Origin of the sequence: Nitrospira sp. (assembly GCA_029194675.1) — a bacterium.
In the GTDB taxonomy this organism is placed as follows: domain Bacteria; phylum Nitrospirota; class Nitrospiria; order Nitrospirales; family Nitrospiraceae; genus Nitrospira_D.
On record JARFXP010000005.1, the window covers coordinates 1 to 57,671 of the forward strand.

54 protein-coding genes (1 of these 54 running past the window's edge) are annotated in these 57,671 nt (G+C 56.4%); 14 read left to right on the forward strand and 40 right to left on the reverse strand.

Annotated features, from left to right (window positions below):
* The 4 genes from P0120_20800 to P0120_20815 all read left to right on the forward strand — a co-directional run.
* Positions 1 to 275: methane monooxygenase/ammonia monooxygenase subunit A (locus P0120_20800; GenBank protein ID MDF0676749.1), on the forward strand; the 275-nt coding region annotated here is incomplete at its 5' end.
* Positions 272 to 1,531, forward strand: a complete 1,260-nt coding sequence (locus tag P0120_20805; GenBank protein MDF0676750.1) for a methane monooxygenase/ammonia monooxygenase subunit B — start codon at positions 272 to 274, stop codon at positions 1,529 to 1,531. The genes P0120_20800 and P0120_20805, both read left to right, overlap by 4 nt.
* 353 nt (positions 1,532 to 1,884) lie before the next feature.
* Positions 1,885 to 2,724 carry a hypothetical protein gene (locus P0120_20810; GenBank protein ID MDF0676751.1) on the forward strand — a complete coding sequence of 280 codons (840 nt, stop codon included), beginning with the start codon at positions 1,885 to 1,887 and terminating at the stop codon, positions 2,722 to 2,724.
* Between the two features lie 389 nt (positions 2,725 to 3,113).
* A complete protein-coding gene (locus P0120_20815) occupies positions 3,114 to 3,842 on the forward strand; it encodes an MOSC domain-containing protein (GenBank protein MDF0676752.1) in 729 nt (242 codons plus the stop codon).
* A 98-nt stretch (positions 3,843 to 3,940) separates the two neighbouring features.
* Here the strand turns inward: P0120_20815 and P0120_20820 are convergent, their stop codons facing one another.
* The 13 genes from P0120_20820 to ccmA form a co-directional block, all read right to left on the reverse strand.
* Positions 3,941 to 4,534, reverse strand: coding sequence for a NapC/NirT family cytochrome c (locus tag P0120_20820; protein ID MDF0676753.1), 594 nt, complete (start codon positions 4,532 to 4,534; stop codon positions 3,941 to 3,943).
* A 2-nt stretch (positions 4,535 to 4,536) separates the two neighbouring features.
* The gene (locus P0120_20825; protein ID MDF0676754.1) at positions 4,537 to 5,211 is read right to left on the reverse strand and encodes a cytochrome c family protein; all 675 of its coding nucleotides are present in this window, start codon (positions 5,209 to 5,211) and stop codon (positions 4,537 to 4,539) included.
* 222 nt (positions 5,212 to 5,433) lie between these two features.
* Positions 5,434 to 6,417, reverse strand: a complete 984-nt coding sequence (gene haoB, locus P0120_20830; protein ID MDF0676755.1) for a hydroxylamine oxidation protein HaoB — start codon at positions 6,415 to 6,417, stop codon at positions 5,434 to 5,436.
* Positions 6,418 to 6,458: 41 nt separating this feature from the next.
* Positions 6,459 to 8,168, reverse strand: a complete 1,710-nt coding sequence (locus P0120_20835) for a multiheme c-type cytochrome (protein MDF0676756.1) — start codon at positions 8,166 to 8,168, stop codon at positions 6,459 to 6,461.
* A 262-nt stretch (positions 8,169 to 8,430) separates the two neighbouring features.
* Positions 8,431 to 9,723: a c-type cytochrome biogenesis protein CcmI gene (gene ccmI, locus P0120_20840; protein ID MDF0676757.1), complete on the reverse strand. Its 1,293-nt coding sequence runs from the start codon at positions 9,721 to 9,723 to the stop codon at positions 8,431 to 8,433.
* Positions 9,720 to 10,169: a cytochrome c-type biogenesis protein CcmH gene (locus P0120_20845; GenBank protein MDF0676758.1), complete on the reverse strand. Its 450-nt coding sequence runs from the start codon at positions 10,167 to 10,169 to the stop codon at positions 9,720 to 9,722. The genes ccmI and P0120_20845 overlap by 4 nt, the downstream gene beginning before the upstream one ends.
* Before the next feature lie 8 nt (positions 10,170 to 10,177).
* Positions 10,178 to 10,705, reverse strand: a complete 528-nt coding sequence (locus tag P0120_20850) for a DsbE family thiol:disulfide interchange protein (protein ID MDF0676759.1) — start codon at positions 10,703 to 10,705, stop codon at positions 10,178 to 10,180.
* Positions 10,702 to 12,693: a heme lyase CcmF/NrfE family subunit gene (locus P0120_20855; protein MDF0676760.1), complete on the reverse strand. Its 1,992-nt coding sequence runs from the start codon at positions 12,691 to 12,693 to the stop codon at positions 10,702 to 10,704. Before P0120_20855 ends, P0120_20850 begins: the two co-directional genes overlap by 4 nt.
* Positions 12,690 to 13,181, reverse strand: a complete 492-nt coding sequence (gene ccmE / locus P0120_20860) for a cytochrome c maturation protein CcmE (protein ID MDF0676761.1) — start codon at positions 13,179 to 13,181, stop codon at positions 12,690 to 12,692. Before ccmE ends, P0120_20855 begins: the two co-directional genes overlap by 4 nt.
* Positions 13,165 to 13,350 (reverse strand): heme exporter protein CcmD, encoded by a 186-nt coding sequence (gene ccmD, locus P0120_20865; GenBank protein MDF0676762.1) that lies wholly within the window; start codon positions 13,348 to 13,350, stop codon positions 13,165 to 13,167. Before ccmD ends, ccmE begins: the two co-directional genes overlap by 17 nt.
* Entirely contained in the window at positions 13,350 to 14,111 is a 762-nt protein-coding gene (gene ccmC / locus P0120_20870) for a heme ABC transporter permease CcmC (protein MDF0676763.1), read from the reverse strand. The genes ccmD and ccmC overlap by 1 nt, the downstream gene beginning before the upstream one ends.
* Positions 14,112 to 14,120: 9 nt before the next feature.
* Complete coding sequence (gene ccmB / locus P0120_20875; GenBank protein ID MDF0676764.1) at positions 14,121 to 14,789, reverse strand: heme exporter protein CcmB; 669 nt, start codon at positions 14,787 to 14,789, stop codon at positions 14,121 to 14,123.
* 11 nt (positions 14,790 to 14,800) lie between these two features.
* The gene (gene ccmA / locus P0120_20880) at positions 14,801 to 15,421 is read right to left on the reverse strand and encodes a cytochrome c biogenesis heme-transporting ATPase CcmA (protein ID MDF0676765.1); all 621 of its coding nucleotides are present in this window, start codon (positions 15,419 to 15,421) and stop codon (positions 14,801 to 14,803) included.
* A 223-nt stretch (positions 15,422 to 15,644) separates the two neighbouring features.
* On the opposite strand from ccmA, the gene P0120_20885 reads away from it, so the two are divergent.
* Both P0120_20885 and ilvA read left to right on the forward strand, forming a co-directional pair.
* Positions 15,645 to 16,196, forward strand: coding sequence for a DUF1269 domain-containing protein (locus tag P0120_20885; protein MDF0676766.1), 552 nt, complete (start codon positions 15,645 to 15,647; stop codon positions 16,194 to 16,196).
* A 381-nt stretch (positions 16,197 to 16,577) separates the two neighbouring features.
* A complete protein-coding gene (ilvA, locus tag P0120_20890) occupies positions 16,578 to 17,786 on the forward strand; it encodes a threonine ammonia-lyase (protein MDF0676767.1) in 1,209 nt (402 codons plus the stop codon).
* Positions 17,787 to 17,795: 9 nt separating this feature from the next.
* On the opposite strand, the gene P0120_20895 is transcribed toward ilvA, so the two are convergent.
* The 4 genes from P0120_20895 to P0120_20910 form a co-directional block, all read right to left on the reverse strand.
* On the reverse strand, positions 17,796 to 19,049 hold the full coding sequence (locus tag P0120_20895; protein ID MDF0676768.1) for a dicarboxylate/amino acid:cation symporter: 1,254 nt from the start codon (positions 19,047 to 19,049) through the stop codon (positions 17,796 to 17,798).
* A 299-nt stretch (positions 19,050 to 19,348) separates the two neighbouring features.
* On the reverse strand, positions 19,349 to 19,732 hold the full coding sequence (locus P0120_20900; GenBank protein MDF0676769.1) for a PIN domain-containing protein: 384 nt from the start codon (positions 19,730 to 19,732) through the stop codon (positions 19,349 to 19,351).
* 66 nt (positions 19,733 to 19,798) lie between these two features.
* Positions 19,799 to 20,017, reverse strand: a complete 219-nt coding sequence (locus P0120_20905; GenBank protein MDF0676770.1) for an AbrB/MazE/SpoVT family DNA-binding domain-containing protein — start codon at positions 20,015 to 20,017, stop codon at positions 19,799 to 19,801.
* 264 nt (positions 20,018 to 20,281) lie between these two features.
* A complete protein-coding gene (locus P0120_20910) occupies positions 20,282 to 20,596 on the reverse strand; it encodes a DUF2127 domain-containing protein (GenBank protein MDF0676771.1) in 315 nt (104 codons plus the stop codon).
* 149 nt (positions 20,597 to 20,745) lie between these two features.
* On the opposite strand from P0120_20910, the gene P0120_20915 reads away from it, so the two are divergent.
* The 3 genes from P0120_20915 (at position 20,746) to P0120_20925 (ending at position 24,664) form a co-directional block, all read left to right on the forward strand.
* Positions 20,746 to 22,068 (forward strand): nucleoside transporter C-terminal domain-containing protein, encoded by a 1,323-nt coding sequence (locus P0120_20915; protein ID MDF0676772.1) that lies wholly within the window; start codon positions 20,746 to 20,748, stop codon positions 22,066 to 22,068.
* Between the two features lie 132 nt (positions 22,069 to 22,200).
* Positions 22,201 to 23,916 carry an Eco57I restriction-modification methylase domain-containing protein gene (locus tag P0120_20920; GenBank protein ID MDF0676773.1) on the forward strand — a complete coding sequence of 572 codons (1,716 nt, stop codon included), beginning with the start codon at positions 22,201 to 22,203 and terminating at the stop codon, positions 23,914 to 23,916.
* Entirely contained in the window at positions 23,906 to 24,664 is a 759-nt protein-coding gene (locus P0120_20925; GenBank protein MDF0676774.1) for a PaeR7I family type II restriction endonuclease, read from the forward strand. The genes P0120_20920 and P0120_20925 overlap by 11 nt, the downstream gene beginning before the upstream one ends.
* A gap of 88 nt (positions 24,665 to 24,752) precedes the next feature.
* Here P0120_20925 and P0120_20930 read toward each other — a convergent pair whose 3' ends face one another.
* The 8 genes from P0120_20930 to P0120_20965 form a co-directional block, all read right to left on the reverse strand.
* Positions 24,753 to 25,997 carry a TCR/Tet family MFS transporter gene (locus tag P0120_20930; protein ID MDF0676775.1) on the reverse strand — a complete coding sequence of 415 codons (1,245 nt, stop codon included), beginning with the start codon at positions 25,995 to 25,997 and terminating at the stop codon, positions 24,753 to 24,755.
* Positions 25,998 to 26,288: 291 nt separating this feature from the next.
* Entirely contained in the window at positions 26,289 to 27,893 is a 1,605-nt protein-coding gene (locus tag P0120_20935; GenBank protein MDF0676776.1) for a tyrosinase family protein, read from the reverse strand.
* A gap of 16 nt (positions 27,894 to 27,909) precedes the next feature.
* Positions 27,910 to 29,100: a phosphatidylserine decarboxylase gene (locus tag P0120_20940; GenBank protein ID MDF0676777.1), complete on the reverse strand. Its 1,191-nt coding sequence runs from the start codon at positions 29,098 to 29,100 to the stop codon at positions 27,910 to 27,912.
* Positions 29,101 to 29,153: 53 nt separating this feature from the next.
* Positions 29,154 to 30,965 (reverse strand): multicopper oxidase family protein, encoded by a 1,812-nt coding sequence (locus P0120_20945; GenBank protein MDF0676778.1) that lies wholly within the window; start codon positions 30,963 to 30,965, stop codon positions 29,154 to 29,156.
* Positions 30,966 to 31,569: 604 nt separating this feature from the next.
* The gene (locus tag P0120_20950) at positions 31,570 to 31,782 is read right to left on the reverse strand and encodes a type II toxin-antitoxin system HicB family antitoxin (protein MDF0676779.1); all 213 of its coding nucleotides are present in this window, start codon (positions 31,780 to 31,782) and stop codon (positions 31,570 to 31,572) included.
* 10 nt (positions 31,783 to 31,792) lie between these two features.
* Entirely contained in the window at positions 31,793 to 31,981 is a 189-nt protein-coding gene (locus P0120_20955; protein MDF0676780.1) for a type II toxin-antitoxin system HicA family toxin, read from the reverse strand.
* A 153-nt stretch (positions 31,982 to 32,134) separates the two neighbouring features.
* Entirely contained in the window at positions 32,135 to 33,379 is a 1,245-nt protein-coding gene (locus P0120_20960) for a TCR/Tet family MFS transporter (protein MDF0676781.1), read from the reverse strand.
* Positions 33,380 to 33,724: 345 nt separating this feature from the next.
* Positions 33,725 to 33,925 carry a type II toxin-antitoxin system HicB family antitoxin gene (locus tag P0120_20965; protein ID MDF0676782.1) on the reverse strand — a complete coding sequence of 67 codons (201 nt, stop codon included), beginning with the start codon at positions 33,923 to 33,925 and terminating at the stop codon, positions 33,725 to 33,727.
* Positions 33,926 to 34,340: 415 nt separating this feature from the next.
* On the opposite strand from P0120_20965, the gene P0120_20970 reads away from it, so the two are divergent.
* Entirely contained in the window at positions 34,341 to 35,366 is a 1,026-nt protein-coding gene (locus P0120_20970; GenBank protein MDF0676783.1) for an OmpA family protein, read from the forward strand.
* Between the two features lie 155 nt (positions 35,367 to 35,521).
* Here the strand turns inward: P0120_20970 and P0120_20975 are convergent, their stop codons facing one another.
* From P0120_20975 to P0120_20995, 5 genes are all read right to left on the reverse strand, one after another.
* On the reverse strand, positions 35,522 to 36,184 hold the full coding sequence (locus P0120_20975; protein MDF0676784.1) for a hypothetical protein: 663 nt from the start codon (positions 36,182 to 36,184) through the stop codon (positions 35,522 to 35,524).
* Between the two features lie 55 nt (positions 36,185 to 36,239).
* Positions 36,240 to 38,228, reverse strand: a complete 1,989-nt coding sequence (locus P0120_20980) for an SWIM zinc finger family protein (protein MDF0676785.1) — start codon at positions 38,226 to 38,228, stop codon at positions 36,240 to 36,242.
* A 115-nt stretch (positions 38,229 to 38,343) separates the two neighbouring features.
* Positions 38,344 to 39,609: an MFS transporter gene (locus tag P0120_20985; GenBank protein MDF0676786.1), complete on the reverse strand. Its 1,266-nt coding sequence runs from the start codon at positions 39,607 to 39,609 to the stop codon at positions 38,344 to 38,346.
* 169 nt (positions 39,610 to 39,778) lie between these two features.
* Positions 39,779 to 40,285 (reverse strand): MFS transporter, encoded by a 507-nt coding sequence (locus P0120_20990; GenBank protein MDF0676787.1) that lies wholly within the window; start codon positions 40,283 to 40,285, stop codon positions 39,779 to 39,781.
* A 423-nt stretch (positions 40,286 to 40,708) separates the two neighbouring features.
* A complete protein-coding gene (locus P0120_20995) occupies positions 40,709 to 41,983 on the reverse strand; it encodes an ISNCY family transposase (GenBank protein ID MDF0676788.1) in 1,275 nt (424 codons plus the stop codon).
* 291 nt (positions 41,984 to 42,274) lie between these two features.
* Between P0120_20995 and P0120_21000 the strand changes: the two genes are divergently transcribed.
* The 3 genes from P0120_21000 (at position 42,275) to P0120_21010 (ending at position 44,490) form a co-directional block, all read left to right on the forward strand.
* On the forward strand, positions 42,275 to 42,877 hold the full coding sequence (locus P0120_21000; GenBank protein MDF0676789.1) for a hypothetical protein: 603 nt from the start codon (positions 42,275 to 42,277) through the stop codon (positions 42,875 to 42,877).
* 223 nt (positions 42,878 to 43,100) lie between these two features.
* A complete protein-coding gene (locus tag P0120_21005; protein ID MDF0676790.1) occupies positions 43,101 to 43,667 on the forward strand; it encodes a Slp family lipoprotein in 567 nt (188 codons plus the stop codon).
* A 253-nt stretch (positions 43,668 to 43,920) separates the two neighbouring features.
* Positions 43,921 to 44,490, forward strand: coding sequence for a Slp family lipoprotein (locus P0120_21010; GenBank protein MDF0676791.1), 570 nt, complete (start codon positions 43,921 to 43,923; stop codon positions 44,488 to 44,490).
* Between the two features lie 217 nt (positions 44,491 to 44,707).
* Here the strand turns inward: P0120_21010 and P0120_21015 are convergent, their stop codons facing one another.
* The 10 genes from P0120_21015 to P0120_21060 all read right to left on the reverse strand — a co-directional run bounded on the left by P0120_21015 (position 44,708) and on the right by P0120_21060 (position 56,925).
* On the reverse strand, positions 44,708 to 45,316 hold the full coding sequence (locus P0120_21015; GenBank protein MDF0676792.1) for an acyloxyacyl hydrolase: 609 nt from the start codon (positions 45,314 to 45,316) through the stop codon (positions 44,708 to 44,710).
* A 162-nt stretch (positions 45,317 to 45,478) separates the two neighbouring features.
* Positions 45,479 to 47,818 carry a type I DNA topoisomerase gene (gene topA / locus P0120_21020; GenBank protein MDF0676793.1) on the reverse strand — a complete coding sequence of 780 codons (2,340 nt, stop codon included), beginning with the start codon at positions 47,816 to 47,818 and terminating at the stop codon, positions 45,479 to 45,481.
* 264 nt (positions 47,819 to 48,082) lie between these two features.
* Positions 48,083 to 49,201, reverse strand: coding sequence for a DNA-processing protein DprA (gene dprA, locus P0120_21025; protein MDF0676794.1), 1,119 nt, complete (start codon positions 49,199 to 49,201; stop codon positions 48,083 to 48,085).
* A 101-nt stretch (positions 49,202 to 49,302) separates the two neighbouring features.
* A complete protein-coding gene (locus P0120_21030; GenBank protein ID MDF0676795.1) occupies positions 49,303 to 50,811 on the reverse strand; it encodes an Rne/Rng family ribonuclease in 1,509 nt (502 codons plus the stop codon).
* A gap of 159 nt (positions 50,812 to 50,970) precedes the next feature.
* Positions 50,971 to 52,092 carry a rod shape-determining protein RodA gene (gene rodA / locus P0120_21035; GenBank protein ID MDF0676796.1) on the reverse strand — a complete coding sequence of 374 codons (1,122 nt, stop codon included), beginning with the start codon at positions 52,090 to 52,092 and terminating at the stop codon, positions 50,971 to 50,973.
* Entirely contained in the window at positions 52,089 to 53,960 is a 1,872-nt protein-coding gene (gene mrdA / locus P0120_21040) for a penicillin-binding protein 2 (protein MDF0676797.1), read from the reverse strand. Before mrdA ends, rodA begins: the two co-directional genes overlap by 4 nt.
* 9 nt (positions 53,961 to 53,969) lie before the next feature.
* The gene (locus P0120_21045; protein ID MDF0676798.1) at positions 53,970 to 54,470 is read right to left on the reverse strand and encodes a hypothetical protein; all 501 of its coding nucleotides are present in this window, start codon (positions 54,468 to 54,470) and stop codon (positions 53,970 to 53,972) included.
* The gene (gene mreC, locus P0120_21050; protein MDF0676799.1) at positions 54,467 to 55,339 is read right to left on the reverse strand and encodes a rod shape-determining protein MreC; all 873 of its coding nucleotides are present in this window, start codon (positions 55,337 to 55,339) and stop codon (positions 54,467 to 54,469) included. Before mreC ends, P0120_21045 begins: the two co-directional genes overlap by 4 nt.
* A gap of 13 nt (positions 55,340 to 55,352) precedes the next feature.
* Positions 55,353 to 56,402, reverse strand: coding sequence for a rod shape-determining protein (locus P0120_21055; protein MDF0676800.1), 1,050 nt, complete (start codon positions 56,400 to 56,402; stop codon positions 55,353 to 55,355).
* A 67-nt stretch (positions 56,403 to 56,469) separates the two neighbouring features.
* On the reverse strand, positions 56,470 to 56,925 hold the full coding sequence (locus P0120_21060; GenBank protein ID MDF0676801.1) for an RDD family protein: 456 nt from the start codon (positions 56,923 to 56,925) through the stop codon (positions 56,470 to 56,472).
* Positions 56,926 to 57,178: 253 nt separating this feature from the next.
* On the opposite strand from P0120_21060, the gene P0120_21065 reads away from it, so the two are divergent.
* Positions 57,179 to 57,671: the 5' portion of a SurA N-terminal domain-containing protein gene (locus P0120_21065; protein ID MDF0676802.1), read on the forward strand. Its footprint extends 206 nt past the window's final position; only the first 493 of its 699 coding nucleotides appear in the window; it begins with the start codon at positions 57,179 to 57,181; its stop codon lies off the right edge, out of view.

The following is a 57,671-nucleotide window of genomic DNA, read 5'->3' on the forward strand; positions in this document are numbered from 1 at the left end:
TCGCGTATGTCCGGACCGGGACGCCGGAGTATATTCGGATGATCGAGGTGGGCTCGCTGCGGACCTTCGGCGGGCACAGCACGATGATCTCCTCCTTCTTCGCCGCGTTCGCCTCGTCCTTGATGTACATTCTCTGGTGGCAGTTCGGGAAGTTCTTCTGTACCTCGTACTTCTACCTCACGGATGACAGACAACGGACCACGAAGGTGTACGACGTATTTGCATACACCACGTTGGCTCACGGCGATAAGGCAAAAATCGGGGGGAAAGCATGAACGCCAAACACGTCTTTAAACTCTGGGTAATGGGTCTCTGCGGGGCGGCGACGCTGGCGTTCACGCCGGCTCTCGATATCACTCCTGCATTTGCTCATGGAGAGCGATCGCAGGAGCCGTTCCTGCGGATGCGTACTGTGAATTGGTATGACACTGAATGGGTTGGGAAGTCGACCCCGGTCAATAGTGTGACTGAGTTGAGGGGTAAATTCCATTTATCTGAGGATTGGCCTCGTGCAGTCGTCAAGCCGAACCGGACATTCCTCAACGTCGGTTCCCCCAGTTCAGTGTTCCTACGTCTTAGCTCCAAAATAAACGGAACGCCCATGTTCGTCGCTGGTCCAATGGAAATTGGCCGGGATTACGAGTATGTGGTCGTCTTGAAGGCTCGACTCCCCGGCCATCATCACATCCATCCAATGTTTGCCGTCAAGGACGCTGGTCCGATCGCAGGACCTGGCGGTTGGATGGACATCACGGGTCGGTATGAAGATTTCACGAATCCGATCAAGACACTGACCGGTGAAACGTTCGACTCGGAAACCATGGGTACGTCCACTGGAATCATGTGGCACCTGTTCTGGGCAGCCGTGGCGATCTTCTGGGTCGGCTTCTTTATGATTCGGCCGATGTATTTGGTCCGGGCTCGGGTACTGGCAGCCTATGGGGATGAGATTCTACTTGACCCCATCGATCGCAAGGTTGGAACCGTGGTGCTGATCTTCGTGTTGGTCGTCGTGACCGTCGGTTATCTGGCGGCCGATGCACGACACCCGGTCAGCGTGCCGCTCCAGGCAGGTGAAGCAAAGATCAAGCCGCTACCAATCAAGCCTAACCCACTGACGGTTGACGTGACCCATGCAGAGTACGATGTCCCAGGTCGCGCACTACGTATGGTTCTTCATGCGACGAATAACGGTACGCAACCGGTGACTATCGGCGAATTCACGACGGCCGGTATCCGGTTCACCAACAAGTTCGGTGCCGCTAAGCTTGATCCGAACTACCCGGCCGAGCTGATTGCAGCGGCAGGTTTGACGATGGACCACGAAGCTGCAATCCAACCTGGCCAAACCGTGGACGTCAAGGTCGAGTCGAAGGACGTCCTGTGGGAGGTGCAACGGTTAGTGGATATCCTCCACGACCCGGATCAGCGCTTCGCAGGATTGCTGATGTCCTGGACCGATTCTGGTGAGCGGCTCATCAATCCGATCTGGGCTCCTGTTCTCCCTGTCTTTACCAGACTGGGAACCTAGAGCAACGCGCATCTGACAAGACGCCGACCCGCCACATCGAAAGATGGTTAGGCAGGTCGGCGTTTCTGTTTCTTCTTTCCACCGATTCGCCTCACGCATACCATTTGCCTATGCTTCTCTTCCCCGTGCTATCTTAGACATTCACATACATCCTCAATCCGACTCCTGGTTCGAATCGACCACTCTTGATCTAAGGCAATTTCTGAAGAATAGGCTCGCCGTTTCACCAGAACTTGCCCGTTCGCTGACGGTCCTGTATGATGCCTGCGTTATTACACGACATGGTCCAACAAAACTCACTATTCTAAGAAATACACGACACAGCGCTTCGTTTCAGAAGCTCCGTTTGACGCATGGACGCCCCTACAAGTACTCCCCATTCTGGACCTTGGTTCAATACCATCGAGCGGATTGCTCTCCGGCATTTCCCCAAAGTCAGTCCTCTCGATACGCATCGAACGCGCGATTACGCGATCGCCGCAGTGACATTCTTCAGCGTTGGCGTCAGTTTCCTGTTCGAGATCAGCGCAAGCGTCGAACGGCAACAGGCATTAGGAGCGCTGGCGTGGATTTTTCTCGCGACTTTGTTGCTTGGCGAAAACCGAGAGACCAGAGTGCAGGTCATAATTGCCGTCCTGTTTGCCACAGTCGGAGAACATTTTGCCTCCATCTATATGGGAGGATACACTTACCGGTTTGAAAATGTGCCTGCCTACGTCCCGCCTGGCCACGGGATGGTTTACCTGACTGCGGTGGCTTTAGCGCGATCCGGCCTGTTTGTACGACACCCCAGAAAGATAGCCATCTTCGTGGTGGGAGTATGGGGCACCTGGTCTCTATGGGGAGTCAGCGGGTACCCGGATCGTGGTGACTGGGTTGGTGCGTTGTTATTCTCCATATTTTTAGTTTGGCTGATGATCGGCCGGTCGCCGATGGTTTACCTTGCTGCCTTTTTTATTACAACATGGCTCGAATTGATCGGAACTGCCGTCGGCGCTTGGAAATGGGCGGCCATAGATCCTCTGCTCGGATGGCCTCAGGGAAATCCACCCAGTGGAGTTGGGGCATGGTACTGTTTGGTTGACGCGGTGGCCATCGGAGGGGCAAGGCCGACGCTACATGGCATGAAGCGTCTTTGTGACTGGTGCTTGGACAGGTCCGGCAGGATCTTGAACAGAACAGGCGGTTCCTGAAGAACCCGGCTTTCTGAAGTCTTCCCTACCGACTGTTTCCCGGTGTTGCATCAGAAAAGCTCGTTCGTGAGCCCACGACTCACTCTCATCGGCAAGCTCAGGACAGACAGGTCACCTACGGGTTGGTGGAATCTGGGAGCAGCCGCTCACCTTGCGAGCAGCACCACGAGCTTGACCCTGGAATGGAATACGGAAGGTGGTCGACTGCGCGAGGGAATTTCCAAAGGTTTCCGGCCGGCTCGGCCGCAATGGTCGCTTGGAGAGCCGTGTGAGGGCGAGGCTTTCGTACCGAACTTGCGCCGACATTGCCTCTCGCACCGACCACCTAGGGGAATGAAGGGGCATTTGATACGATTATTGAGAAGTTACATTGAACCGAGGAGCTGGTCTTGGAAAACACCGTAAGCGCAACTGTCATTTCTCTGCAAATCGGTTTACCACAAACGGTTGGGAACAACGAGTCCCCTGACCCAATGGATCAGGCTTGGACGACCGGATTTTTTAAGGAGCCGACGTCCGGATTAATTTGGTTGGGGCAGACCAATCTCGAAGGTGATGGGCAAGCAGACCTTGAAAACCACGGTGGCCTAGATAAAGCCGTCAATGTCTACCCTATCGAGCACTATCCCTATTGGGCACAAGCCTTACCCTTGCTAGAGCTTCCATTTGGGGCCTTCGGGGAGAACTTTACAACTCAGGGTCTGGTAGAAAGTAATCTTTGTATCGGGGATGTATTTGCGGTTGGAGAGTCACTAGTTCAAGTGTCCCAACCAAGACAACCATGTTGGAAACTCGCTCGCCGCTGGCGTGTAAACGATCTGGCTCTTCGTGTCCAAGAAACTGGTCGAACCGGTTGGTATTTCCGTGTCCTCAGAGAAGGTCATGTCCAAGCTGGAAATAGACTCGTCCTTCTTGAACGCCATCATCCAAACTGGACAGTATCTACCGCAAACGAGGTGATGCATCATCGGATAGATGACCGGAAGGCTGCTCAGGAGCTCGCTGACTGCGCTTACCTCTCATCAAGATGGCGGGAAAAACTCAAACGGCGTGCACTCAGCGGAATACCCGAGAACATTGCTTCACGGCTGGAGGGGCCCAGGAAGGTATTCGATTAAACGGTTGCCTCGTTTCCTTTCGTTGAGCATCAGGACCGTATCACTTTGAATGAATACGGTCCTGATGCGTCACTGTGCCGGAGTGATCATGCTAACTACTAGTCTTTCTCGTCTTCGTCATCCTCTTTCTTTTTCTTGACTTCCTTTATTACCGGACGACCCTGAGCAAGGCTCGCGTTCAGATCGTGCTCCGGAACCTTCTTATGCACGAGATTCTGGTGGCAATCGATGCACGTCGCCCCTTCGCTTTGCATCTTGGCATGTGCCGCTTTGGCCGAAGCTCCCGGCGGCTTCGTATTCTTGTGACAGGCTCTGCACGTGAGACTATCCCATTCTTTAAGCTTCATCCGAGCCCGGTAGGCGGCTTCTGGGCGGTGCTCATTGAATTTTTCAACAGTTGAGTAGTCGGTGGTGAATTCCTTGATCAGAAATGGCACCCCATCTACGACGTGTGTATAGATCGCCTTATGGAAGTTCGATAATCCCTGAGGCACATGGCAATCCTTACATCCGGGGTCCATACCAAGTGCACCCCAGTGTGAAGACTTCTTCAGCTCCTCATAGGGGTAGATTTCCGAGTGGCAACTTATGCAGAACTCGGTCCTGGAAACCGCTGCTTCACCGCCAAAAACCACAGCGATCGCTCCTATCCCTAGAACTGCGCCGGCAGCTAGTGTCCCTATCTTTGCCATTGTTAGTCTTCCGCCTTATCGGATTTCACCGGAGGTTTAGCGTTCTTCTGGAACTCTTCGTGGAACTTCGGCATGGGCGGACCTGTAAATGTGCCGGCAAGCTTGAAATGCTCATGCATCGCCTTGTCGTTCCTCACATACTTTTCGAAGTCAAATGCGTATTTCTTGTCTACTTTAGGAGTAAACGGGGTATAAGGTTTTTTCGCACCTTTCCACGGAGATCCTTCGTAATTGAGATGACAGGCATTGCACTTTTCTTCGAACTCGAAGTCTTGGCCAGCTTCCACAAGTTGGGCTCGCTCCATGGTCTTCTGAGATTTTTCAAACGCTTCACCTGCCTTACGGTGGATCTTCCGATAGTCGCTCCCAGCTCCGTGGCAGGATTCGCAACCAACACCGGTTAAGAATTTGTCAGGTTCTTCTATGACATAACCACCTTCTTTACCGAAACCATCGACGTGGCAACCAACGCAATCCTTGTCTTTTGTATAGTCCTTCTTGGGGTCCAGCTTGGCCTTGACCATCGCCTCGTCCTTCTTCTTGCCTCTGGTGGACTTGAGCGATTCCATTGCCTTACCATGGAGAGTCTTTTCCCATGATTCACCCTCTCCTTTATGGCAGTTGTAGCACTTTTTTCTCCCTTCAAATGTCCCTTCCGCCCAAGCGGTCCCTGCCACGGCCAGAAATACCGTTACAGCGGCGAATGCGTATACTATGCGGTGATTCACGGCATCTCCTTTCCGATGAATATATGAATAAGATCAGTGATTATTCTTGCTACTTACGTGAGGCTCTCTAACGTCCCCACGCCTCGTCGGTTCTATAAAGCGTCGGCAGTTTATCATGACCAATATCATACTGCCACCATCAAATTCTTGCTCTTCATCGTCTGAATGGGCTTAGGCCGAAGGAATCTTATAGATCCAGTATCCGCCCTGCTTGTGAACAAGTTGTAACGCCTCAAAGTCTATCGGCGTTGAATTCATCAGTGGCAGCATCTGAGACAACAAAGTTTTCTCCTTGGTACTCTGCTTAAGAAAATATGCCCGCACAAGCTTTTCCGAGACTGACTGGAGCGTGTATGTATCATACCCATTCTCTTTCATCCATGCCTTAACCTGGCCGACAAGCCCATGCACGTTCCCAGTCAACGGAAAATCTTTAAAAGCCATATCAAGCTTATCCGGACGCATGAGACCAAGCTTATAGAGGTCCGCAGGATGCACGACGATGTATGCTTCGCGTGAACCTACGAGATCACGAAGCATAGCAACCCCCTTTGTCGCCTCTGCTGAAAGCGCATCGGCAAAAAGTTGAAACCTTCGTTGCTCATCCACTGAGCCCGAATTACCCCAAAACTGATTCTCGTATGCTCGAATAGAATCCGACCGTTGTTTCCAGTAGGTGGGTGTAATCACTGGTTCTCCAAGATGCGACGTGAAAAAGGTCTCACGTCCAGACAGCAAGCCCAACTGGCGAGAGGTATCCCACCATGCGAGAACAACGGCCTCGTTCGGTACATGTTTAGTAACATCTCCGGCAATCGCGGCAAGTTCTGAGAGGTCAGAGGTCATGACACCGATGGGTTCGGAAACCAGATTTTCCCAGTTTAGGAGAACGGGCTGTTCCCCATCTCTACTCGCACGATAGGCTATAGCGATGGGCTTATCAATGGAGGGAACACGAAGCTCGTATTTGCTGATCTTCAGATCCGGCCAAGCCTGCAAGGGAAGGTTATTGAACTTGGTCGCCACACCCTCATCGACAAGTTGGTAGGCATACGGAGCCGGTAGGGGCTTGAGCCAAAGATAGACAAACCACCCACTCAGAAAAAGACCTCCCGTCACCAGGAGGATACCTAGTGACGGGAGGATTTTAGACACGGACCGGTTCGACACAGGCGCGTTCAGGGACGGAGCAGAGATCAACGATCCTTCCTCTCACGCCTCCGCCATCCTGCGATTGCAATCGTCCCGGCAAGCATCATCCCTCCTCCAATACCACCGAGGGAAATCTTACCGGTTTCGCTATCGAGGTCCAGCATACTTTGCTTCGTCTGGCCCTCGAGCTTTGCAACCCGAGCTTGGAGATCAAGCTTCTCTTTTAACCGTGTGTCATCGTCCATGATCTCAACATACGCACGGTTCATAGCCGCCCAGCCTACCGTATAGGTGTAGCCCCAGTATTGGTGGGCCAAGCTGACGTGCAATTGAACCAAGTGGTCTTCCGCCATTTCGAACAGTCTCAACTCATTGGCAGCTGGGTTGTTACCCTTCGACCAATAAATCTGGAAGAATTTTTCAAAGCCATCCGTCTCAGGAGCCGGAGGCGCCGGCCGGTTTGTCTTCTGCCCGGTCAATAGCCCAGCCTTATACTGCTCTTCCACAACATGATGCGCTTCATCATACTTATCCAAGCCTGAGAAGGTTCCGTTATCCATAAATTCCATCCAGGCCCTGGCATAGGTTTCCGAGTGGCAATTGGTGCAAGTCTTCACCCACGCATCGTTTCGCTTTTCAGCCCAGTCCGTTTTGATGTTTTCACGGATCCCAGGTACGAATGGATAGTTCGCCCAACGAACCTTACGCACGACATTGTGGGCGATTTTACCTTGATACTCCATATGACAGTACTGACACGTTGGTGCCGTTTCGGCCCCTTTGGCCATGGCTTCTTTAATTGGAATATTGAAGTTCCAATGAGCCTTATCCCGCTGATACTTTAGACCATGCTTGGAAAGATTGTAGGCTTCCCAGTTATTATGGTCGGCACCGCTGTGGCATTGAGCACAGACCTCAGGCTTACGTGATTCAGCCACTGAGAATTCGTGCCGAGCGTGGCAGGTATCACACTTGTTCTGATTGACATGACAGCCCGTGCAACCGTCGGCGATTTCACGCTGCGGCATACCCGCATACACTTCGACTTCCACGTTGGCCCTGTAGTCCAAGGCATGTGACGGGCGACCCTTTGGCCACTGGTCTTTTGGCCAGGTGATCGTATCTCGTTCCGATTCTCTCTCTGCAAACTCTTGCAAGTGGCAGGTTCCACAGGTATCGGCAGTGGCCAACCTGATATCCTTCCGGTGATCAGCCTTATTCTTGGCATTGATGTCAAAGTGACAGTCAATGCAACCGACTTCCTTCAGATGCTCCCCCTTGCTCAACTTGCCAATTGAACGAAGATTATCTTCGATGGCTTCGAGCTTGGCCTTCTTGTAGTAAGTTTCGTCCTTTGGGGTCAGCTTGCGGATCTTATCCAAGTTCGCGTGGGTGCTCTTCTTCCACGCCGCCACCCACCCCGGCGATTCATCGGTGTGGCACTTCACGCATTGCTCACGGCTCGCAACCTCTTTCACCGCCTGCGGTGGTTTGTAGAAGGTGTGGGGATCAAAATACTTACTGAACGAGATGGGCTGCCAATACTCACCGTACTTCCCCTTCCCTTGCCCATTTTGAGCAGGATCCATGTACCGCTTGAGTAAGGCCTCATACAGTTCCTTAGGCGAGGCAGATCGATCGATCTTCAGCGCCTCGTAGGTTTCCTTCGGAACGGTGGGGAAATTCGCCTGAGCCTGTGCGGCGACGAACACGCCACAGACCACCAGGGCATACTTCACCATGTTCTTAACCATCACAGCTCTACTCCTTTCGTTTGATGGGCAGTACGCACTGCCCTTCAAAAAAAGATTCGCCCGCAAAAAAATTCGCCCGATAGACTTCCGTTTTTAGAATTGTTCATTTTTTAGAATCGTTCATTTGCGCAAGTTCTTAAAAAATAATGGCGGCGAAATATAGCTTAGCCTCTCTTGACTGTCAAGAGAATTTCAAGGGATCAGGACCGATGGAGTCTTGCACAATGCTTCCAAAGAATAGATAGAAATGACTACGTGGCATCTACGGTCGTTCCCGATCGATGACAACGGTGATATTTTCGGTTCCCGGCTTCATCGGCTGACTCATCCCCTCCAGATCACCGCTTTCAGCCATCGCTTTTCCGGATTTCGATAGACGCGCCACGATGACGACCGTGTCGATGTCGGAGAGCTTTCTTGATGGCATGGGACTGGTCGAGTCATCCAGCCGGAAGGTGAAGGGTAAATCTTTCTTCGACGCGCGCACGATTGACACCGGCATCGGAGGGCCGGCGACGTCTTTCGCAAACACAAATAGGGTATCCGGAAGAGAAGCTTTGCTTGCCATATTCGGCCCTAACACCACTTTGCCCGTTATCGCCCGCGACTGTCCGGATTGAGTCGCCGGCTTGACAGGTTTGGTCTGTTCCATCGGGGGATTCGCAACCAACATGTTCGCACTGGGACCACCACCGAGGCGCCGTTTGGCCTCGGCAATGCTGGCCTTCAGCTGGTCGGATGATTCCTGATCATCGGGAGGGAGATAGGCATGGGCATCTTCCCATTCCTTGGCGGCACGCGCAAAATCTTTTCGGTTGTACGCGATCGTCCCTGACAACATCAGCGCCTTCACGTTGTGCGGGTCGAGCTTCAAGGCTTTTTGAATCAGCATTTCCGGCTTTCCATCCAGCTTGCGCCCCTGATGCACACCGAGAGCATCCGCATAGTCGGCAAGGAGGCTCGCATTGTTTGGGTTGAGCTTGGTGGCCTTCTCGAAAATCGGCACCGCGTCGGCATACCGCTCCATGGCCATATAAGATCGCGCCAAAAGCCCCCATCCGACTGCATCGTTGGGATTCTCCTCCAGCTTCTTCCTCAACTGCTCGATCAAGGTGTTCAGGCTGTCCGCCATCTGTGAATCATCCCCTGAGCCACCTTGAGCGGATGCCGCAGACACGGATGGGTGTGTCATTGCGGCAGGATTTCCCAATGTCCAGTAGAGCACCCCACTGGCCGCCGGAATGATCATGGCCAAAGAGAGGGCAACGACCCGAAGATTCACGGGCGCTCCAGCAGGAGCGATAGATGCTTCTGCCGAACCCGTTTCCTCCAACACACGACGCTCCAGCTCGCTTCGCGCCGTCTGGTACTGTTCATCGGTCAACAAACCGCCGGCACGATCTTGTTCCAGCTCAGAGAATTGCTGTCGATAGACCGGCAGCGTTTTTCCCCGCTCGTTTGCCGCCTGTGTGGGATGTTTCAACAACGGCCTCAGCAAGAGTCCAAGGATGGCGACAGTCATGGCCGATGCAATCGCCCAAAATGCCACAGTCATGATCGTTTGCCTCCTTCCGCCAATAGCTGTTCGACCCGCCGATGCTCTTCATCCGTCACCGGCACCTCGACGACTTTGCGCGCCCGACGCCGCAACGTGATGACCAGCGCCGCGGCTCCGACCGTTAAGAGGACGAACGGGCCAACCCACAGCAGCGTGGTCGTCGCCTTGAGGGGCGGACGATACAGCACAAAGTCGCCGTAGCGCGCCACGAGAAATTCAATGATCTCCTTGTCGCTCATATCCTTGGCGATCATTTCCCGAACTTCTCGGCGCAAGTCCTCCGCCAGCGGAGCGTTGGAATCGGCCAACGTTTGATTCTGGCAGACCAGACATCGTAGCTCGACGGCGAGGTGCTTGAGGCGCGCCTCGGCGACAGGATCATCGGCCAACGGCCTGGCTTCCCCTGCCCACACTTGTCCGGACAGGAGCAGCACTATGAGCATCACCCATTTCATTGTGATTCAAGCTGCTTCACGAGGGGAAGAATCTTCTTGGTGACCGTGTCGGGATCTAAAGGCCCGATCTGTTTATAACGGATCACACCCTGCTTGTCGATGACATAGGTTTCGGGAACTCCATAGACCCCATAATTGATGCCGACCCGACCGGCATCATCCACCCCGACCACGGGATAGGGATTGCCCCAGCGTTTCAACCAAGCCATGGCTTCGTCACGTTGATCCTTGTAATCCATCCCAAAGATCGGCACCTCACCGGATTTGGCCAACTCCATCAACACCGGATGCTCAGTTTTGCAGCCGCTGCACCAGGACGCCCAAAAATTGAGCAACCACACTTTCCCCTTGAGATCCGCCGGCGAAAACGCTGTTGCTGCATCGTAGAGCTGCGGCTGGGAAAAATCAGGTGCGGCCTTCCCAACCAAGGGGGACGGAATTTCCCGAGGGTTGAGCTTGAGTCCAACCCCGAGAAAAACGACCACCACGATAAAAATCGACAGGGGCAGGAGAAACCGATTCATGCCACCTTTCGCCTAGCTGTTCCTGTTGAAGCAGGCACGGCCGGCTCTTGCCGACGCCAGGCAATTCGATACCGGCGATCGCTGATGGCCAGTACGCCGCCCAGCGCCATGATGAAACATCCACCCCAAATCCAATCCACAAACGGCTTATGATAGAGCCGCACACTCCAGGCTCCATCATCAAGCGGCTCCCCCAAAGATACATAGAGATCGCGTAACAACCCGGGATCGATCGCTGCTTCCGTCATGACCTGATTCTGAACGGAATACCGTCGTTTCTCCGGATACAGGACCGTCGTTTCGCGACCATCGCGACTCACATGGAAGGTTCCGCGAGCTGCCATATAGTTCGGCCCAACGACATCCTGCGCACCGTCGAATCGGAACGTATAGTCGCCGATCGTCGCCGTCTCGCCCACGTTCATCCGTACATCTTTCTCGGATTCGAAACCCTTCACCATCGTCACTCCGACAATAAACACCGCAATGCCGCAGTGCGCCACGAGCATTCCCCAGTAGGATCGCGGTACGGCAGCCAGACGTTCGATGAAACTGTTCCCGCTCGCGTGGGCCAACCGTTCACGCAATGTCACGACCGCGGTCGTGACGATCCAGATCGCCAAGAGGAGGCCAAGACTCAACAGAGGCGTCCAATTCCCCATGACAACCGGCAACGCCAGGGCTGTTACAACACTGACTCCGAACGCCCACTTCAACCGCTTGGCCAAATCAGGCAAACTCGCCTTTTTCCATTGCGCCAATGGACCGATGCCCATCAAAAAGATTGCCGGGGCCATTAACGGAACGAAGACTGAATCAAAATACGGAGGCCCGACAGAAATTTTTCCAAGATCCAGCGCGTCCAAGAATAAGGGATACAACGTGCCCAGCAACACTGAGCCCATCGCGGCAATCAATAACACGTTGTTCGCCAGCAACATCCCTTCGCGTGAGATCATCGCAAAGCCGCCGCCTAATCCCACTCGCGGTGCCCGCCAGGCATACAAGGCGAGCGACCCTCCGATGACGATGGCCAAGAAGGCCAGGATGAAGAGACCGCGTTTAGGATCGGTCGCAAAGGCATGCACCGACGTCAATACGCCGGAGCGGACAAGAAATGTCCCAAGGAGGCTCAACGAAAACGCCATGATGGCAAGCAAGACCGTCCACACCTTGAACCCGCCCCGTTTGTCGGTCACGGCCAATGAATGCACCAACGCTGTCCCGGCTAACCACGGCATGAATGAGGCATTCTCAACCGGGTCCCAGAACCACCACCCGCCCCATCCCAACTCGTAATAGGCCCAGCCGCTTCCCATCGCAATGCCCACTGTCAAAAAGCACCAGGCGACAGTGGTCCAGGGGCGAGACCAGCGGGCCCAAGCGGCGTCAAGATTCCCCCCCAACAATGCGGCGATCGCGAAGGCGAACGCGACCGAAAACCCGACATAGCCCATATACAGCATCGGTGGATGGATCACCATGCCGGGGTCCTGCAAGAGCGGATTGAGGTCGCGCCCGTCGAGCGCGGCAGGAATCAGCCGTTCGAACGGGTTCGACACCGTCAGCATGAACAGCAGAAATCCGATGCTGACAAGACCCATCACGCCGAGAATGCGAGAACGTGTGGCGTCGGGGAGATGAGCGGAGAAGAGAGTGACCGCAAACATCCAAATGGTCAGGATGAATGTCCAGAGAAGGAGCGATCCTTCGTGAGCGCCCCAAATTGCAGCCAGGCGATAGTGCAGCGGCAGCTGGGAATTCGACGTAGCCGCGACATACAGCACGGAGAAATCTTTTTCCGCAAAGGCATAGCCAAGGCAACAAAACGCAGTTAAAACCAAGAGAAACTGCCCTCGCGCCGCCGGCTTGGCTACGGCCATCAACCCCGAGTTCCCGACCGCAGCACCGTAGATGGGGAGGATACCCTGCACCACGGCAACGCACAGTGCAAGGATCAATGCAAAATGACCGATCTCAGGAATCATAGCGAGTCTTCCCTACCTTGCCCACCTTGAGGGACAACGAGTGATTTACTTTGTTGGGCCCCGGACGCCTTGGCCTTGGCTAACGCCTCAGCCGCTTCAGGCGGCATGTAATTTTCATCGTGCTTTGCCAAGACTTCACTCGCGACAAACGTACCGTCGGCGTTGAGTTTCCCCTGCGCCACGGCACCCTTCCCTTCCTTAAACAGATCCGGCAGAATCCCTTTGTATGTCACCGGCACGCGCTTCGCGGTATCGGTGACGATAAACCGGACCGTCAACCCATCGTTCTCACGGACGAGGCTCCCGTCTTCAACCATGCCGCCGATGCGGAAACTGCGTCCTTGCGGCACCTCACCGCTCGCCACTTGACTGGGCGTGAAGAAAAACACAAGATTACTCTGAAAGGCGTTCAAAATCAGGACGGTGGCCACACCAAAGACGAGCAACCCCAGGCCGATAAAGGCAAAGCGTTTATGTCGTGGTTTCATCGGTGCCTCCTAACAACGATGCGCGCTGTTCGGCGCGCGCCGCGCCGCGTCGACGCCACAAGGCCAACACTTCCCACACCATGCACAGCGCCGTAGCCACAAACGAGGTCCACACATAGAGCCCGTACCCTCCCATCGCGAAGAATTCAGAGGTGCTCCCCCACTCCATCAGCGAGCCTCCACCGTTTCCTGAATAACCGCCGGTTTCTCATTCCACACCGGCAGGGATTCCCGTTCAACCATGACACAGCGTACCCGAGCAAGGATGACAGCGATGCTGTACAGCCAGAAGGCCAACGTCATCAGCAACATGGCAGTGAGCATGGTTGATGCCATTTTTGATCCTGTCGCCATACTGACCGACGCCCCTTGATGCAAGGTATTCCACCACTGCACGGAAAAGTAGATGATCGGGACGTTGACCACCCCAACGAGGGCGAAGACGGCGCTCGCCCGGTCCGCCCGGCGCAAGTCATCAATCGATGTCCGCAGAAGCATGACCCCGGCGTACTGGAACAATAAGATGAGCTCCGATGTCAGCCTGGCATCCCAGACCCACCAGGCTCCCCAGGTGGGCTTCCCCCACATGGCCCCAGTCAACAATGCCAAGAACGTAAACATCGCCCCGGTGGGAGCGATCGCTTGAGCCATCATGAAGGAAAGGCGCGCGTTGAGTCCCATCCCGATGCCGGCCCACACAGCCATGACGACATAGAGGAACATCGACATCCAGGCCGCCGGAACATGGACAAAGATAATCCGGTACGCCTCGCCCTGCTGAAAGTCGGTCGGTGCGACGAAAAATCCCATATAAAGCCCAACCCCCATCAGGACGACCGCCACGCACGCGAACCATGGAATAAGGCGTCCCGCCAGGGGATAAAAGGCTTGGGGAGACGAATACTTGAGCCAGTTGATGCCCGTGCTCATGAAACGGTGTTACTCCAATGCAATCCGTAACGCCGCCGCAGTGGCCCAGGGCGCCAGAAAAAGAGACAGCACCAGACAGGCCCCGAGGAGCGACAGATTTGCTTCACCGCCGATTCCAGCCAGGCTGCTGGTGACGGCGCCGGCCCCAAAGATCAATATTGGAACGTAGAGTGGAAGCACCAGGAGGGCAACCAGTAGACCACTCCCCCGTACGCCAAGCACCAATGCGGCGCCGATCGCACCAATCATACTCAACGTGGGCGTCCCAAGCAAGAGCGACATCACCAATACTCCCAGTGATTCTCCGCTTAACCCGAATTGGAGCCCGAGCAGAGGTGAGAGCAGCACCACCGGCAACCCGGAGATCAACCAATGGGCGAGGACCTTCCCGACCACCAATACCGCAAGTGGTTGAGGAATCAGGACCATCTGTTCGAGGACACCGTCCAGATAATCCGCAGTAAACACACGCCCGAGAGACAACAGACAGGCCAACAAGGCTGCCACCCACAACACGCCGGGACCGATGGTCCGCAGCACCGCTGGCTCCGGTCCGACACCTAAGGGGAAGAGACTGACGACGATCACGAGAAAGAAGACCGACATCGCAGCGTCAGAACGGCGCCGCATCGCCAGCAACAGGTCGCGACGGACAATTCCACCTATAGCCTCCCACATACTGGAGCCGCTCATTCAGTCAGCTTCAGACGGTGCACAGTTTCCGAGGGAAGGGCGACTTCCTGATGTGTCACGACGACCGCCAGCCCTCCACGCTGCAGATGGGCATGCAGTCGTTGTGTTACGACCGTGGTCGCAGCCCTGTCGAGCGACGTGAACGGTTCATCCAGGAGCCATAAGGGACGTGTGGAGAGCCATAGTCGCGCCAAGGCGACACGGCGCTTTTGCCCTTGCGACAACACCTTTGACGGCAAATGATGGATGGGCCGCTTGAGCCCGATCGCCTCCAACGCCTCCTTCGCCCCATCGTTGGAACAGAGTTCTCCGGCGAGCGACATGGAGCTCGTGACATTTTCGAGCGGCGTGAGGTCGTCCTTAATCCCATTAAGATGCCCGATGTAGGTCAGCTGCTCCGAATAGAGTTCCTTGAGTTGTTGGATATCTTGCCCCTCCCACAAGACCGATCCTTGTTCAGGGGGCAACAAACTGGAGAAAATACGGAGCAAACTGGTTTTCCCACTGCCGTTTTCACCTAACACCGCCAGCAGCGATCCCCTCTCAACCTTTACGTTGAGATCGGAGAACAATCGTCGTTCACCGCGACTGCAACGTAATGAAACAGCTTGCAACATAAGGAGCTCCACCGACAGTGCGCGACGAGAGTAAGGGAACAGAGCGTGGAAAAACAAGGGGCGAGGATAGGCTTTGCCGCTACAGGGTTCGGAGCACCGTGACAAACCCCATCTTGCTCTGAGCCCAATCACACTGTTATCTAGTGCATGCGTCATAAGGCTGACCATCTGCCTCATCTAAAGTGGAGATCGGCTGCTCACGTAGAATCAAAGGAGAGGGATCATGAGTGAACTTGTCTGTATTGCATTTAAGGATTCCAGCACGGCCGACCGGGTGCTGAATGAACTGCGGGCTCTGGAAAGCGACTACGTGCTCGACCTGGAGGATGCAGTGATCGTCGTCCGCGATCAGGACGGCAAGGTGCATCTGAAGCAATGCGTCGATGTGTTTGGAGGCGCCACCACCCATGGCGTGGCGCTGGGCATGTTATGGGGAGGGCTCATGGGACTGCTTTTCATGAATCCTCTGGCCGGTCTTCTGGGGAGCCTTGCCGGCGGTGCGGGAGCCGGTGCTATAACCAATGCTGCCAATGAGTATGGACTATTAAGCGACTACGGGATCCCTGATAATTTCATCAGAGATTTGGGTAGCACGATCAAGCGCGGCACCTCCGCGATTTTCCTGTTGATTCGCAGTATTGACGAAGGCAAGGTGTTATCCAGAATTTCACAGTACGAGGGAACGATTCTCAAAACCTCGCTCAATAAAGACCAAGAAGAAAAGCTGCGGGCCGCCCTCACACAACAACATAACCAAAAGACCGGTGCACGATAGCACGGCTCGGAGAGCGGGCGAGGATTGAACATCATGGTGATCGCACGAAGAGGCACCCGCAGAAGCTCACAAATCGCTGGGCTTCCTCAAGACACCACAGCCAGTTCCTGTTCCCTGCCGCTTTCATCAATTCTTGATCTGCCTACGGCCTGATGGTATAAGCTGAACATGAGAGAAACAAACTCGGTATCCAATCAACCATGACGATCGGTCGGCAGGGCATTGGGATTAGCATGGCGGCGGCGATGATGATCGTCGGCTCCGCCTAAGCCCGCCTGCGACCGGAAACGTACGCGAGCAACGGCCCCTGGCGGATTCGGTTCCACCAGGGGTTTTTTATTGTCTAGGGGCCGGAGGAATCACGAGGAGGGAGCACGGAGCATGGTCAATCTTGAATCGATCGAAGCAGCCGCAACTCGCATCGGTCCGTCCATCTATGAATCGCCGTTGGTACACTCCAAAACACTGTCCCGGCTGAGCGAAAACGCGATTTTTCTGAAACTTGAAAATCTGCAGATGACCGGATCGTTCAAGGAACGCGGCGCGCTGAACCGCATCCTGACGATGACGGACGACGAACGGCAACGGGGAGTCATCGCGGCATCGGCAGGGAACCATGGGCAGGGCGTGGCCTATCACGCGACCCAGCGGGGCATCCCGGTGCAAATCTGGATGCCGCGTTCGACGCCGCTCATCAAGCTGACGGCGACCCGTGCCTACGGCGCGGATATCGTGTTGCACGGGGACAATTACGACGAGGCCTGCGAAGCCGCCATTGAACGGAGCGTGCAGAGGAAGGCCGTGTTTATTCATCCCTTCGACGACGACGCCGTCATCGCCGGACAAGGAACCATCGGGTTGGAACTCCTGAAACAGAACCCCGCGCTGGATGTGATCATTGTGCCGGTAGGAGGCGGCGGTTTGATCGGCGGGATCGGCTGTGCGGTCAAGGAGCGACAGGCTGCGGTGGAAGTGATCGGCGTTCAAACGGGTCGCTTGCCGTCGATGCAAACGGCTCTGCAACAACAGCAACCCGTCGATCTTCAGGCCAAGTCCACATTGGCCGACGGGATCGCCGTTCGAAAAGCGGGTGTACGCACGCTGCCGCTGGCCCACAAATATGTCGATCGGCTCGTCACGGTCGAGGAAGACGAGGTTGCGGAGGCGATTCTGATGTTGCTGGAGGGTGAGAAAACGGTGGCGGAGGGGGCCGGTGCCGTTGCGCTTGCCGCCGTTCTGCAAGCGAAAACGGGCCATCGCGGGAAAAACATCGCGGTGTTGGTGTCCGGAGGCAACCTTGATGTCACGCTGCTGGCGCGAATCATCGAGCAGGGCATGGTGCGGGACGGGAGACGGCTGCGCCTGCGAGTGCGTCTCCAGGACTATCCCGGCGCATTGGAAGGACTGGCATCGGTGATCGCCAAGGCCCAGGCCAACATCGTGGAGACGTCGTACAACCGCGCCCACTACGGGGTGAGCCTGAACGAAGCCACGATCGACATCACGATGGAAACCCGTGGGCGCGATCACGCGTCGGATCTATTGGCCGCGTTGACGAGCTCGCGTTATGAATTCAGCGTCGTCGAGTGAGTGCCTGGTTCAACCTTTTTGTTTTCCATCCAAAAGACAACTCACGTTCATGTCACCCATGACGTTAATCGCGGTACGGCAGCGATCGAGGAACCAATCCACGGTGAGTAAGACAGGGATGTATTGCACAGGCAGACCCACGGCAGTAAAGACCATGGTCATCGTCACCAGCCCAGCTTCAGGGATGCCGGCGGCGCCGACGGACGCAATGATGCTCGTGAGCACCACCATCACTTGCTGCTGAACGGTCATATCCATCCCGATCATTTGGGCAATGAACAAAGCCGCCATCGCCTCGTATAGCGCAGTACCGTCGTTGTTGAAATTGGCGCCGACCAGCGCTCCCATACCGGCGGACTGCTCGCGCAATCCCACACGCTCCTTGAGCACCGCATACGTCACCGGCATCGTCGCCGTCGAGCTGGCCGTCGAAAAGGCCATCACCAATGCGTCGCGTCCTCCACGCAAGAGTTCACCGGGGCGCACCCAGGAACCGAAGCGGATGCGGATGAGGTAATAGGCTGCTTGGATCGCGAGCGCGAGCAGCACGCTCAGTACAAAAATCCCAAGCGCCTTGAATGGAGCGAACCCTTCCGTTCCCACGATGCTCGCGACAATGCCGAAGACGGCAAACGGCACAAGCGCGATGATCCAGTGCAAAATCGTGATCAGCGATTCCAGGAAGAGTTTGACGAGCTGTCCTACCGTTCCAAGAGGCCGTTCACGTTCCTTGCGTAAGGCCATCCCAAACGCCACGGCGATAAAGATGACTCCGATAACCTTGCCGTCGTCAGCAAGCGGTCCGAGCAGGCTCTTGGGCACATTCTCAAGAAAGGTGACAAGAGGATTGGCCGCCTTCGTCGCTTCCTCGTGCGGAGCCGTCGGCGTGAGTCCCGCCCCTTGTCCCGGTTGAATCACATTGGCAATGGTCAGGCCGACGAGGATCGCGACTAAGGTATTCAGCAACAACAATCGAGGCAGCCGCATCGCAAGCGGCCCACCGAGGTGCGTCGTCATGAACGTGTGCACAATCGCCGCCAGAATCAGCGGTGGCGCAAGCGCGCCGAGGAGGCGCAACACGAGCTTCCCCGGCAGCGCCAACACAGCCGCTTCGCTTCCCAGCATCAACCCCACCATGACACCGAGTACCAAAGCCATCCCGATGCGCGCATAGAGCGGGATGCTCTGCCACCGGGCAATCAGGCCGGTTCTCGATGTAGAAGCCAGCGGTTTTTCCAATGCATTGTTATCCACAATTGGCATGACGAACCTTGTCTCAGCAGTGAAGCAAAATGCAAGCCGACCGAAAATGCCCGGATATTACATGGCACGAGGTTGCTGATGGTATCGGATCCGATTCAGAACTGAAGAAAAGGATACAGGATGCGGGCAAGATTCTAGCGCAGCGCCCCTACCATTTCGTTCCTACCCTGTTCGCCCTGCGCGTGCCGAAGAACTCACCACGAACGAACAACTGAAACGCGACACGAGAAGCTACTGACAGGTCCAAGAGACAGGTACAACCGAAGGGATCTCGACATCACCATAGAAACGCGGTGAGACTAGACCAGGTCATCCACGATGATGCATTCAATCTCTTTGACTCGCCGCAATCCGCGATCATTCCCGTAAAAACGCACGGCTTTATAGCCGATGGCAGTCGCTAAGTGTATGGCATCGGGCATGCTGAGGCGGTAGTGGGCACGCAACTCAGCCGCTCGATCAGTCAGATCCATCGTCAGCAGTACCCACTCGATCTTGGGGTAAGTGCTGGTCAGGGCAAAAATCTTCTGTGCCAATTCATCCTTCTGATCGCGATAGGGCTGAACCAACAATTCCAGAAGCGTCACCGGCGAAGTGACCGCGGCATTCTGCCCCCGTTCAATTAGATCAAACAAGGAGGCACACCAGGCTCCATATCGTGGGTGGTCTTCCAGAAAATAAATGAAGACGTTTGGTGTCGAGACCGATACGTTGGCGTTGGGCAGGAAGACCTTGGGACAAGGGAGTCCTTACCACGACCGACGCTCTCGCTTCAGGTAGTCGGCGGGATAGGTACCCTTTGCAAGCCCCTGTAAAGCCTTCGCATACCGTTTCGGCTTTGGCATGACAAGCGTCAGATCATCCTTCACAACCACCAGCAATTCATCGCCACCCTTGACGCCCATCGTTTGTCGGGCTTCCTTTGGAATGACAATTTGATTCTTGCTGCTGAGCTTCTGAACAGCCATGGGGCACCTCCTTCTCAGGCCTTTGCTTTACCACATAAAAGTAAAGCGCAACAATGTTCCAGCCATGGATGCTACTCGAACAGCCCCTATGTCAGGGAAGGCTTGGGACAGATGCTCGCGAGTGCATCGCATGCAGCTTCAATTGACTGACGAGGTAGAGCACAATCACAAGACTCAGCAACAACACACCGATGCGAACTATCGACACCCGGTCGATCACTTCATAGGGTTCGAATGGGAGTAGCAGGCTCGTTGAGATCACCGTCAGATGCGCGGCCCAGGAGCGCTCCAGCCAAAGTCCAACGTCTTCCAGCAATAACATCCTGGCATAGCCCAGGCTAACCAACGCCGCCACGAGACGCTGTGCGGTTGCAATGCGTCCACTTTCAGAACCAGCGCATGGATGATCCGAGAGTCAGCATTCAAATGAAGCGCTTCGATCAAACAGGAGAACAGCGTCGCAATCTCGGCAGGCATCAATTTCAGCAGGCCCAACCCGACAAGCAGCAACAGCACGCCTTTCACGAGCTTGAACAGGGCAATCGCGGCGAGACCGGTCTGGTGAGAACGCGTCGTCATCGCGTGAAGCGATTATCACACAGGACGAGGAAGTGGACGCGGTGGGCAGATCTGAGCGCGTTGACGCGAGACCCGAAGCCCTATTTTCTTTCTTGACGGCAGCCGACCCTCAGCGTAGCCTCCCGCCGGGCTTTCATCGGAAGGAGGACATGACGGTGGAGGATTGGCCGTACCGCCTGCTTGCGTGCATCGGTTTCGTGACGATCGCATTACTGGCCTGGGTGACGGGGACGCGCAGTCGGCTGAACTGGACGACCATTGGGGGCAGCGCGGCCTTGGCCTGGGGACTCGGTATCGTGTCCTTTTGGTTTCCGGGCTCCCGCTGGCTCTGGAGCATCATTAACGATATGGTGGTCGCCGTGCTCACCGCCTCGCAGAAAGGCACGATTTTTCTCCTTGGGCCTCTCGCACTTGGTCCCAACCAGACGTTGCCGGATGGGACGGTCTCGATCGGTTTTATCTTGGCGGCGCAAGCGCTGCCGGCCGTCGTGTTTTTTGCCGCATTGATGGCGGGTCTGTACTATTTGGGCGCCATGCAAGCGGTCGTGCGACTGTTTGCCCGGCTCTTTTACCGGACCATGGGCTTATCAGGAGCCGAGTGTCTGTCCGGCGCCGCGAATATCTTCGTCGGCATCGAGGCGGGCTTGATTGTCCGTCCCTACCTCGCGGCCATGACGCGGTCGGAACTGCTCTTGGTGCTGACGTGCATGATGGCGACCGTGGCGAGCACGGTCATGGGCATCTACGTGTCGGCTCTGCAACATGTGGTGCCTCAGATCGCCGGGCATTTGATTTCCGCGTCGGTGATTTCGATTCCTTGTGCGGTGCTCATCAGCAAACTCTCGTTTCCCGAGGATGGACAGCCCGTGACGCTGGGCGGCGTGCCTGCTGTTCCCACCGACCGGAACCCATCGCCTTCATCCGACAGTGAAGCAATCCCGCCGCCCTCCAACCTCATTGTCGCCTTAATTGATGGGGCGGGACAGGGAATGAAAATGGCGGTCGGCATTGCCGCGTTGCTGATCGTGTTTCTCGGAGTGGAAGCGTTGGTAGACCTGGCGCTGGCACAGCTTCCTGCGATCGGTGGAGTACCTCTCTCCGTCACACGGGTCCTCGCCTGGCTGACCTGGCCGTTCGCCATTCTCCTCGGTCTCCGTCCTGAAGAATGGCAGATCGGCGCGGACTTGCTGGGGTCGCGGTTTATCGAGACGGAAGTCGCGGCCTATTTCAAGTTGGCTGCGGTGCAATCCGCGTCTCCGCCGCCGCTCTCTCCACGGTCCCTCACGGCCATGACCTATGCCCTCTGCGGGTTCGTGCATGTAGCGAGCATGGGCATCTTTGTCGGCGGCATCTCCGCATTGGTGCCGCATCGGGCAAAAGATATCTCGGTCCTGGGCCTGCGCGCGTTGTGGACCGCCTATTTGACCACGTTGCTGACCGGTTGTATTGCCGGAGTCCTCGCAGCTTCCTAGACAGTGGCGCTCACCGATCCTCGTTAATAATGTCATTCTAAGTTCTGCATATCATATTCGCCGTCTTGAACGAATAGTGCAGACAAGCTAGTATCAGCCCGTTTCTCTTACGTTTACGCACTGAGGACTTCCGTGGCAGACAGTCCTACTCCCACCATTTCGACACAAGGCATTCAGCTTCAACTCCTCACACAGTCTCAACTCTCTCCCATTCTCGTACCGACCGAGCCCAAAGGCGTCGTCTACACAAAGCCTTGGGTAGTAGAACTGCTGTTGGAATTAAGCGGCTATTCGCCAGAGAAGAACTTGGTGGATGCTCTGGCCGTAGAACCAGCGGCGGGTGATGGCGCGTTTCTTGGCCCCATGATCACCCGCCTTATTGAGTCTTGTCGGAAGCAAGGCAGGCCTTTGTCCGATTGCAGCAACTCCCTACTTGCCTATGAATTGGATGAAATGAGTGCGGCCCGTGCAAAATACGTTGCTCAAAGTATCCTCGTAGACTTGGGTGTGCAGCAGCCACTTGTCACACAACTCGCTGAATCGTGGATCGCGACGAGGGACTATCTTTTCGATACCACCAGCAAGAAGGCCGACTTTGTCGTAGGAAATCCACCCTACATACGCCTTGAAGACATTCCAGAAGAGAGTGCGATGATATATCGCAACGCTTATCCCACCATGCGGGGCAGAGCCGATCTCTATGTGGCATTCTTCGAGGCGGCGCTTCGTCAATTAACGCCCGGTGGGGTCTGCGCATTCATTTGTGCGGACCGATGGATGAGGAATCAATATGGAGCGGAACTGCGGCATCTAATCACGTCCTCTTACAGCGTTGAACTGATTTTGGGCATGCATGACGTCAATGCGTTTGATAACGAAGTTGATGCGTATCCTGCGATCACAATTATTCGATACCGCCGACAGAGTGCAACGGTCGTGGCCAACGCCACTCCTCAAACTGAAACCGTTCAACCCAAACTGTTGGCGACAACGCTTCAACCCAATTATCGCCGCAAGTCGTCAAGGCATTCCCCTTCAATCCATGCTGCAGTCGTCAGCAACTGGTTCAAAGGATCGGATCCATGGCCCTGTCATTCACCCGAGCAACTGTCCCTTCTTCGCCAATTAGAGGATACTTTTCCACCGCTCGAAATAAATGCCAAGGTGGGAATAGGTGTCGCAACCGGGAACGACAGCGTATATATCACAACCGACCCGCACTTGGTGGAGCCCTCACGTCTTCTAAAGCTAGCACTCGCCAAAGATACAGCCAGCGGAACATTTGACTGGTCTGGCCACTATCTTGTGAATCCTTGGAATAAGACGGGGCTCGTCCAACTGAGCACCTATCCGAAGTTGAAGGCCTATTTCGAGCATCATGCGAAGGCACTGAAGAAACGGCATACCGCAGAGAACAATGCAGCTGGTTGGTATAAGACCATTGACCGTGTCAATCATGCCTTGATTGAGACCCCCAAGCTCTATATCCCGGACATCAAAAATAGCCTCGAACCTGTCCTTGATCGCGGGAAGACCTACCCTCATCATAACCTGTATTTCATTCAGTCAAATAATTGGGATTTGGAAGTCCTTGGAGGTCTGCTCTTATCTGCAATCGGCCAATTCTTCGTCGAATCATATGGGGTTCGAATGAGAGGCGGTTACTTGCGCTTCCAAGCACAATATCTGCGCCGAATCAGGGTGCCCTTTCCTGACACCCTCTCGAAGTCCCAGTCGAAGGAACTCAAGGAAGCGTTTCGCCATCGAAATCGGCAGCAAGCCACAATGGTAGCATTGGACATTTATGGTATCGACTCCTCACTGATGAGGGCGGCTCTTGGACGTTGAAAAGAGGCTGCGCGCCGCCGTTCAAAGTTACTGGGACGCTCGGAGAAAAAATAAAGAAAAACAGGTTCAGTCGGGGAAAATCGATGCCGGTACGCGTGGAGAGGTCACGGGCGGTACGCAAATGGGCGCGCTGGAAGTCCTGGTCTCGGACATACTTTGTGAGGCCGGGCTCAAGAAGGTCGATGTCAGGACAAGAACCGCCCTTGAATTGCCGGGATATTTCAGAGCGACGAAAAAATGGGACCTGATCGTGGTGTCTGAAGGCGCATTGATCTTAGCCATGGAATTCAAGTCGCAAGCAGGCAAGTCAATCGGCAACAATGTCAACAATCGTTCCGAAGAAGCCGTGGGCAGCGCGAAAGATATTTGGACCGCATTTCGAGAAGGCCGCTTCGGACAATTTCCGCCTCCGTTCTTGGGCTATCTGTTTCTCCTCGAAGATCGCGACAATGTGAAAACCCCCGTCGTCAATAAAGAGCCCTATTTCCAAGTTGATCCGGAGTTTCGCGGTGAGGCCATCAAGAGCAAAGAACGATCACGATATATAGGGGTGTCGCATAGCAGAAGATATGAACTGCTCTGCCGACGCCTAGTACTGGAGCGGCTCTATACGTCAGCTTGTTTTCTGATGGCGACCAATTCACCAAAAACAAAGATTACACAGCCCGCCCCAGATCTAACCTTCCAGCGTTTCGTAGCCGCTCTGCAAGGTCACGTCGTAACATTCCTCGGAAGCCGCAGCGCCTAGTGACCTGGGACGGATGTGAAAGGGGGGGTCTTTTCAATCGCCGCGCATCTCACACGCAACTCACCGAGGATCAACGGAAACAACTTGTCTATGGCCCGCTCGCTTTCGTCGTCCACCACATAATCACAGCCGCGCCGAGCAGCATGAACGAGGCGAGGATGAACGGTGCACCTGGCAATTCGAGCGACGTGCTGGAGGCAGAGTCAGATCGGATGAAGTAGGCGAAGGTCTGCGTGAAGAGGGTCGGTCCGATCAGGCCGGTCACGCCGTTGATGCTGGCGATGGCGCCCTGCAGCTGGCCCTGTTCCACACTGCTGACCCGGCGCGTCATGAGCGATTGCGTCGCCGGACCGGCGAGTCCCCAGAAGGCCATCACGGGAATACCGAGACAGAAGATCCAGCCCTTCGGCGCGGTGCCGTAGACGAAAAAGCCGACCGCCCCGCAGAGCAGCCCGATCAACACCGTCCTGCGTTCGTCAAACCGATTGGTGATCGGACGAATCAGTCCGCCCTGCACAATCGTCGCGGCCACGCCGACGCCCGCCATCATCAGGCCCACGCTGGCTGTCCCCCATCTGTAGCGATAGCCCATGTACAGGACCGACACGCCTGGAAGTACCGCATGGGCGAGATAGCCGAGGAACGAGACCGTCGCGAGGCCGAAGAGTTCATGGTGCGAGCGCAACAGCCTGAGCGACCCGATCGGGTTGGCCCGCGCCCAGGTGAACGGCATCCGTTTGTCAGGCGGCAGGGATTCAGGAAGCACAAAGAATCCGTAACAGGCGTTCATGAGACTGAGTGCCGCCGCGCCCCAGAACGGCAGCCGAGGATCAATCGCACCGAGCCAACCACCCAAGGCAGGACCGAAGATGAAGCCGAGCCCGAAGACCATGCCGATCTTGCCGAACGCCGCCGCGCGCTGCTCCGGCGGCGTCACGTCAGCGATATAGGCTCCGGCAGTGCTGAAGCTGGAGGAGGCCATCCCAGAGATGACACGGCCCGCCACAAGCCAGACCACGTTCGGCGCGAGGGCCATCACGATGTAGTCGAGACCCAGTCCCAGGTTGGACAGCAGCACGACCGGCCGCCGACCGAACCGATCGGACAACGCGCCTTGAATCGGCGAACAGAAAAACTGCATGAACGCCCAAGCCGTCCCCATCAGCCCATAGAGCACGGCCGCCTGCGCCGTATTGCCGAAGAAAAATTCCTCGACGAGTTTCGGCAGCACCGGAATGATGATGCCGAACGACAACATGTCGAGCAGGACGGTGACGAGAATGAAGAGAACCGCGGCTTGGCGCGGTGCGGTCGTGGCCGGCGGGTGGCTCATCGCCGCCGCATCCTACCAGACTTTCCCCCACGCAGTGCTTCATCACATGGTACCCCTGTCAAGCGGAGATTGAGGCTCGACTCACCTATTGGCGTCGTTATAAATGAGACAAACCTGCTACTGACGAGCTCTACAGACTGTTGAATGTTTCTACGGTGAGACCAGCCTGGAGGATCATCTTACGAAGAAGTCCAGGCCTCAACTCATCATGTTGGGGAATGCATATATGTGAGTCTGCCGCGGTGGCGGCAACAGGGGCAGCGGTCCGATTCGCGTGTCCGGCATGACCTCTCAGATCACTTGCACACGGAACCGCTTCTTCGCCTCGGTGAACATGGCGAACGGTGTCGTCGACGACGGGGCCGCGTCCGGTTTGGGTTCACGATTGCGTGTGCGGATTTCGACCTGCACCTTCTCCGGCGATAACTCTGCCACGACTGAACGCTTCACCGGGAAGTGCGCCCGGGCTTCGAGATGCGTCAGGCAGTTTGCGCAGCCCTGCACTTTCCAGCGGCTGAGAATGGATTTCGCGCCGATCAGTTCCCGCTTGCCGTTCACGTTTGCGAAGGCAGCGATGACGAATGAGCCGCTGATGGCACCTCGGTCGACCCCCGAGACCACGACGGTCTTGGTGGGCTCGGCGTTCTCGACCGCGGTCGAAGTGACCGCAGGTGTCTTCGAAACGTCATCAAGTGAGCCGGGGCCATACGTGTAACCGAGATGCGTTTCGATGTTGATCATGTCTCTGGCTGTGTACTCCCAGGGATCGAGCTTCGAATCCATCGTGAACCAGGAGTTCGCAGGCACGCCCGGAGTGGGACCCTGGCTGTCGACGGAGTTCGTTCCCGGATACTGCGGGATGATGTCAAACGTGTCGGTGAACCCGTTCTTCTTCTGCCATCGCCAGAACACGTAATCGATGAAACAGTGGTGAAAAAAGAAAATCGGGTCCATTGACGCGGTGTCGTTTTCACCCATGTCGCCGTTGGCTCCGTCTATGGGAGAGAAATCCTGCCCTGGGACAACCGGGTTACCGGGCCACTCGAAACCCCCAACTGCCAGGTGAATATCGTTGTGTGGGTCCTCAAGGGCGACGACCTGTTTATTCGGGTGGTTGTTGTTCCATTCGGTTTCCGACGTCGTATTCGAAAACAAGGTGTAGTTCGGCGCATCCAGGCACCGGTGGAATTTCTCATAGACGTTGGCCGGCACGGGCTTCTTGTTGACGATGATGGACGGTCCCAGCCAATTCAACACGTTCTGGTTCAGTAGCTGGACGTTCGTGTTCCAATCAGGGAACTGCTTGTTGTGGTTGTCGGTTGCTTTCTGATCTTGAGGCGTTCCCACGAGCCCGGATAATGGATACCGCACCGTCTCATAGTTCAGCGGCTTACTGTAATTGAAGCCGTTCGGGTTCGCCGTGTTGTCGGTGATCTGTTGCGTGAACCTGAACGATGCCAGCGGATTGGGAATGGGTTTTCCATCGAGTTCGAAGGTCTGGTTCGTCAGCGCCCAGGGAATCACCGGCGCAGTCGGGTCGCCGCCCGGAAGCGGGGCGGTTTCATCCCAGAACGGAAGCACCACGTCTTCGCATCCGGGAATGCTGCGGAGCGCATTTTCCAGCGCGAGGAGGTAGGCGCGGTGCCAGACCGGAAACAGCACATTGCCGTGGTTGCAGTACCCGCCCCAGTAGGTCGGATTGCCCCAACCCGCGCCACGAAACGGCTCACCGTGATATCCTCCGATCTTGAAAAAGGAATTCGGATCGTCCCACCGCAGTCCCTTGATGCCTTTCCAGGCTCGCATCAAAGTTTCAAGCGGCTTTTTGTTGCCGTTTTCGTATTGGGTCTGTAACTCCGTAAGGGAAACGCGTACGCGCAGTTGTGGTTGGCTCATGATCGCTCCTCTTTTTTTACTTGGATCGTGCCGGAGGAGACATGGTCCCCAGGCGGCTGCCCATCAGTACGGAAACAGAGGTCAACACGCCTTTTTCAAACAGCAGAATGTTCAGCGACCCACCATAAGCAAAGTTGCCGAGCGGATCCCCTTTCTTCACAGGTACAGGCGGATCGCCGGGGTGGACGAAGGACGAATGGTAATTGATGAGCGAGGGCCTGATCCGACTGATCGTGTTGAGACCGACCGGTACGACGGCCACATAGCCATTGCTCTTGGTTTCAATTACGTAGTAGGCTCGGTGGAAGTGCTCAAAGACGCTGAAGTCGGTGGTGCTTTCACCGACATTAAAGATGGTATTGAACCAGTGTTCACCGTCGGTGATCCCGTTATACATGCCCGCGACTTCCATGGACTCGACGATCTTTCCCGTGACCGGCGCGTGAAAGTGATGGTAGTTTTGAGGCATCAGAACGCAGGAAATGGCCGTGCCGCCCTCGAAAAACTTCGCATATTTGGAGTTGTTCAGAAGCTGCAGCACATTGAGCTGGCGGGATTTTACGTCAAGTTCCTGGGTGAGAGTGAGATCGGAAAGGATAAAATTGATCTCCGAGTCGGCCGTCGCGGTCACCACGCTGTCGTCGTCAGGAGCAGCGATCGGCCGCGGATTGCGGGACAGATTTAATTCGCGGGTGAAGAACTCGTTAAATGACTTGAACCCGCCTTTTGGAACGATGAAGTCTTCGATGTGAGTCGTCGGGTCCTTTGTCCATTCGTTGATGAACATGAGCGATTCGGGCGAATCCATGAAGCGTCCGCGCTCCATAATGAACTTGACCGTCCAGTTGAAGATCTCCGTCGTATATTCCGCTGCGCCATTGCTCTTGCTTTTGAACGTGTTGAGAAACGCAGCAGCAGTCGGATTATTCAAATAGAACCATGTGAACGGAACTATCTTGCCGAGACCACCAGTTGGTTCGGGAAGGAATGTAAACCAGTCCCGGAAGTAATTCACAAAATAATTAATGGACTGTCCGACCCATGGGTTGGGCGATCCATCTTCGATGAACGGTGTCACTCGTGCGATAGCGTCGTTGTAGGCAGCCTCGACGACCGGATTGCTGACGATCGCTTCGAGTTCGCGCATCATTTCTTTCATCGCCGGGGTCAGGAGTCTTTGCAGTGGCTGTAGAGCAGTAGTACTCACGGCGTTCCTCCCTTTGTTATGGTGGGTCTAGGACGGTCAGGTTGCCTTGGAGGCTAGTGACCCCCGTGCATCGGCAGCGTGGTCACCGGCTGCTCGCCCACTACGTCGACGATCTCCATCATGCCGAGATCTTCGTGGTCGAGGATGTGGCAATGCATCACGAATTGTCCGAGGTAGTCGAGGTATTGTGTATAGATTTGCACTTTGGCAGCGGGCAAGACGAGTAAGGTGTCCTTCCACACCAGCTCGTTCCTGCCTTGTGGATCCTGGCGTATGGTCTGGAACGGGTTGACGTGAATATGGAAGACGTGCGGTAAGGGTGGAATGGTCGCCTGCGGCGGCAGCACACCGGGAGGATCCCCCACCGTGGTGAGAAACCACATATCAGTGCGGCCTAGACCGACAGGACGGACGCGGTTGGGATTGAAGGCGTGGTAGTTGATCTGGAAGTAGTTCCGTACATCTTTCTCGGTATGCACGGCGCTGCCCAGCTTGAAGATCGCCTCCTGCACGCCGTCCGCCTGCGTCTGCAAGTTCACGCCCGGGCGATAGGTGAGCGCTCCCATCTCAGCGTTTGTGGGTAGAGCCATGGGCAGCGGCTCACCCGCAATGTCGACATAGGCGAGCACACGTTCAGGCTCAGGAATACCTCGCAGGCCAGAGCGGATACTACTCGCGGCACTGCCGGATGCGGCCGGGGTAGGGCAACCTGCGCCGCTTTCCGCATCGATTAACTCGTAGCGTCCAGGTGTATTGGGGGCCTGGACGAGGACGTCGCTGCGGTAACCTGGTTCGAGGTCGAGCAGTTGACTGGACGACCAGGTATCGATCTTGCCGAGGTAGATACCATCAAGCGCGATCTCATGCAGCGGGATGCCTTCCTTGTTGTTTCCCTGTTTGCGCAGGCGGACACAGATCGACTCGCGAAAGGCGGCATCGATCATCCGCCAGCGCTGCACCTCACCGGGACGCAGGGTGATGATTGGCACGATCTGTCCGTTAATTGTGGTGCGCCGCTTGGATGTCTGCCAGGTACAGGTTGGCAGCCCTTTGGTGCAGGCATCCGGTGGTGAGGGCGGGTCTGGGAAGAAGGCACTGATATCTTCGGCCCGTCCCTGGGCGTCATACAGGATGGTCTGCAAGACCAGAATCTTTTCGCGTCGGGTCGCTTCACGCAGGGCGGATGGCAGCGTGGCCTCATCGTCCTCGATGATCAGAGCCCCAGCCATACCGCTCCCCACTTGGATAGCGGTCGAGCCGTGGGCATGGGCATGGTACCAGTACGTGCCGGCAGGATGGTTTGCTGGTACCTTGATCTCAAAGAGGAGCTGCGTCTGCGGCGGAATGGCCAGGAGCACGTTGTCGCTATTGCCGACCGGTGAGACATGCAGACCGTGTGTGTGAAGATTGGTGGTGTTGAAGGAATGCGGCCTCGTTTCGATAAAGGCGCTATCCGCCTCTTGCTTGACCTGAGCCGCGATCTGGTTCGGAGACTCGTGTGGCAAGACGTTATTGAGCAGGATGTTCAGGGTCTCACCCGGCTTCACGCGCAGCGTCGGACCGACGAGTGCCCCATTATAGGTGCGCAGCGTCACGGGACAACCACCGAGCGACGTGACATGCGGATCGGTGTATTGCACGGTCAACGTCGTTTGCAGACGACCGTGGGTGGCTTGCTCGACCGGCGGGTTGTGTAACGGCTGGTTCCCCCACTTGGCCGAGTCGATCTCTTGAAAAGCACATGGATTAGACGGTCCAGTCGTTTGGGCAAGGAGCACTGGAGTTGCGCAGCCGGTAGACATGGCAACGAGCCAGAGTACCATTGTTAATGGCGTGCGTGTATTCCCATCCATCGCAATGCCCATGAGGAACACGAACAACGAGCCACGTTTTTAGTCGATTCATAGGGCGCTGTCAAGTCCTATCTACTCGAGTGGGGTCATAGACGGGGTCAGATCTTGTATCGTGCACTCCGGTTTCAGAGACGACAGAGAAGAACGTAAAGAGATCGGCTGGTTTTTATCCGGCCTGCTTCCATTCCGTTCGCTGGGCCGGGTATTTTACTCGGCCTGGTCATCATATGTATCCAGGAACGCTTGAAGCTTGTCGAATAGGCGATCAAGCTCCTTCCGTCGTTTGGAATGTGCCGTGTGGTCGGCCTCTGAACACTAAAATCAGAATCAGATCTTGAGTCGTGCATGTCAAGACAATACTGTTAGGCATGAGTAATGATCTGTGGAGTGCAAGAATCAAGTCACGCCGCCCGGCGAACCTTGACGGCCAGGCGAACGGTCACGCCGAGGTGAGCGAGCATATCGATGAGCGTGTCAGTGCTGAAGAGATCAATCCACCAACAGAAGATATCGCTAACGCATGGCTAAACTTACGATCTCTGTCAGATCCACTTCCCCTCGCTACGCGCATGGATTGATCGTTTTGCAACCGTGCATAGAATGCCCGTGAAGTCTGCTACAGTGAGACTTCAACGTATTCCACTTGGCTGCTGGGTGGGGGAATGGGCAGACTATCGGCACGAAGACCCTCCAGGTGGAATTCTATCGCTTCGCGGATCATCGTTTCAGTTTCCTGAACCGTCTCACCGGTAGCTACACAGCCGGGTAGGTCCGGTACATAGGCTGCGTAGTTAGAGGCGGCTTTTTCGATTACGATTGCATAGCGCATGTTGAGCCCTCTATTTTTTCCATCCAGCCTGTTTGAAGATACTGTTCAAAGTTCCAGGTGGCAAATCGTCGCTCGGCTTGCCTGCGACCGTCACTCGACCAGGCTTTATGGGATGCTTAAACTGTCGATGACTTCCCTTCGTGGCAACCAGGTACCAGTTATCCTCTCGCAATCGATCGAGAACCTGGCTGACTTTCACGAAGCCAGCATATCTCACTAGGAGTGAGAATCCAAGAACAGGAGAGATATGAAAGCTCTACAGGCTACGAATGGATGTAATGAGTCCGGCCTCTTACCCAATCGTCATGCGCATCTGATTTACCTTCATCGAGAGACAACGGAAACAACTTGTCTATGGCCCGCTCGCTTTCGTCGTTCGCCATGCAATCACGGCGGCGCCGAGCAGCATGAACGAGGCTAGAATGAACGGTGCGCCTGGCAATTCGAGCGACGTGCTGGTGGCAGAGTCAGATCGGATGAAGTAGGCGAAGGTCTGCGTGAAGAGGGTCGGCCCGATCAGGCCGGTCACGCCGTTGATGCTGGCGATGGCGCCCTGCAGCTGGCCCTGTTCCACACTGCTGACCCGGCGCGTCATGAGGGATTGCGTCGCCGGACCGGCGAGTCCCCAGAAAGCCATCATGGGAATGCCGAGGCAGAAGATCCAGCCCTCCCAGGCGGTGCCGTAAACGAAAAAGCCGACCGCCCCGCAGAGCAGCCCGATCAACACCGTCCTGCGTTCGCCAAACCGATTGGTGATCGGACGAATCAGTCCGCCCTGCACGATCGTCGCGGCCACGCCGACGCCCGCCATCATCAGGCCCACGCTGGCTGTCCCCCATCTGTAGCGATAGCCCATGTACAGGACCGACACGCCTGGAAGTACCGCATGGGCGAGATAGCCGAGGAACGAGACCGTCGCGAGGCCGAAGAGTTCATGGTGCGAGCGCAACAGCCTGAGCGACCCGATCGGGTTGGCCCGCGCCCAGGTGAACGGCATCCGTTTGTCAGGCGGCAGGGATTCAGGAAGCACAAAGAATCCGTAACAGGCGTTCATGAGACTGAGTGCCGCCGCGCCCCAGAACGGCAGCCGAGGATCAATCGCACCGAGCCAACCACCCAAGGCAGGACCGAAGATGAAGCCGAGCCCGAAGACCATGCCGATCTTGCCGAACGCCGCCGCGCGCTGCTCCGGCGGCGTCACGTCAGCGATATAGGCTCCGGCAGTGCTGAAGCTGGAGGAGGCCATCCCAGAGATGACACGGCCCGCCACAAGCCAGACCACGTTCGGCGCGAGGGCCATCACGATGTAGTCGAGACCCAGTCCCAGGTTGGACAGCAGCACGACCGGCCGCCGACCGAACCGATCGGACAACGCGCCTTGAATCGGCGAACAGAAAAACTGCATGAACGCCCAAGCCGTCCCCATCAGCCCATAGAGCACGGCCGCCTGCGCCGTATTGCCGAAGAAAAATTCCTCGACGAGTTTCGGCAGCACCGGAATGATGATGCCGAACGACAACATGTCGAGCAGGACGGTGACGAGAATGAAGAGAACCGCGGCTCGGCGGGGTGCCGTCGTGACCGATGGGTGGTTCATCGCCGCTACATCCTACCAGACCCGCACAGCGCTTCATCGCATGGCGCACCAGTCAAGCGGAGGTTGAGGCTCGACTCATCCATTGGCGTCGCTGTAAAGGAGACAAACCTGCTACTGACGAGCTCTACAGACTGTTGAATGTTTCTACGGTGAGACCAGCCTGGAGGATCATCTTACGAAGAAGTCCAGGCCTCAACTCATCATGTTGGGGGATGGAGAGAGTATACTCATAACCGGATTTCACCAGCATCACATGAGAGCCTCGTTGTCGCACGACGCTCCAACCTACCCGTTGAAACTTCCGTATGGCGTCTGACCCCGAACACAACCGGAGGCGTTCCGCCATCAGACCACAACCTCAACCGTCCGTTCTGCATCGACCACGTGCTTGGCCTCCATCACCTCAAGCCACCCTTCGATGGCTTCTTTCACGTTTGCGATAGCCTCGTCGTGCGTTTTCCCTTGCGACAGACACCCTGGCAAAGCAGGCACCTCGGCGACAAAGTAACCTGCCTCATCCTGTTCCACAATAACATGCAATCTCATGCCTTCATCTCCTTCTTCACAGTAACTCTTGAACTATTATCGTAAAGCCCCTCACTATGGTCAAGCAAACCGCTTGATGTATTGTGCTGCTCCTGCCTGCCATCAACAACCTTTCCAAAGGAACGGAGCCCCACCCAGATGCGGTACAATCACTGATCTCGGAACCACGTAGATGAGACTGGAACCTGTTAAGGAGTCTGACCTTTTTATTAGCATTCCTATCCTGCATGGCGACTCCTACAGTGCATGTAGCTCAATGGTCCAATTCTCTTGACGAAGAGACATATCGGACTATAATTCCACATTCAACTCGATGAGAAATAAGCACTTCTCTTCAGCCGAATGTTCGAGTCGTCGGGCATCAACCTTGTTCCGTTCAATATATTCCTTGCGCCTTCATTCAGAGGAGGAGACTATGCGATCCACATCACATCATCGAACCATGCCGTTCCGAAGCACCGCATTGACTCTGCTGTGCGCGTTGGCCGTGGGAGGCTGCGTGAGTGCGTACGCTCACAAGCAGACCCTTGATGAACTCAAGGCGGTCAAGAAGCAGTCGGCGCAACAGCAAGAGGAACTGACCGGCATGCGAGAGTCACTCGACCAGGAAGCAGCTCAGCGGAAAGCTGCTGAAGACCAGGCCGCCTCGTTGGCGCAGGAACGGGATGACCTCAAAGTTCGATCCGAACAGTTGACCGGCGAACTCGCCACTGTGCGTAGTCAGATTACGGATCTCGAACAGAAACGTGCAAGCGACAGTGCTTCCGCGCAGGAGGAAATCGCGAAGCTGCAGCAACAGGCTGCATCGATAGAAGCCGAGGCAGCACAACTCGCGAAGGAACGTGAACAGCTCCGCCAGGAACAGGCTCGATTGGCCGCGACGCTCGATCGGGAGCGGGCTGCCAAGGAATCGAAGGAAGCGGAGATCAAGCGGCTTACGCGAACGCAGGAAGAGTTATCCAAGGCGCTCCAAGACGAAATCTCCAAGGGCAATATCACCATCCAGCAGGCACGCGACCGCCTCACGATCAATTTGGTGGACCAGGTCCTGTTCGACTCCGGTCAGGCAGAGGTGAAACCGGCCGGCCAGAAGGTGCTGAAGCAGGTCAGCGACCTCTTGAAAACCGTCACGGACAAGCAGATCCGGATCGAGGGCCACACGGACAATGTGCCGATCAGCGGCAAACTGCGGAGCCGTTACAGGACGAATTGGGAACTCTCGACGGCACGGGCCACGGCGGTCGTACGTTATTTGATCGATCAGGACGGTGTGAACCCCCGGAATCTCTCCGCAGTCGGTTATGGAGACACGCAACCCGTCGCCTCGAACGACACCGAGGTGGGACGATCGGCCAACCGCAGGATTGAAATCGTGCTGTATCCCAAGGACCTCAAAGAAGCTACCGACCAGGTCGAAACCGGCCCGGCAGTATCACAGTAGGAGAGAGGGCCGTCGGAGGCGCGCACAGCGCTCACAGAAATCCGGTCAGATCTTGTATCGTGGATGTGATTTTTCAGAGATGACTGCGAAGGACTTCACGAGATCGGCTGAGTTTCATCCGACATGTTTGCATTCCATTCGCCGTGCCGGGTCTCTTACTCGCTCTGGTCATCATATGTGTCCAGGAACACCTGCAGCTTGGCGAATAGGCGATCCAGCTCCTTCCGTCGTTTGGAATTTGTCGCGTGGTTGGCCTCAGCGGCCACGTAGCTCTGAATCTCCTCAATCTCGTCCAATGACAGCTCCACCCTGATCCCTCTGCCCTCCGCCACCGCGCACTTGGCAAAGTCGGGATTGCAGAAGGTCTCATCCCTGATGAGGTCGCGTTCCCGCAGGGTCAGTGTGACGGGCAATTTGGTCCCATATGGGATTCGTTTCCGCTGCGTGCCGAACTCTTCCCGCCAACTGTTCGCCGTCAGCCCCTTCAGTGCTTCGAAGTACGGCGCGTTGGAATCAGGCGGCTTCGCGTCGCTCCGTAGCAGATCCCACACATGCTTCATCAGCACCGAGCCGATCGCATGGATCGCCTCATGCCGGTCCAAGCCCTCTGCACGAAGTCGGACCAACGCATCCTTCGTAACTTCAACCTCCTCAGCGAGCTGGCTCTCAACGATGACGTGAATGGCCGCATGGAGCTGGGCGTTTGGAAGTTCCGTACTCAACCGTTGGTGGTAGGCCGAGACCAGCTCGATCCGTTGGGCCTCATCGAGCGCCAGCCAATTCCCCGGATCAGGCGCGGCGTCTGGGTCGTATCTCATCGAACTCCATGGGGATAGTCTTCCAGGAACAGGCGCACTGCGGTAGTCTCCGTCCTCACATCACATCGACAATCCGGCGGCCGGACAGGATGTCGAGCGTCTCGACGAGTCGCCGCTTGCGCTCGTGAACCCGCCGGAGGGCGGTGAGGTAGCCTTGCCAGTCCTGCTCTTTCCCCTGTTGCTTCAGGACGCGGCCCACTTTGCGCAAATAGTCGGCAGCCGCTTCATAAGCTTTCGGTTTCGTGAGGGCGATCTGCTCTTCAGCGAGTTGTTTCCAGATGACGACGGCCCGTTCAGGATACCTGGCCACCACCGCCTCGGCAATACGGTCCTCCGTAAACCATCCTGCGTCCCAGCCTCGCGCCCGCGGCTTGCGCCGGTCATACCAGCGAAGCACCTCGTCAGGCCGTTTCTCGTCGATCGCGATATCGATGAGCACATCGGTCATGGGTGGCTGGAGCGGAAGACGCCCGGTCGTCATCTTGAGTTCACTCTCCGACAACGGCCAGAGCGGAGTTGACGGTTGGGGACGTGTCCCGGTTTCCAGATACTGTAAGGCGGAGGCCCGAACTTTCTGCCCAACTCCGGCTTGCTGCGCTGCCTTCTCCAACGCTTGAAAGGTCTTCACACTCGGCTCCAAGAAGAATTCATCGGCCCGCAACGTTGCTGCGGAATGCCACTTCTGCTGTCGCTCCCGCATCTCGCGAAAGGATGTCCGCAATTCGACGGCAATGCCGGGCCATTGCTTCTCGGTCGCAACAATCCCCTTGCGGATCCATTCTTCTGCTTCTTCCCACTGCTCGGCTTTTTTGAGGTGCTCTACGAGACGGAGGTAACTGCCTGTCTTCTTGGCTTCTTCCCGGCATAGCGGGATGATCTCTTCACGCCGGCCGGCTCGTTCCAGCGCCAGGATCAACCAGTTACTCAGGCGATCGCGCCGAAAATTTTCTGAGAATCTGTCCTGAGTGTTGTTCCGCCGTTCCTGCGCGAGACGCTGGGCAAGCTGCTCGACAAGCCCGTTCCACGCCTCCACCGGATGGCTCCGGTCCCAGAAGGCCTTGGCGCCACGACAGAGTTCATACTCGTCCGCTAGGTCAGCCTCCACCGCCCACCGCATCTGTTCGGCGGGAACACGGGACGACTGAGGCAAGGCCCGGAAGACGATATCCAAACAGGAGGCGATTTCCTCTGCCGTCTCCCCTTCATCGTCGCTCATCTCCACTTGCCTCGTGCCGGCTTCCAGCAGTTGCACTCCCACTTCCATAACCGCGTCCGCATGCCTTTGTGCCAGCAGCGCTTCCAGGCGATCCCGTACCCGTGAGTAGTCTGGGATTGAGCCCTCGCCACTCCAGTGGTGGCGCCAGCCCGGTTCTGCGCTGAGCGCGGCAATCTCAGCCCGCAGGGCGTTGACCAGCTTCGGCACGGTGCCCGCCGACAAATTATGCCGATCCTGCAAGAACTGCCGGACATCCGGATAACGCTGAACTAATTCCTTCAGGAGCGCGAGAAGCTGCGGTTGTGTCTGCTGTTCAAGAAAAGACAGCCATGCGCCGGTGGCGGTCTTTCCAACTTTTTGCGTTGGCTGCTCCGAAACATGCATGAGCTCTTCGTCAGTTGCACCTTCCTCATCCTCCTCGTCCCATTCCCCCGCATCTCCATCTTGTTCCAACAACTGAAGTCGTCGGTCCTGCTCGGCCACGGTCGGGACCGTGCGATTGCGCTTCACCTGCTCCAGATATTCGAGCACCACGGCAACCGCATGTTTGCAGATGCCTTCGTATGGGCAGGTACAGGCAGCAACCAGTTCGTCATCTTCCGTCTCAATCCTAGTGGCGTATCGCTGCGAGCCCAACACCCACGCGACCAGGCCTCCGCTTGAAGTTCGGGCGAGGTCCTGAACCAGGCGGTCGCGCTGGTAGCGCCGGCCTCGCGATACGATGACTGCCCCAGCCCAGCCCTGGAGCTCATCCCACGTGAGAGCCTTGAACGGATCAGCCTGTGAATGCTTGCCCTGGCTCCCGTTCCGTGAGTTGTGTTTTCCCATTGCTGCCGATGGTACTCACATCAGCCTCATATTCCAAGCTGGTTTTCGGAGTGAACGGAAGAGATGCATCACTTGCGGAATCCGGGTTGAGAGAATGGGCTGGAGGAAAGACTCTCTACACAACCGAAAGGTGCTCTCCCATGACGCGTCGCCGGAACCACAGGCTGGACATTGCAAGGGCGAGCAGGACGGTACCGATGCCGATCAGACTCACGGACTCGCTGGATACTTCGATGAGCCACCCGAAGAAGGTCATGCCGGCCATTGATGTCGCCGTGGCAATAGCCGTGTAGAGCGCCATGACCCGGCCCACCATGTGGGCGGGCGAGATTTCTTGGATAATCCCCCAGGCGATCGGTGTCCAGGTCCCCAGCCCCATGCCGATCAACAGGACGAGCAGGGTTGCCAGCATGATGTTCGAAGTCCAGACCAGCCCGCACAAAGCCAACCCGCCGACAGCGCTCGACCACGCGATAACCGATACCCGACGCCGAAGCTCCCATTCGGAGAGTCGCACGAGACAGAGCGATACGAGAAGTAGGCCCACGCCGAGCCACGACCAGAGGTATCCCACCTCTACCGGGCCGAGTGAGAGGAGCCTTTTTCCGAACACAGGAAACAGCGTGGTAAAGGCTCCGCTGCCGAACGTATAGAGCGAGGCCAACATGATCAACATCAGAATTGTGCGCCGAGATATCAACGTATAGCGAATCCCGTCGAACAGATCCTCGATCGCCGTTGTCCGGCGGCTCTCCTGCGGAGACGTCGTCAGTCCAGCCGATAGACGGAGGGGGAACAAGAAGACCGCGGAGGCCAGGTAGGTCACAGCATTGATACAGAGCACGTCCTGGGAACCGGAAAAGGCAATCCCTAGTCCGCTGATGACCGGGCCGATGATGATACCGAGGCTCGTTGTGCCTTGGAGAAGGGCATTGGCGGCGGTCAACCGTTCCTTTTCCACCATGAGCGGCACCGACGAGGACAGCGTCGGGACGAACATAGCGGTCGCAATCCCGTAGAGAAACGTCAGAACGTAGAGGGCTTCTATTGTAAACGATTCTACGGATACCCAGCAGGGGATCAGGCCGATCAATAGCGCACGGGTCAGGTCGCTGCAGATCAGGATGGCCTTCTTGGTTAATCGATCGACCACCACGCCGATCACGGGCCCGAGGACAATCGGGGGCAATGTTTGCAGAAGACCGATGACCGTAGTCTTCAGCGCCGAACCGGTGATGGAATAGACAAACCACAAGAGAGCGAGCTTGCTGACACCGTCCGCCACCTGCGACAGCACCTGGCTCCACCACACCAGGCTGAAATCGCGCGTGAGGAGCCATTGTCTGCGACGGAGGATCGGATATTCCGCCAAACGAGACATCTCCGCTTTCTCCTGATCCATCGTGGAGGACCGGCCTGACAGTATGCGTATCTCGGGTTATCTCCCGCATACGTGACCTCAGCTTACTAGGGTATATCGGAACGGGGCCGACAAGAAAGGCAGAAGGACGGATGGAACGATTGGGGCACCGGGCAACCAGACGCGAGAGCTAGGCTGCAACCCGTTGAGCCATAACCGCTTGACGCATGAACCGGATCGCGACGGCTGCCGTCAGCAACAGAACCAGACCAAGTCCGATAAGGCTTTGCGCCGGCCCGACCTGGAGAAACTCTTTCGCATACATCGGCAGAATGAAAACAAAGGCGCTCGCACCCAGGTTGTACAATGCCGAGATTATGACCAGAAGAAAAACCGTCGATTGCGTGCCGAAGACAAATCGAAATCCTACTTTTAGGTCGTCGAGCACGGAGGAGGAAAGGTTGCCGGCCTCTTCAGCTGTCTTGAGGGTTTCATGGAACCGCATCGGAATGAGACAGAGGGCTGAAACGAAGAACGTCGCAGAATTCACATACAAGCCATTCTCCGCGCCCATCATCGCGATGAGCACGCAGCTGATTGCAGGCCCCAGCAATAACCCAATGTTATTCATGCCTTGGATCAAGGCATTCGCCGTCACCAGTTCAGACGGACGAACCAAGCGCCGGACGGTCGACACCAAGGCCGGCCCAAAGATGGTCGAGGATGGTCGAAACGATCGACGTCAAGAAGATCAAGACATAGAGGCTTTCAAGGGAGAGAAGGAGGTCGTTGTTTTTTGATCAATGTCGATGCAAGACATCCGTCGCTTGTGGTTGGAAAATGAACAGATTCTTCTCCTTCATGCATGCCTGACTTAGCAGGCTGCGGAAAAACCATCCGTTTATCCTTCGAGAGCCTCAGGACGAACGGGGCGGTCATTAATTTCACTGAGGTTTTCCGTTCGTGCTGAGCCCATCGAAGCACACAAATCGAGTTTTTCCGCAGCCTGTTAGGCGCGACACAAAGCCCTCCCACGCTGACCCTAAGAAAAGCTTAATGGCGGTGACCTGTCAAGCCCAAATAGAAATGTCCGCTTTCTCCCAAAGTAGAAATGTCCGGTTTATGTTCCGGCCGCCGCCGGGTGGTGTCCTCGTTCCTGCCGCCATCGCTTGCGCCATGGATGATCCGCCGGCGGTTTGATCGGGCGCTGCGATCGGGACACCGCCGTGACCGCTGCCGCCGACACAGGTCGCGCCGCGATCGCGTGAAAGGCGAGCGCCCGTCCGTGGTGCGTGAGCCGCATCGTCCCATCCACATGTTCTTCGACCACCACACGAGTGGCGCGGAGATTGTCGTGAACCTGATAGAGCCGCCCTTCATGAGCAATGGTGAAGTCCTTCCGCAGACACCGGGATGTCTTGATACACAGGCTTCGCTCCAGCACCTGGGCCGTCGGCTTCGGCCGATGCAGATTGACTGCGTGCGCCGGCCGCACCGCGAACCGGCGGTTGTAGACCGGCAGATAGCCCTCCAGGAATCGGTTCGCCGCCTCGAAGGTCCCAATCCGTGCGAGGCGCAACTCCTTGACCAGTCGATCCTGGAACGTCTTAAACAGCCGCTCCACCCGCCCCTTGGCCTGTGGGGAGTGCGCCGCGATCAGCTCAACCCCCAGCTCATCCAGTGCCCGTCCGAACTGACTCTGGGGTGCCTCCCCGGCCAGCTGCTCCGCCACCGTGGGCTCAGCTGGCGACTGGTAGGTCGTATGCTTGTCCGCATAGATGGCCAGCGGAATCCCCTGGTGCCGAATGTAGCGCTGGAAGCTGTCCATCGCCGGGATCGTGCCCTCGTACTCATAGAACCGAGCAAAGACGCGACTGCTCGCATCGTCGATGTAGGCCATCAGGACACCCCACGGGCCGCGCCCCTCCAACCAATCATGATGGGACCCATCCAGTTGCACCAGTTCCCCGACATGCGCCTTGCGCGCACGCCACGCGCGATGCGGTCGCTTCCGGCGTGCGAAATGATCAATCCCCCGCTCCCGCAACCAGCGCCGCAGAGTCTCGTCGCTGACCTCGAGTCGGTGCCGCTCCGTCAACTTCTCCGCCGCCAACGTCGGCCCAAAGTCTCCATAGCGTGTCTCATACAGCCGCAGCATCTTCGCCTTGACCGGCTCCGCGATGCGCCGATTCGACGGCTTCCCCCGTCCCCGATGGACACGTCCCTGGTCGCCCTCCTCCTTTACCCGCCCAAGAAGGCGCCGGATCTGACGCTCCGTCAGCCGCAACATGGTGCCCGCCTCCTGTTGTGTGATCCGCTTGTCCCGCACCTGGCGAATCACATGGATCCGCCGCAACTCCTTGGCACTCATCATCACCCTGTCCTCTCCCACCATCCCGTCCTCCTTTGAAGAACGGGCAGTCTATCAACGAAGAGGACATTTCTACTTTGGTGAAACCGGACATTATCATTTTGGGATTACACTTACTCAGTAGTCAGCAATTAAGACAACACCGATGCCAATGAAACCCGCATGGAATAAAGGTAATAAGAATCTTGTGTGGTCAAAATATCCGTCTTCTGAGTAATGGCGGTGACCTTGACTCTTCCTCTGGATCGGTGGCAGTCTGTGCGCCCGATGACCGTCCACCCTCAACGGACCACCAGGAGTCCTGAAAGAGACCTGATGTTGCGACAGCCCACATATTTCGGTCGAGCACTCTGCCTCACCGCGATAGCCGTTCTGGTAGGCTGTAGCACACCGTCGCTCGACATGGCCGGGGGACCCATCGTACCGGCTGGGCCGGACGGGGGAATCGTGATCGGATCCGTTCTTGTGCAAGCGGAGCAGGACGCACCCGACTCCTGGTTCAACCGGCTTTTCGGTCGTAAAGCGGCTGGGTTCACCTATCAATTTGAGATTCTGAGAGTGCAGGCCACCGATCCGAAAGGCAGGCATCCTTACCTGGCCCGGTATCAATTAGATGCAAAACCGGGAGAGGAGCGGGTCTTCGTCGCGCGCCTGCCGGTTGGCACCTATCTATTCAAAACGTTTCACCATGAAGGGTTGTCGGCTATGGGGGGCGACGTGGGTGTGAACTTTTCGGTTGCGCCTGAGACCACCGCGTATATCGGGCGCCTAGTTCTGGAGCTCCCCGGACGCGTAGCCATAGGGACGTCGTACACCTACCAGGTGCAGGACGCACGCGCGACGACATTGGCTGTCGTCCAGAACCAGTACCCTCACCTGGGACAGCAGGTGGTGAATGCGCCGATGCAGACCAGGTAAGGGACGGCCCTTCTCAAGGGTGGTATCCCTCGGGGTGCGGAATTCTGGAGTAGGTCGTCCATCTTAATCATGTGCGAATCGTGACTGTGGGACCTGTCCGAGTCATTGCTTCCCGCGGGCTGAAAGCATGAGCGAAACAGCAGACAGCGTGCCTGAATATGGAGATGATCGAAGCATCCCGGTCTCCGTGGTGTTTCGTGCGGTCAACCAAGGATGACAAGCTATGACTACTTGCGGCCGACTCAGACGGGGGTCTTTCTGTTTCCTTCTAGCCGTCAGCCTCACGCTGGCGGCGGCAGGATGTTCCAAGGTTCCGCGCCAGTACGTATGGATGTCTGAACGTGGCGCAACGCTCACGGATCTTGTGGCCGATCCGGAGAAGTACGACGGGAAGGTGATGCTACTGGGTGGGACCATCATCGAAGAAGAAGCGAGCGAACAGTACCTCTGGCTGCGCCTGAGGAATCGGCCGCTGGACCAGGATTACACACCTCATCTTCCCGCCGATCTGAGCGGCCTCGAAGCTGGATGCTACTGGGTGATGGTGGAGAAGAACAAGCTGCCTCAGACCTATCGCGGGTGGGGGCGGATGACAGTGGCCGGACGAGTGACTGGGACCACGAGATTCCAGACCGAGCCGGTGCTGGCGCTGCTGTACGTGCGAGGGTGGGGGGTGGACGGCAAACATGCCGGGATCTGGGAGCACGTCGATCCCAATTATAGGCCTGCGGCTCCCGGAGGCATCAGTGAGTTCCCGAATGCGCCCGGCGTTTCCCCAAGGCCTCGGTAGGTACCAGCGATAAGCGAATGCGACCCGATACCCGCTTTCCGATGTGCCTACGTGGTATCCCTCGGGGGCGGGATTCTGGCGTACGTCACATAATCTTAATAATGCGCGAATAGCGCCTGTAGGACTGTCCGGGTCATTGCTTCCCGCGCGCGGGAAGCAAGAGCGAACGAGCAGACGGCGTACCAACAGTAACCATGACCGACGCATCCCCGTCTCCGTGGTGTTTCGTGCGATCAACCAAGGACGACAAGCGATGACTATTTGCGGCCGACTCCAGCGAGGGTCTTTCTGTTTCCTTCTAGCTGCGAGCCTCACGCTGGCGGCAGCAGGGTGTTCCAAAGTTCCGCGCCACTACGTATGGATGTCTGAACGTGGCGCGACGCTCACGGATCTTCTGGTCGATCCGGAGAGGTACGACGGGAAGGTGATGCTACTGGGTGGGACCCTGATCGAAGAAGAAGCGAACGAACAGTACCTCTGGCTGCGCCTGAGAAATCGGCCATTGGACCAGGATTACGCGCCCCAACTTCCCTCAGATCGGAGCAGCCTCGAAGCTGGATGCTATTGGGTGATGGTGGAGAAGAATAAACTCCCTCAGACCTATCGCGAGTGGGGACGGATGACAGTGGCCGGGCGAGTGACCGGAGCCACGAGATTCCAGGCCGAGCCGGTGCTGGCGCTGCTGTACGTGCGAGGGTGGGGGGTGGAGGGGAAACATGCCGGGGTCTGGGAACACGTCAATCCCAATTATGCACCCGCGCCTCCCGGAGGCATCGGTAAGTACCCGAATGCGCCCGCCGTCTCCCCAAGGAGGTACCCGTGATAAGAGAACGCGACCCGATACCTGCTTTTCGGTGCACCCACGTGGACGGAAAATTGTGCAACGTCTCCCGGACGATGCCCCTGCCCCGCTCGTCCGGAGCCTATGGAAGAGCTCGGACCATATAGCATTCCCAAAGCCACGATCCTGATTGAGGCCTTGAACGTTCCGACCGTCTTGTCTGCTGACCTTTTCGATCAGGCTCAACCATCACTTTTCATCAGAAAAGCTTGGCGGTCACTCCGGCAAACGGAAGTAAGTAATTGACCCCACCGTTGGGAGAATCGGTGCCGGCGTTGGAGATGTGGCTGAAACGGACTCCAACGTTCAGCGCCCATCGTGTAGTCAAATCATAGATCGCGCCCCCACCTGCCCAGACTAGAAAATTGAAATCCGATCCCTGTTCGGGAATGCGGCCATCAAAATTCGTCCAGATCGGGCCACCGCCGGCTTCGAAATAGGGCTTCAGCCGGCCGAACGAAGCAAGCGTATAGACCACCTTCGGCGTGAAGCCAATACCGTACGCGCCGGTCGGTTGCGTGATCCCTAACACAGCCAACTCGGCCCCCAATGCAATCGAGCCACTCCACCACCCCGAGCCACTCGGATCAGTCAACGCAATCTGCCACGAGGGATGCACCGCAACTCCGTTTAACTTGGATGATTGCTCGTCCGTCAATCGCACCGGCAGCATTCCTCCGACTACCATCCCGACAGTCTGATTGCCAGTCATCCTAGTGGATGGTTCTTCTGCAAAAACTGGCGACAGCCACGACAAATTTAAACAGATCAGGACCGCCACTGTGTAACTCCTAGACAGGTCTGTCATGAGCTCACCCTCAGCCTTCCGGTAGTGAATGGTTTCGACAAGGTGCCAGGCATGGACCTGCCTGTGCATGAGTACTGCAGAACCCTATGCGACTGGTTTATGTGAAGGATGGTTATGGTGATCGATGGACCGCCAAAAACTGAACGGGAACAGCCATGATCGTCATCCTGCATCACGGTAGCCGCAATCTTGATTGCGGCATTGGACGCTCCGGCCATCTTGCTTGCTGACTTTTTCAACGAGAAACGGAGCCTGACAGGTTGGGCAGGCCTTCGGAACAGGACGATCCCAGAGGGCAAATTCACACTTTGGATAATTACTGCACGCGAAAAATGAGCGGCCTTTGCGCGTCCGCTTCTGAACAAGGTCGCCTCCGCAATCTGGTTGAGGACATTTGACGCCGAGCGCCATCGGCTTGGTCGTCTTACACTGGGGATAGCCTGAACAGGCGATGAACTTGCCGAAACGTCCGGTCTTCACCACCATGGGGCTTCCACACTTGTCGCAAACCTGGTCGGTGGTCAATTCCTGCTTGGGTACGATTTTGATGGTCCCGTCCGGAAGCTTTTCAAAGTTTTGCGTGTTCTTGCACGGCGGATCGTCCTTGTAGGCCGGACAAGCGAGAAACTTACCATTCCGGCCCCACTTGATCTCCATCATCCGCCCGCATTTCTCACAGGGGATATTGGTCGGCGGTTCGACCGTGTCTTTGGGACCAGGGATCGTCTTTGCTCGTTCCATTTCCCTGGTAAACGGCATATAAAAATCACGGACCGCGGCGACCCACTGCTTGTTCCCCTCTTCAACCTCATCCAGTTGTTCTTCGAGCTGTGAGGTGAAGTCGACGTTGATGAGTTCGGGAAATCCCTTCAGTAGGAAATCGTTCACCGTTCTCCCGGTCTCCGTCGGAACCAAGCGTCCCTCGCTCTTTTCCACGTACTTGCGGTCCTGGATCGTAGAAATAATGGCGGCATATGTCGAGGGTCGACCGATACCTTTTTCTTCCAGCTCCTTAATAAGGAGCGCTTCATTGTATCGTGGTGGCGGTTGGGTGAAATGTTGCTTTGATAACATGCCCGGGACCGTCTGCCCTTCCTGTTCGACGAGTTGCAATTGTTCTCCTTCGGACAGAGCCGGCAGCTGGCGCTCGTCATCGTCCGCCTCTTGATCGGCCTTCGGCTTCTGTGAAAGCGCTTCTTTGTCGACGCCCTCCATGTACACAATCGTATGGCCGGGAAACTTCACGACCGTTCCGGTCGAACGGAAGATATATCTCCTTTGTGTTCCGATCGGTGACGTATCGATCCGCGTCACATCCAAAATCGCCGGCACCATCTGTGAGGCGATGAATCGGTTCCAAATCAGCTTGTAAAGATTGTACTGGTCCTGATCCAAATACTGGCGGATCGATTCAGGGTCGCGCGCTGCCGACGTCGGCCTGATCGCTTCGTGCGCCTCCTGGGCCGCCTTCGAGGTCTTATAGACATTGGGCACGCCGGGAAGATAGTCCGTCCCAAATCGTGACTGGATCACCTCGCGCGCGTCGGCCATCGCCTCGTTGGAAATGCGCGGCGAGTCGGTTCTCATATAGGTGATCAGACCGGTGGCACCCTCGGCACCGATTTCGATGCCTTCATACAATTGCTGCGCGAGGGTCATCGTTTTCTTCGGTGAAAAATGCAGCTTTCGCGAGGCTTCCTGCTGCAGACGGCTCGTGATGAATGGCGCGACGGGATTCCGTTTCTTTTCTCGGCGCTCGATCGATTGGACGACGAATGTCTTCCCTTGAATCTCGCCGACGATACGGCCGGCTTGCTCAGCGTTTTCAATCGAGGCCACTTCGTCATTGATACTATGAAGTTTGGCCTCAAACGCCGGAGGGTTGGCTCCGGCCAGCAACGCGGTAATCGACCAATACTCTTCGGCTCGAAACGCTTCCCGCTCCGCTTCACGCTCGCAAATCAGTCGCATGGCTACCGACTGTACCCGTCCCATGCTGAGCCCGCGCCGGACCTTATTCCAGAGCAGCTGACTGCCCTGGTACCCGACGATGCGATCCAGCACGCGGCGGGCCTGCTGGGCATTCACGAGCTTCATATCAATCTCGCCCGGAGATTGAAGCGCGCGCTTGATGGCTGATTCCGTGATTTCGTTGAAGAGGACCCGGAAGATCTTCCCATCTTTCCTTTTCTTCTTCGATTTGCCGAGCAGTTCTTGCTCAATGTGCCAGGCGATCGCTTCCCCTTCACGATCCGGATCCGGCGCCAGAAAAACCTTGTCGGCTTCCTCAGCCTTCTTCTTGATCTCGGCCAACACCTTCGACTTGCCCTTGATGGTGACATACTGCGGTTCGAAATCGTTCTCGAGATCGACCCCCAACTTGCTGGTCGGTAGATCCTTGATGTGGCCGACCGACGCCATCACGGTATAACCACGTCCTAAATATTTGGTGATGGTCCTTGCCTTCGTCGGCGACTCAACAATGATCAACGATTTTCCCATAACAACTCCGTCGACCCCTCAAGAATTGTATCATCCGTACCAAATATCGGAGCTTCGTGCAACTAGAATGGCAGTCGGCAACCATCAGTACGCTGGTAGGAAACCAGAGGTGGAGAGAAGAAAGTGCCACGGCGACAAGGGTTCCTTGCTCTGTTCCTCACACCTCATTCGACACACATTGAAGCCGTTCGTCATGCTGAGGACTCGTCGATGCTCACTCGATCGACGAGTGACAGGTGACGCAGGACGCGATGTCTTGCTGAGCTATAGGCGGATGTATTGCTGGCCCGGCAGTTGGCGAATCCGACCGTTCAATTCCAATGAAAGCAACACCGCCGACACCTCCGCAGCGCTCAGCCCAGTGCGCTCGATTACCGTATCAATGGATCGGGCTTCATAGGACAGGGCTTCGTACACCACTGTTTCTTCCTTCCCTAGCGGTACAGGCACTTCTACCAGCGTGCTGTCGAGATGCAGTGTGGCACGTTGCCGAGCATCGACTTGCGGAAGAATCTCATCGAGAATGTCTTGAGCTCCTTCGATCAGTTTCGCTCCCTCTTTGATCAAACGATTTGATCCTCGACAGGCTTCTTCCTTGAGGGAACCGGGTACGGCGAATACCTCTCGACCTTGCTCCAATGCCAGTTTTGCCGTGATCAACGAGCCGCTGTCGGTCGCGGCTTCGCCGACCAGCACGCCCAACGAAAGCCCGCTGATGATCCGATTCCTTCGCGGGAAGTGATGACTTTGGGGAGCAGCACCGATCGGCAGCTCCGAGATAACGGCGCCGCGCGATTCAATGTTCCGCCGGAGTGTGTGATGTTCCAACGGGTAGGTCCGATCGATGCCGCAACCGAGAACCGCAATCGTTCGCCCTTTACCCATCAGCGCTCCACGATGCGCCGCTGCATCGATTCCCCGAGCCAGACCGCTCACGATCGTCACTCCACATTCAGCCAGGTCCTTCGCAATCTCCTCCGTGATGAGTCTCCCGGATGGAGTCGCCCGTCGTCCACCCACTATCGCCACCGCGACTTCATCCCTCGGCGAGAAGCACCCGCTCACATACAACAACGGCGGCGGATCAGGAATGGTTTTGAGTCGGGCTGGATAGGATCGATCAAACAGGGTGACTGTTTGGATCTTGAGGCGCTCAACCATCTTCACCTGGCGATCGATCTGCCGCCGGATACTCGACTCAAGCCCCCGCCGCACGGATTCTGCCAATTCAGGACTGCAACCGGCAGTGATCAAGTCGTCCATCGTCGCGCCGAGCACCGCATCGGGGGATCCAAACGCGTGAACTAATTTAAGAAGGGTGCGATCGCCGACACCGTCGATCGCTTGGAGCGTGAGCCAGGAAGTCAAGGAGGCTTCATCCATGAGCGATCTCAATCCACGGCGGGGAATTCGTTTCAGCAGCAGGAGGGTCCGCCGGGCAGAACATCGCCCTGACAAAGAGCGGCGGCCGTGGCGGCACTCGACTAGAGCACGACCAGATCGTACTGCTCAAGATGCAACTGACTGTCCGGTGTGACGATGATTTTCGCCGAACAGTCTCGCTCCAATACTTCCACTCCGTGGCGTTCTTCGTCTTGCAGCAATTCCGCCACCATTGGATGGGCTCCCACGATAATCCGTTGCTGATCGGCAGACGGTTCAATCCGTCGGATTTCGCGGAAAATTTCGTATACCACGGTCGTGGGAGACTTCGTATAGCCACGGCCTTCGCAGTAGCGACACGGTTCCGACAGGGAACGTAACAGGTCCTCCCGCACCCGCTCACGGGAGATTTCAATCAAGCCGAGATCCGAAATCCTTGATATCCTCGTCCTCGCCTTATCCGACGCCATGGCGTCCACCAACGCATGATAGACCTTCTCCCGATTCTTCTCCCGTTCCATATCGATGAAGTCGACAATGATGATGCCGCCGATTCCCCGCAGCTTCAGCTGGTAGGCGACCTCTTTGGCGGCCTCGAGGTTGTTGCGTAAGATGGTCTCTTCCTGATCTCGTTTTCCAACAAAGCGCCCCGTATTGACGTCGATCACCGTCATCGCTTCGGTATGATCGATCACGAGATAGCCCCCCGACTTGAGCCAGACTTTCCGGCTCATTGCTCGCACAATTTCCTGCTCCACCCCCAGATGATCGAACAAGGGCTCATCCTTATCGTAGAAATGAATCCGCGAGGTCTGCTCAGGAGAAAATCGCTGCACGAAGTCTCGAATGGCTTCGTATTCCTCTCGCGAATCGATCCACAGTCGATCCACCTTTTTACCGAACAAGTCCCTCACGACACGGAAGCTCAGGCTCAAATCAGAATGCAGTAACGCCGGAGGGGGCATTTGTTCCCGCTTGGTCAAAATGTCTTGCCAGAGCACGTGCAGAAAGTCGACGTCGGATTTTAACTCGTCTTCCTTGACGCCTTCACTGACCGTCCGCACGATATAGCCGAAGCCGGGGCGCCTGACCCGGCGCATGATCTCCTTCAGTCTAGCCCGTTCTTCATCCCGCGGAATCCGCCGAGACACACCGATATGGTCGACGTTGGGCATAAAGACCAGGTATCGCCCAGGAAGTGAGACATAGGTCGTCACTCTCGACCCCTTGGTGCCGATCGGCCCCTTCGAAATCTGGACCATCAGCTCCTGCCCCTCACTCAGCAGCTGTTCGATCGGTTTCGCGCTTTGGCGCTTCGGCCGGAGCATCTCCGAATCCTTTTCGTCTTCCTCAGCCTCAACCAACATATCGCCTGGCTCTGCATCCACCAACAGATCGGAAACGTGCATAAACGCCGCTTTTTCCAAGCCGATGTCCACAAACGCGGCCTGCATGCCCGGCAACACCTTGGCAACCTTTCCCTTATAGATATTTCCGACAAAATCTTTATGCTTCGTGCGGTCTCCGAACAAATCGGTGACGACTCCGCCGTCAAGCACGGCCACACGGGTTTCCTCCCGCGCGACGGTTATCGCAATCTCACTTCCCATATTGACTCCTTTGATCTACAGGCCACGCGAGCCGGTTGAGAGCGATGGACGCGGGCCCAAGCCCAGGTCCGTCACTCACTCCGCACTCCGGCTCCACCGGCTTTCCTATGATCTTCTCCGAACGACGGATCCCGAGCGTTCTGCCTGTTCGGTCATCGCTCAATAAAACAGGCTTAACCGCTTCCGCTTGACGTTCAACAACAAGCCCAATGCCGCCATGGTCATAATCGTGGCGCTTCCGCCATAGCTCACCAGCGGCAAGGGAATGCCGACGATCGGAAACATCCCCGCCGTCATGCCGATATTGACCACGATGCAGAAACACAACATCGCCACGATCCCTACGGCAAGCAGCGCTCCAAGCTGATCCTTCGCTTTGGACGCGATTTCCAGCGACAACCACATCAACGTCACAAACAACGTCAACAGGACCAACACGCCGAGAAATCCCCATTCTTCCGCAAAAACGGCGAACACAAAATCGGTATGGCCCTCAGGCAAAAACTTCAGCTGGCTCTGCGTGCCGCCGTAGAGCCCTTTCCCCAGCAGTTCTCCCGACCCAATCGCAATTTTCGATTGCAACGCATGGTAGCCCTTTCCTCCCGGGTCGTAATCGGGGTCGACGAACGCCATAATGCGCTGTCGCTGGTAATCATGCAAGGACCCCCACACGCCCTCCCAGGCAAACGGAAACAGCATGATCGAGAAGAGCAGGATAAATCCCAAGGCTTGCGAACGAACGCCCACCATGAGGAGCATAGCGGCATACACCGCGACAAAGCTGAGCCCACTCCCCAAATCGGGTTGCTTCAAGATAAGGAGGAGGCCGGGCAGCACCAAGAGTCCGGGAACGATGACACGCTGCAGCCACCCCACACGAGGGGCTTTTGAGTAGTAGTGGGCCAACACCAAGACGAGGATGAGCTTGGCGAATTCAGACGGCTGGAAACTGAATGGACCCAACGCGATCCACCGCTGAGCCCCTTTGCTCGTTCGCCCGTCGAATAACACAAAGAGCAGCATCAGCAAGATAAAGACGTAGGCCGGATAGGCAAACCGCGCGAGATGATGGTAGTCCGATGCCCACATGACGAGGAAAGCCGCCGCACCGAGACCGATCCATATCAACTGCTTGAGATAATACGGCGCTGTCCCACCCTGCTGCCCACGCGTGACGCTATAAATGGACAACACCCCGATCCCCAGGATGGCAAGGATCAAGGCGACATAGCGGATATCGAAACTATCGAGGCCTCGATGCTCGGTCAATCGATCGATCATGAGTCTTTCGATGAACGCCCAGGCCCATTCACACTGGTGAGATCCGAGGTGACGGCAGGCGCCTGAGGGGTCAGTTTCAGATACGTTTCAATGACTTCTTTCGCAAGAGGAGCCGCGGTGGCCCCACCATGCCCCATATGCTCAGCGAGCACGGCGACGGCGATCTTCGGCGATTCCACGGGCGCAAAAGCGACGAACCACGCATGGTCTCGGAACTTTTTGGGAATGTTTTCTTCCGGTCCGGTCCTGAGCGCCGCCACTTGAGCCGTGCCTGTTTTTCCACCGATCGTCACTATGGAAGATTTCGCCTTTGTTGCAGTTCCTTTTGTGACAACGTCGGCGAGCGCGTCCTTGATGATGCGGAATGTTTCCGGCTTTGCATTGATTTTTCCGCGCGGAACGGCCGGTAACTCCTGAAGGTTTCCCGACGTTCGATCCATGACCGCCAGCACCAGACGAGGGCGGTAGTTGATTCCATCGTTGGCGACCGTACCGACGAGACTCGCCATTTGTAACGGCGTCACAGTCACATACCCCTGTCCGATGGCGGCCGAAATGGTCTCACCGGGCAACCACTGCTCGTTCTTGGCTTTTTGCTTCCATGCGGTTGATGGCATGATACCGGTTCGTTCCGACGGTAATTCTACTCCGGTGGCTTTCCCAAGCCCGAAGTCCTTCCCGAACTCGGCAATCACATCGATCCCCATCCGCTGACCGATCGTATAAAAGTACACGTCACAGGAATGGACCAATGCATTGTGTAGATTGACGTACCCATGCCCGCCGGCTTTCCAGTCATGATACAGCCGCTTGCCGAACTGGTACCCCCCATTACAGTACACGGTGCTGGAAGGCGACATGGTTTTTGTCTCCAACGCGGCGACAGCCATTGGGATCTTAAAGGTTGACCCGGGAGGATACTGCCCCTGTGAGGCACGATTGTTCAACGGACGCCCCTCGTCTTGCACGATTTCCACCCATTGCTTCGCGGTCAGTTCTCGCGACAGCACGTTCGGGTCGAACCCGGGACGACTGGCCATAGCCAGAATATCGCCGCTGTTCGGATCCAGCGCAACGATGGCGCCCTGTTCTTGCCCCAGCAGATCTTCGGCGACCTTTTGGAGCCGCACATCGATGGTGAGATAGAGGTCGTTTCCCGCTTGCGGCCTCTCGACAACCGAGGCTTTCTTCTCGTGGCCGAGCGCATCGACTTCCACGCTCTTCTGACCGGCCATTCCTCGCACGTGCCGATCATAGGACTTTTCCACACCATATTGCCCCACGATGCTGCCTTGATGGAGATCGATAAATTCGGGCTTCTCCAACTGATCCGCTGAAATTTCTCCTACATAGCCGAGGAGATGGGCCGCCGTCGCACCGCCTGGATAGTTGCGCTGCGACTCGACCTGAATCATGACCCCGGGCATGTCGAGACGATGGGATTCGACCAGCGTGGCATCGCGCAGCGTCATGTGGTCTTTGATTTTGCGCGGAAGCAACTTGCTGCCTTTGGCCGTCATTTTTTTCCGCACGATGGTCGGGTCGAGACCGAGCAATGCAGTCAGCTGCTGAATCAAGACTTCGCGATCCTTCACGTCTTCAAGCGTGACGTAGAGGCTGAAGCTCGGGACGTTATTCGCCAGAAGGACACCGTGCCGGTCATAGATCAGACCACGTGCCGGTTCGAGCAACACCAATCTGGTACGATTGTTTTCCGACAAATCTCGATAATACGGCCCTTCGCGGATTTGAAGATGCCAGAGCCGCAGGCCGAGCAACACCACCACCAGCAACAGTCCCACACGGAGAATGAAGAGCCGTCGATGAAGGTCGCCGAATTCTGATTCCGAAGAATGCCCCGTCACCATGCTGAACGCCTACATTCGAGACTCTGACATCAACTGCTCGATATTCCAACGACTCCACATGATCCAGTAGATCAGTCCTCCGATCATCGCATCAAGACAGGCTTGCGGCAGCACCACGGTCCGGACAGCCCACCACCAATCCTGTTGCACACTGAGCTGTAGAGCGAACGGAGCAACCAGCCCAGCCAAACAGGAGACCACCAGCAGTCCCGCCACCAGGACGACAGGGCTCAGGTAGACCACCTGTCGGCCCGCGAGGCCTGCTACGAACCCCACGGTTCCCTTCAAGACCACGCCGGAAATCAGATCTTGCGCCGAGAACAGGCTCATCGCCCATCCGAGCGCCAGCCCCATCAACAAGCCATCAAGCTCTCCTGCTATGAGACCGATCAAGCACACTGCCACAAAACCGAGATCCGGCCTGACGCCCCAGAAGCTGATGTGAGGCAGGAGAACGGACTGAATCGGCACCAGACCAACGATCACGGTCGAATAGATGAGGGCTTTCATGGCTTGGGCTTCGAAACGCCAACACGCTCCCCTTCGGTCGGAATAGAGGGAGACCGAATGACCAGCACTTCCTCGACCCGATTCGGATCGACCTCCGGAGAAAGTTCCGCCGATTGGAACAGCGCCTCCTCCTCCTTATCGATTCGTATGATCGTGCCGATCGGTATACCTCGGGGAAACCCCTCCACCAATCCTGACGTGACGACGTGGTCACCCGGCCGCGCGTTGGATAGCAACGGGATGTACTTGAGCCGAGCCTGTCCCTGCGTCGTCCCTTCGACTATTCCCTCATCTCTGGTGCGCTGGATTAATCCGGCAATCGCATTACTGGGATCCGTCACGAGTAGGACGACGGCGGTTGAGGCCGTGGTCTTGACGACGCGACCGACCACACCTGCCGGAGTGATCACTCCTTGGTCCGATTGAAGCCCGTCGGACGCCCCCTTGTTCAGAATAATCGTCTTGTACCAATTGCCGGTATCGCGCCCGATCACTTGGGCGGCCACGGATGTGGGAAGGACCTGCTTCTTAAACTCCAGCAGTGCCGAGAGCCGCTCCGTCGCCACCGAAGCTTCTCGCAGCTGCCCGTTTTGTTCCTTGAGAAGGTCCAGCTCTCTCCTCAACTGTTGATTTTCTTCTTCAACCCCTTGGAGGGCCACATATCGTCCCCAGACACCGGCAATTCGATCCTGGATTCCGGCCACGGCCTGGAGAGGCCAACCGATAATCCATCCTAAGGGACCGCCCACCTCCTGAAATACACTTTGGAGTTGGCCAGGTAGAAGCAGGAAGCCGACTACGAGAATGACGACAAGGAAGAGGGCACCACGCCTCGCGCTGTACGGTACGCGAAAATTGACCATCCGCATGAGGGATGGAACCTTACCGGAGGTTGTTCGCTTGAGACATGACCGATACCTTTCGGAGGAGATCCAGCTCGTCCAGAATCTTGCCGACTCCCAACACCACGGAGGTCAGCGGATCGTCCACCGTAATGATCGGCAGATTCGTTTCTTCCCGGAATCGCGTGTCCATGCCTTTCAGGAGGGACCCTCCCCCCGTCAACACGATCCCGCGGTCGATAATATCCCCTGCCAGCTCGGGCGGGGTGTTTTCCAATGCAATCTTGATCGCGTTCACGATCGTTCCAATGGGTTCTTGCAACGCTTCACGAACCTCGGCGTCATCGATGACCAACGTGCGCGGAATGCCGGAAATCAAATCCCGTCCCTTGATCATCATGGTTTTCCGCTCCTCGAACGGGTAAGCAGACCCGATTTCAAACTTGATCCGTTCCGCCATATGCTCGCCGATCAATAAATTATACTTTTTCTTGATGTAATTCATGATCGCTTCGTCCATACGATCACCGGCGACCTTGACCGACTCGCTGTACACGATGCCGCCCAGCGAAATGACGGCGATATCTGTCGTGCCGCCTCCCACATCGACGACCATGTTGCCCGACGGCTCAGTGATCGGCAACCCGGACCCTATGGCCGCGGCGACGGGCTCTTCGATCAGATACACTTCTCGCGCCCCGGCCAATTCGGCTGAATCGCGTACGGCGCGTTGCTCTACCTGCGTGATGCGGGAGGGCACGCCGATGATGATGCGAGGCCGCACAAACGCGCTGCGATTGTGGGCCTTCCGGATGAAATGTTTCAGCATTTGCTCAGCCATCTCGAAGTCGGCGATCACACCTTCCTTCATCGGCCGAATCGCGACGATATTCCCCGGGGTGCGACCGAGCATTTTCTTCGCATCGGCTCCGACGGCCAGCACTTTTTCGCTCTTCTTTTCAACGGCCACGACGGAGGGCTCGTTCAGCACGATCCCCTTCCCGTGAACATACACGAGCGTGGTTGCGGTACCTAAGTCAATCGCCAGGTCATCGGAGAACCAACCGAATACATCTCCTGGGAACCCCACGGCGTCTCTCCCTTCATATTGGCCTGGCGATCCAGCGCCCGGCTTGTGTGCTTCGTGTACGACTTACCTAATCTGGGACCGCAAGTTGACCGGCGTCCAACACCTGAGTCCTTGCTACTTCATCGCCAAGCCGACGACCCTGCTCGTTCCCAATGATCAAGAAACTCTCAAACGCTAAAATGGCAAGAGATACGAGCCATCCAATGTATGGGACCGCATACGCAATCTGTGCGCCACCCAGCGGAAGATTCCGGATGATCGACTCTCGGAAGCCAGCCGTATCCCGGCCATCCAATTGCATGGTTTGCAGACCGACCAACCGTTTGCCGATACTTTTTCCGCCCGCAAACCCATCGGCAATCAAGATGTAGGCCAAGCCGAAAAGAAAGCCGACCGGAGGAGCGACTTCGTCGGCAGCGACGACAATGAACAGATCAATTAACTTCGCGATGAACCGATTCAGGACATGGGCCTTCGGATAGACTCTCGCTTCCAGCGCCGTCGAGGTTGGCCCCCCTGTCAAGGAATCTCCTTCTAATTGGTGGCAAAGTATAACAAAACGCATCAACTTGCACAAACAAAGACCGATCTTTTTTCCTGGTTTCCTTTTTGGAACCTTGCCGAACCGTCTCTTAGTCTCCCGGAGGCAGACGCGAAGGAGGCAGGTCTCCAGAAACTAGGGCTTGTAGACGCTCCGCGCAAAGCTGAACCTGCCCGCTCTTGCCTTCCGTCCGGTCCACAAGTACACTGCCTCTTCATAGAAGAAGAGGATTGACATGATCAAGACAATGCGCGACGCGTCTCACAACTACCCTTGGTTGCTCAAATCCATCATGGGGATCTTAGCTGTAGCCTTCGTGATAACGATGGGCTGGTGGGGCTTCGGGGAACAAGCCGGCGGACCCGTGGCCAAGGTCGGTGATCAATCGGTGTCACTCGATGAATTCAAACGCACCTATGAAAACATGCGCCGTATCTACAAAGAAAACGTCAAGACCGATTTCAAAGAGGAAGAGTTCAAGGAATTCGTCGTCGGGCAACTCGTCGATAGTCGGATTTGGATCATCGCGGCTGAAGAAATGGGCGTGCGGGTTTCCGATGCCGATTTGCGCGAATTGATCATGCAAACACCGGTCTTTCAGAAAAACGGCGCCTTCGACCCAGAACTCTACAAACGCATTCTAGCAGCAAATCATCTCACCCCAGCCGCGTTTGAGTCGATCCAGCACCAGGAAGTACTGGCCAATAAGGCTCGGATGATCGTACGAG

What these genes read in the sequence shown, in the direction of transcription:
- P0120_20805 (MDF0676750.1), top strand. Translation starts at nt 272, where the DNA reads ATGAACGCCAAACACGTCTTTAAACTCTGGGTAATGGGTCTCTGCGGG.
- P0120_20810 (MDF0676751.1), top strand. Translation starts at nt 1,885, where the DNA reads ATGGACGCCCCTACAAGTACTCCCCATTCTGGACCTTGGTTCAATACC.
- P0120_20820 (MDF0676753.1), bottom strand. Translation starts at nt 4,534, where the DNA reads ATGGCAAAGATAGGGACACTAGCTGCCGGCGCAGTTCTAGGGATAGGA.
- P0120_20835 (MDF0676756.1), bottom strand. Translation starts at nt 8,168, where the DNA reads ATGGTTAAGAACATGGTGAAGTATGCCCTGGTGGTCTGTGGCGTGTTC.
- ccmI (MDF0676757.1), bottom strand. Translation starts at nt 9,723, where the DNA reads ATGACTGTGGCATTTTGGGCGATTGCATCGGCCATGACTGTCGCCATC.
- P0120_20845 (MDF0676758.1), bottom strand. Translation starts at nt 10,169, where the DNA reads ATGCTCATAGTGCTGCTCCTGTCCGGACAAGTGTGGGCAGGGGAAGCC.
- P0120_20850 (MDF0676759.1), bottom strand. Translation starts at nt 10,705, where the DNA reads ATGAATCGGTTTCTCCTGCCCCTGTCGATTTTTATCGTGGTGGTCGTT.
- P0120_20855 (MDF0676760.1), bottom strand. Translation starts at nt 12,693, where the DNA reads ATGATTCCTGAGATCGGTCATTTTGCATTGATCCTTGCACTGTGCGTT.
- ccmE (MDF0676761.1), bottom strand. Translation starts at nt 13,181, where the DNA reads ATGAAACCACGACATAAACGCTTTGCCTTTATCGGCCTGGGGTTGCTC.
- ccmD (MDF0676762.1), bottom strand. Translation starts at nt 13,350, where the DNA reads ATGGAGTGGGGGAGCACCTCTGAATTCTTCGCGATGGGAGGGTACGGG.
- ccmC (MDF0676763.1), bottom strand. Translation starts at nt 14,111, where the DNA reads ATGAGCACGGGCATCAACTGGCTCAAGTATTCGTCTCCCCAAGCCTTT.
- ccmB (MDF0676764.1), bottom strand. Translation starts at nt 14,789, where the DNA reads ATGTGGGAGGCTATAGGTGGAATTGTCCGTCGCGACCTGTTGCTGGCG.
- ccmA (MDF0676765.1), bottom strand. Translation starts at nt 15,421, where the DNA reads ATGTTGCAAGCTGTTTCATTACGTTGCAGTCGCGGTGAACGACGATTG.
- P0120_20885 (MDF0676766.1), top strand. Translation starts at nt 15,645, where the DNA reads ATGAGTGAACTTGTCTGTATTGCATTTAAGGATTCCAGCACGGCCGAC.
- ilvA (MDF0676767.1), top strand. Translation starts at nt 16,578, where the DNA reads ATGGTCAATCTTGAATCGATCGAAGCAGCCGCAACTCGCATCGGTCCG.
- P0120_20895 (MDF0676768.1), bottom strand. Translation starts at nt 19,049, where the DNA reads ATGCCAATTGTGGATAACAATGCATTGGAAAAACCGCTGGCTTCTACA.
- P0120_20905 (MDF0676770.1), bottom strand. Translation starts at nt 20,017, where the DNA reads ATGGCTGTTCAGAAGCTCAGCAGCAAGAATCAAATTGTCATTCCAAAG.
- P0120_20910 (MDF0676771.1), bottom strand. Translation starts at nt 20,596, where the DNA reads ATGACGACGCGTTCTCACCAGACCGGTCTCGCCGCGATTGCCCTGTTC.
- P0120_20915 (MDF0676772.1), top strand. Translation starts at nt 20,746, where the DNA reads ATGACGGTGGAGGATTGGCCGTACCGCCTGCTTGCGTGCATCGGTTTC.
- P0120_20930 (MDF0676775.1), bottom strand. Translation starts at nt 25,997, where the DNA reads ATGAGCCACCCGCCGGCCACGACCGCACCGCGCCAAGCCGCGGTTCTC.
- P0120_20935 (MDF0676776.1), bottom strand. Translation starts at nt 27,893, where the DNA reads ATGAGCCAACCACAACTGCGCGTACGCGTTTCCCTTACGGAGTTACAG.
- P0120_20945 (MDF0676778.1), bottom strand. Translation starts at nt 30,965, where the DNA reads ATGGGCATTGCGATGGATGGGAATACACGCACGCCATTAACAATGGTA.
- P0120_20950 (MDF0676779.1), bottom strand. Translation starts at nt 31,782, where the DNA reads ATGCGCTATGCAATCGTAATCGAAAAAGCCGCCTCTAACTACGCAGCC.
- P0120_20960 (MDF0676781.1), bottom strand. Translation starts at nt 33,379, where the DNA reads ATGAACCACCCATCGGTCACGACGGCACCCCGCCGAGCCGCGGTTCTC.
- P0120_20965 (MDF0676782.1), bottom strand. Translation starts at nt 33,925, where the DNA reads ATGAGATTGCATGTTATTGTGGAACAGGATGAGGCAGGTTACTTTGTC.
- P0120_20970 (MDF0676783.1), top strand. Translation starts at nt 34,341, where the DNA reads ATGCGATCCACATCACATCATCGAACCATGCCGTTCCGAAGCACCGCA.
- P0120_20975 (MDF0676784.1), bottom strand. Translation starts at nt 36,184, where the DNA reads ATGAGATACGACCCAGACGCCGCGCCTGATCCGGGGAATTGGCTGGCG.
- P0120_20980 (MDF0676785.1), bottom strand. Translation starts at nt 38,228, where the DNA reads ATGGGAAAACACAACTCACGGAACGGGAGCCAGGGCAAGCATTCACAG.
- P0120_20985 (MDF0676786.1), bottom strand. Translation starts at nt 39,609, where the DNA reads ATGTCTCGTTTGGCGGAATATCCGATCCTCCGTCGCAGACAATGGCTC.
- P0120_20995 (MDF0676788.1), bottom strand. Translation starts at nt 41,983, where the DNA reads ATGGTGGGAGAGGACAGGGTGATGATGAGTGCCAAGGAGTTGCGGCGG.
- P0120_21000 (MDF0676789.1), top strand. Translation starts at nt 42,275, where the DNA reads ATGTTGCGACAGCCCACATATTTCGGTCGAGCACTCTGCCTCACCGCG.
- P0120_21005 (MDF0676790.1), top strand. Translation starts at nt 43,101, where the DNA reads ATGACTACTTGCGGCCGACTCAGACGGGGGTCTTTCTGTTTCCTTCTA.
- P0120_21010 (MDF0676791.1), top strand. Translation starts at nt 43,921, where the DNA reads ATGACTATTTGCGGCCGACTCCAGCGAGGGTCTTTCTGTTTCCTTCTA.
- P0120_21015 (MDF0676792.1), bottom strand. Translation starts at nt 45,316, where the DNA reads ATGACAGACCTGTCTAGGAGTTACACAGTGGCGGTCCTGATCTGTTTA.
- topA (MDF0676793.1), bottom strand. Translation starts at nt 47,818, where the DNA reads ATGGGAAAATCGTTGATCATTGTTGAGTCGCCGACGAAGGCAAGGACC.
- dprA (MDF0676794.1), bottom strand. Translation starts at nt 49,201, where the DNA reads ATGGATGAAGCCTCCTTGACTTCCTGGCTCACGCTCCAAGCGATCGAC.
- P0120_21030 (MDF0676795.1), bottom strand. Translation starts at nt 50,811, where the DNA reads ATGGGAAGTGAGATTGCGATAACCGTCGCGCGGGAGGAAACCCGTGTG.
- rodA (MDF0676796.1), bottom strand. Translation starts at nt 52,092, where the DNA reads ATGATCGATCGATTGACCGAGCATCGAGGCCTCGATAGTTTCGATATC.
- mrdA (MDF0676797.1), bottom strand. Translation starts at nt 53,960, where the DNA reads ATGGTGACGGGGCATTCTTCGGAATCAGAATTCGGCGACCTTCATCGA.
- P0120_21045 (MDF0676798.1), bottom strand. Translation starts at nt 54,470, where the DNA reads ATGAAAGCCCTCATCTATTCGACCGTGATCGTTGGTCTGGTGCCGATT.
- mreC (MDF0676799.1), bottom strand. Translation starts at nt 55,339, where the DNA reads ATGCGGATGGTCAATTTTCGCGTACCGTACAGCGCGAGGCGTGGTGCC.